This window comes from Xenorhabdus sp. PB30.3 (assembly GCF_963895965.1).
Lineage (GTDB): Bacteria > Pseudomonadota > Gammaproteobacteria > Enterobacterales > Enterobacteriaceae > Xenorhabdus > Xenorhabdus stockiae.
Window position 1 is genome coordinate 1 of record NZ_CAWQMW010000112.1, and the last position, 54,355, is coordinate 54,355.

Annotated in this window: 25 protein-coding genes; 19 read left to right on the plus strand and 6 right to left on the minus strand. The window is 45.3% G+C overall.

All coding sequences use genetic code 11. From position 1 onward, the window contains the following. The first annotated feature begins 234 nt into the window (after nucleotides 1-234). The 17 genes from AACX38_RS07265 (at nucleotide 235) to AACX38_RS07345 (ending at nucleotide 22,495) form a co-directional block, all read left to right on the plus strand. Nucleotides 235-1,068 carry an alpha/beta fold hydrolase gene (locus AACX38_RS07265; protein WP_228863831.1) on the plus strand — a complete coding sequence of 278 codons (834 nt, stop codon included), beginning with the start codon at nucleotides 235-237 and terminating at the stop codon, nucleotides 1,066-1,068. Nucleotides 1,069-1,593: 525 nt separating this feature from the next. Continuing rightward, nucleotides 1,594-2,889 carry a D-tagatose-bisphosphate aldolase, class II, non-catalytic subunit gene (locus tag AACX38_RS07270; RefSeq protein WP_228863832.1) on the plus strand — a complete coding sequence of 432 codons (1,296 nt, stop codon included), beginning with the start codon at nucleotides 1,594-1,596 and terminating at the stop codon, nucleotides 2,887-2,889. Beyond that, on the plus strand, nucleotides 2,886-4,082 hold the full coding sequence (locus AACX38_RS07275) for an SIS domain-containing protein (RefSeq protein ID WP_228863833.1): 1,197 nt from the start codon (nucleotides 2,886-2,888) through the stop codon (nucleotides 4,080-4,082). The genes AACX38_RS07270 and AACX38_RS07275 overlap by 4 nt, the downstream gene beginning before the upstream one ends. A 14-nt stretch (nucleotides 4,083-4,096) precedes the next feature. Continuing rightward, complete coding sequence (gene agaV, locus AACX38_RS07280; RefSeq protein WP_099121837.1) at nucleotides 4,097-4,579, plus strand: PTS N-acetylgalactosamine transporter subunit IIB; 483 nt, start codon at nucleotides 4,097-4,099, stop codon at nucleotides 4,577-4,579. A gap of 11 nt (nucleotides 4,580-4,590) precedes the next feature. Next, a complete protein-coding gene (agaW, locus tag AACX38_RS07285) occupies nucleotides 4,591-5,382 on the plus strand; it encodes a PTS N-acetylgalactosamine transporter subunit IIC (RefSeq protein ID WP_228863834.1) in 792 nt (263 codons plus the stop codon). Next, entirely contained in the window at nucleotides 5,372-6,268 is an 897-nt protein-coding gene (locus AACX38_RS07290; RefSeq protein WP_228863835.1) for a PTS system mannose/fructose/sorbose family transporter subunit IID, read from the plus strand. The genes agaW and AACX38_RS07290 overlap by 11 nt, the downstream gene beginning before the upstream one ends. A 9-nt stretch (nucleotides 6,269-6,277) precedes the next feature. After that, the gene (gene agaF, locus AACX38_RS07295; RefSeq protein WP_228863836.1) at nucleotides 6,278-6,727 is read left to right on the plus strand and encodes a PTS galactosamine/N-acetylgalactosamine transporter subunit IIA; all 450 of its coding nucleotides are present in this window, start codon (nucleotides 6,278-6,280) and stop codon (nucleotides 6,725-6,727) included. A gap of 9 nt (nucleotides 6,728-6,736) precedes the next feature. Beyond that, nucleotides 6,737-7,591, plus strand: coding sequence for a tagatose bisphosphate family class II aldolase (locus tag AACX38_RS07300; protein WP_228863837.1), 855 nt, complete (start codon nucleotides 6,737-6,739; stop codon nucleotides 7,589-7,591). A gap of 245 nt (nucleotides 7,592-7,836) precedes the next feature. Then, entirely contained in the window at nucleotides 7,837-8,517 is a 681-nt protein-coding gene (locus tag AACX38_RS07305) for a DUF7424 family protein (RefSeq protein WP_228863838.1), read from the plus strand. Between the two features lie 336 nt (nucleotides 8,518-8,853). After that, nucleotides 8,854-10,290 carry an SrfA family protein gene (locus tag AACX38_RS07310; RefSeq protein WP_228863839.1) on the plus strand — a complete coding sequence of 479 codons (1,437 nt, stop codon included), beginning with the start codon at nucleotides 8,854-8,856 and terminating at the stop codon, nucleotides 10,288-10,290. 4 nt (nucleotides 10,291-10,294) lie between these two features. Next, entirely contained in the window at nucleotides 10,295-13,315 is a 3,021-nt protein-coding gene (locus tag AACX38_RS07315) for a virulence factor SrfB (RefSeq protein ID WP_228863840.1), read from the plus strand. Then, complete coding sequence (locus tag AACX38_RS07320) at nucleotides 13,315-15,996, plus strand: putative virulence factor (RefSeq protein ID WP_228863841.1); 2,682 nt, start codon at nucleotides 13,315-13,317, stop codon at nucleotides 15,994-15,996. Before AACX38_RS07315 ends, AACX38_RS07320 begins: the two co-directional genes overlap by 1 nt. Nucleotides 15,997-16,002: 6 nt before the next feature. Next, entirely contained in the window at nucleotides 16,003-17,025 is a 1,023-nt protein-coding gene (locus tag AACX38_RS07325) for a hypothetical protein (RefSeq protein WP_228863842.1), read from the plus strand. A gap of 30 nt (nucleotides 17,026-17,055) precedes the next feature. Continuing rightward, nucleotides 17,056-19,038, plus strand: coding sequence for a vWA domain-containing protein (locus AACX38_RS07330; RefSeq protein ID WP_370630607.1), 1,983 nt, complete (start codon nucleotides 17,056-17,058; stop codon nucleotides 19,036-19,038). Next, a complete protein-coding gene (locus AACX38_RS07335; protein ID WP_228863844.1) occupies nucleotides 19,035-19,733 on the plus strand; it encodes an ABC transporter ATP-binding protein in 699 nt (232 codons plus the stop codon). Before AACX38_RS07330 ends, AACX38_RS07335 begins: the two co-directional genes overlap by 4 nt. Further along, entirely contained in the window at nucleotides 19,714-20,955 is a 1,242-nt protein-coding gene (locus AACX38_RS07340; RefSeq protein WP_228863845.1) for an ABC transporter permease, read from the plus strand. The genes AACX38_RS07335 and AACX38_RS07340 overlap by 20 nt, the downstream gene beginning before the upstream one ends. After that, entirely contained in the window at nucleotides 20,945-22,495 is a 1,551-nt protein-coding gene (locus AACX38_RS07345; RefSeq protein ID WP_228863846.1) for an SUMF1/EgtB/PvdO family nonheme iron enzyme, read from the plus strand. The genes AACX38_RS07340 and AACX38_RS07345 overlap by 11 nt, the downstream gene beginning before the upstream one ends. 51 nt (nucleotides 22,496-22,546) lie before the next feature. Here AACX38_RS07345 and AACX38_RS20745 read toward each other — a convergent pair whose 3' ends face one another. Then, nucleotides 22,547-22,765: a DUF3804 family protein gene (locus tag AACX38_RS20745; RefSeq protein WP_370630608.1), complete on the minus strand. Its 219-nt coding sequence runs from the start codon at nucleotides 22,763-22,765 to the stop codon at nucleotides 22,547-22,549. A 507-nt stretch (nucleotides 22,766-23,272) separates the two neighbouring features. Here AACX38_RS20745 and AACX38_RS07355 point away from each other — a divergent pair. Next, nucleotides 23,273-23,755, plus strand: coding sequence for a hypothetical protein (locus tag AACX38_RS07355; RefSeq protein ID WP_228863848.1), 483 nt, complete (start codon nucleotides 23,273-23,275; stop codon nucleotides 23,753-23,755). A 600-nt stretch (nucleotides 23,756-24,355) separates the two neighbouring features. Next, nucleotides 24,356-25,762: a tryptophanase gene (gene tnaA, locus AACX38_RS07360; RefSeq protein WP_228863849.1), complete on the plus strand. Its 1,407-nt coding sequence runs from the start codon at nucleotides 24,356-24,358 to the stop codon at nucleotides 25,760-25,762. A 70-nt stretch (nucleotides 25,763-25,832) separates the two neighbouring features. Here tnaA and AACX38_RS07365 read toward each other — a convergent pair whose 3' ends face one another. The 5 genes from AACX38_RS07365 to AACX38_RS07385 all read right to left on the minus strand — a co-directional run bounded on the left by AACX38_RS07365 (nucleotide 25,833) and on the right by AACX38_RS07385 (nucleotide 53,457). Further along, nucleotides 25,833-26,576, minus strand: coding sequence for a metallophosphoesterase family protein (locus tag AACX38_RS07365; protein ID WP_228863850.1), 744 nt, complete (start codon nucleotides 26,574-26,576; stop codon nucleotides 25,833-25,835). Between the two features lie 863 nt (nucleotides 26,577-27,439). Continuing rightward, the gene (locus AACX38_RS07370; protein WP_228863851.1) at nucleotides 27,440-34,894 is read right to left on the minus strand and encodes an amino acid adenylation domain-containing protein; all 7,455 of its coding nucleotides are present in this window, start codon (nucleotides 34,892-34,894) and stop codon (nucleotides 27,440-27,442) included. Next, a complete protein-coding gene (locus AACX38_RS07375) occupies nucleotides 34,891-48,060 on the minus strand; it encodes a non-ribosomal peptide synthetase (protein ID WP_228863852.1) in 13,170 nt (4,389 codons plus the stop codon). The genes AACX38_RS07370 and AACX38_RS07375 overlap by 4 nt, the downstream gene beginning before the upstream one ends. Before the next feature lie 26 nt (nucleotides 48,061-48,086). Next, complete coding sequence (locus AACX38_RS07380; protein ID WP_228863853.1) at nucleotides 48,087-51,326, minus strand: non-ribosomal peptide synthetase; 3,240 nt, start codon at nucleotides 51,324-51,326, stop codon at nucleotides 48,087-48,089. Between the two features lie 493 nt (nucleotides 51,327-51,819). Continuing rightward, the gene (locus AACX38_RS07385; RefSeq protein ID WP_228863854.1) at nucleotides 51,820-53,457 is read right to left on the minus strand and encodes a cyclic peptide export ABC transporter; all 1,638 of its coding nucleotides are present in this window, start codon (nucleotides 53,455-53,457) and stop codon (nucleotides 51,820-51,822) included. Nucleotides 53,458-54,355 lie beyond the last annotated feature (898 nt).

Below are 54,355 nucleotides of genomic sequence, written 5' to 3' on the forward strand. Positions count from 1 at the left end.
ATAAAAAATAACTTGAGATAAGATGGTTATAAATTATTTATGATTTTGATAAATCGATTCTTTACATTATTTATTTAAAAATCATTGATGAAAAAGATCAGTTGTATATGAATGTTATTCATTGAGATGCGAGTAAAAATACCGTAGAGTCATGCTAATTTTATGAAGGCCTGTCGTTAATAACTTCTCCCTATATAAAGACTACTCTGTTATTACCTCATCAGGAGATAAATCATGGCTGCTACACACAATGGTATTCATTACTATGATGTATCAACCCGTTATGCGCGTATTTCAGTATCGGATTCTGGCGGTAACGGGTTACCTGTTTTGTTTATACATGGCAATTCAAGTAGTAAAGAAATATTTTGCCATCAAGTAGAGTACTTTAAAAAGAATTATCGGGTTTTGGCTCTTGATTTACCGGGGCACGGAGCATCTTCCAATGCCAGTGAGCCCCGTAAGGCATATTCAATGCCTGCCTATGCCCATACTGTTATTGAAGTACTGGAAAAGATCGGCATAAACAGAGTTGTTGTTTTCGGCTGGTCATTAGGTGGGCATATAGGGCTGGAAATGTTGGCTCTGTTTCCCAAAATGATTGGGTTGATGATTTGTGGTACACCACCTGTAGCCGCCGGTAAAGATAATGTCGCACTTGGTTTTCGTCAGAGCGAACATATGGGGCTTGCCGGTAAGGCTGATTTTACTGAAGAGGATGTGAAAAATTATGCCTATGAGACAGTAGGTATTAATGCGCCTCATGATCAGTTTATTCTTGATGCGGTGGCGAGAACGGATGGTTTATCACGCCAGTATATGTTTGAAGCCTTTACTTCTCCACAGGCAACAGATCAACGATTATTGGCTGAAACGAGCAAAATACCTTTGGCTATCGTCAATGGGAGCGGAGATCCGTTCATCAATGCGCAGTATATCGAAGGCCTGAATTACCAAAATCTTTGGCAGGAGCAGGTTATTAGTTTGGCAGGTGTGGATCATGCTCCGTTTTGGGAAGCTCCGACCCGATTTAATCCTATATTGGCTGATTTTCTTTGTGATTTTTAATCTATTCGTTTAATTAGCGGCTGGGAATTACCTGCATTATTTATCTGGATATATCCATGTAAGCGCCCAGCCTAAAATTAGTCAGACATATGAGACTTTTTATTGTTTTGTGATTTCCATCACTTGGACAATTCTGTAATTTTTCTTATTAATTTTCGACAAAATATATCGTTTAATATTGTCATAAATTTTCTAGCTTATTGAATATCCCAATTATAAATCTTTGGTTAAAATTTATTAAAAGAAATTATGTTTTGTTTTTATGTGAAAAATAAGTATTTTTTCCACACCTTTCCGAAAAAATAAACTTTTAATCAGGATCACAGTTTCGGTTGTTTTCCTTTGCTGTAATGTTTCCGTGTTATTAATACCAATGCTTAATCATTTTCTCCCGTCATTTTTGCTTATCACTTTTTGCCCAACATACTGATTACTCAAGCCCATAAGCGCCGTGTAGTGCAGTAGTAGGGATGAAGAATGACACTAAAAATTAGTCTATTTAAGGTATTGGAGACATGAAACATTATGCAATCGCTATTACAGCTTATCCATCGACATAAATCGGGTGAATCAGTCGGCATTTACTCTATTTGTTCCGCTCATCCCTGGGTACTGGAAAGTGCACTCCGGTTCGCTAAAGAACGGGGAACTCACGTATTGATTGAAGCCACATCCAATCAGGTTAACCAGTTTGGTGGCTATACCGGAATGAAGCCCGCTGATTTTCGTAATAGAGTCTGGGAGATCGCAGATTCAGTCGGTTTTCCGAGAGAAAAAATATGGCTGGGAGGAGACCATCTGGGGCCTAACGCCTGGCAGGATCAACCTGCTGAAGAAGCGATGACACTTGCAGAAACCCTTATTTATGATTACGTCGCTGCTGGCTTTCGTAAAATTCATCTCGATTGCTCCATGTCCTGCGCCGATGACCCTGTTCCATTGACTGACGACATTGTGGCTAAACGGGCAGCCCGTCTTTGTCTGGCTGCCGAACAAAGCTGGCAGAACAATGGTGGTGAAAAACCGGTTTATGTGATTGGCACAGAAGTTCCTGTTCCGGGGGGAACGACGGAAGATGTTGTGGATGAAATGCAAGTGACTACCTCTGTTTCTGCGGCATCTACACTGAAAATTCATCGGGCAGAATGGGTGAAAGCACATCTGGCACATGTTTGGCCGCGAGTCATTGCATTGGTTGTGCAGCCGGGTGTTGAGTTCGGTAATCACCAAATTGAACATTATCAACCGGAAAAAGCGTATTCGCTCAGTCAGTATATCGCGACACAGCCGAATATTGTTTATGAAGCCCATTCAACGGATTACCAGACACCACAAACTTATCGCAATCTGGTTCGTGATCATTTTGCCATTCTGAAAGTGGGTCCGGCACTGACCTTTGCCCTGCGGGAAGGGTTGTTTGCCCTTGATAAGCTGGATCGCGAATGGAATGGAGAATCAGAGGCTGTTCACTTAAGTGAAACACTGGAGCAGGTGATGTGCAATCAGCCGGAATATTGGCGTTCGTACTATAAAGGCAATGCTCATGAACAGCATCTTGATCGCCAATATAGTTTTAGTGATCGCATCCGCTACTACTGGGCCAATTCTGAAATTGAATCTGCTGTTGAAAAGTTGATCTCTAACCTGCGGCGCAGACCGCTTCCTCTTTCCATGATAAGCCAGTATCTGCCTGAACAGGCCAAAGCCATTAATGCAGGTAGTCTTGCTTATGATGACCCCAAATTATGGGTTATGGACAAAATCCGACAGATACTGAGGGATTACGCAGAGGCTTGTGAAGCAGGAGGGATTGCATTATGACGGCTTTTTTCCCTTATTCAACTCAGTGGTTGACTGAACATCAGGCACATCATACAGCGGAAGAGATCCAGCATCAGCCCAGATTGTGGCGTACTCTGTATCATGAACTGCAACACAACCAGCCATACTGGCAACCTTTTCTCCAGCAGTTGCTCATAAAACCGGGTTTACAGATCATTTTGTGTGGAGCAGGGTCTTCGGCCTTTGTGGGGAGGGCGATTGCTCCCTATCTGCGTAAAATCTGGTGGTCTGAGGCAAAATTGGGTGGCGGAAATAAATGCGGGCCTGATATTCAGGCCATTGCCTCCACTGATATTGTCCCTGCTCCCCTGCAATATCTGGATACGGCTAAACCCACTTTACTGGTTTCTTATGCCCGTTCAGGTAACAGCCCTGAAAGTATTGCTGTCATTCAACTGGCTGATTCTCTCCTGGCTGATTGCCATCATCTGATCCTGACTTGTAATCCGGAAGGGGAACTGGCTCGTTATGCTGAGAACAGAAAACATGTTTGTTCGTTAATTATGCCGGAAGGGGCCAACGATCGTAGCTTTGCCATGACTTCCAGTTTCAGCTGTATGGCGATGGCAACGCTGTTACTTCTGGGTGAGCGGACTTTTGATATGACAAAGCAAAAAGATGCTCTGGAAAGAGTAGCTGCGCTGTGTGAAACACAGGCACCTGACTGGCAACCGCTTATCCAGCGAATTATCGGGCTGGGATTCAAGCGAATGATTGCGCTGGGTACCGCCGGTTTTGCGGGTATTGCTGAAGAAGGTGCGCTCAAAATGCTGGAATTAACCGCAGGCCGGATAGCAACACGTTATGATTCTTGCATGGGAGTACGGCACGGGCCGAAGTTTATGATTGATCATGATACGCTAGTGGTTGTGATGCTCTCCGCTGATCCCCATTGCCGCCATTATGATATCGATTTGCTCAATGAACTCAGACGCGATGGTCTGGCAAAACAAATCATCGTCCTAACCAGTCAGCCTCACCCTGAATCTCTGGAAATTACTACGGATTTACCGGATAGCTGGCTTATTTTTCCGTATTTACTTTTTTTTCAGCTACTGGGTTTTGAAACCTCACTGGCGCTTGGCCTTTCCCCCGATAACCCATGCCCGACAGGTGAAGTTAACCGGGTAGTAAAAGGCGTTCAGATTTATCCCTATACCCAATCAGAATAGTAAAAGGAGTTCTCATGTCTACCCCAAATATCCTATTAACCCGTATCGATAATCGCTTGATACACGGGCAGGTTGGCGTTACCTGGGCAAATTCTCTGGGTGCCAATCTGGTTGTGGTGGCGAATGACGAAGCAGCAAATGATCTTGTTCAGCAGTCTCTTATGGACATGGTGATGTCTGATGGTGTCCAGACCCGCTATTTTACTCTGCAAAAAACGATTGATGTTATTCATAAGGCTGCTGAACGGCAGAAAATTTTCATCGTTTGTAAAACACCGCAGGATGTGCTGACGCTCGTAAAAGGTAATGTTCCAATCCATTTTGTAAATATCGGAAATATGCATTTTTCAGAAGGAAAAACGCAGATCCATAAAACAGTTGCTGTTGATAAAGGGGATATTGAGACTTTTATCGAATTACAAAAAAGGGGTATTCCCTGTGAAATCCGTCGTGTACCGGATGAATCGGGTGAGGATATCGCTAATCTTCTGAACTGAGGGGTGTGAATATGTTTGTTGACGCACTTTTGATCTCAATACTGGCAGGGATTGCAGGGATTGATTTATTCAATGGATTGACACATATCCACCGCCCGGTTGTTATCGGGCCGTTGGTCGGACTGATTTTAGGGGATATCCAGACTGGGTTATTAGTTGGTGGCGCGTTAGAACTTGTCTGGATGGGAATGGTGCCGCTGGCTGGAGCCCAACCCCCCAATGTCGTGATTGGCGGGATAATCGGGACGACTTTTGCCATTCTCACACAGGCTGATCCTAAAGTCGCGGTGGGTATTGCAGTGCCTTTTGCTATCGCTGTGCAGGGCTGTATCACACTGCTGTTTACCATTTATTCACCGATGATGCACAAATGCGATCAGATGGCAAAAAAACGCAACTGGCGCGGGATAGAATGGGTTAACTATTTTGGTCTCATTATCCTGTTCTGCTTCTATTTTATTGTTGCCTTCCTGCCTATCTACTTTGGTGCAGATACTGCCAGAGCCGTTGTACAACAAGCACCAAAATGGCTGCTTGATGGTCTTTCTGTTGCGGGTGGCATGATGCCGGCTATTGGTTTTGCTCTGTTAATGAAAGTCATGATGAAAAAAACCTATGTGGCTTATTTCATTCTGGGTTTTATTTCAGTCACTTTCCTGCAATTGCCGATCATTGCTATCGCGCTGGGTGCACTCGCAATTGCTTTAATCGATTTTTTCAATCGTACTCGTGACGATAATGGGAACCCGCAAGGTACAGCATCACAGTCAAATTCCGCAGAGGAGATGCAAGATGGTATTTAATAAACTGGATAAGGCAGTGTCTGAAAAAAGTCGCAAGCATGGAAAGGATATCGCTCAGGATAGTAACTCAGCCGATCGTGATGACTATATCGATATGACACCGGCAGAAGATTTAACTAAACGTGAAATCAACGTCATGGCTTTGCGTTCTTTGTTGTTACAGGCTTCTTTCAATTATGAACGTATGCAGGCTGGAGGCTGGCTCTACACGCTCATCCCGTCGTTGCGTAAGATCCACAAAAACCCCGACGATTTGACTAGTTCGATGAAAATGCACATGGAATTTCTCAATGTCCATCCGTTTGATGTGACTTTCCTGTCTGGTCTGGTGTTGGCGATGGAGCGCAGTAAAGAGAAAATTTCCACTATTCGCGCGGTAAAAGTTGCCCTGATGGGACCATTAGGCGGAATAGGTGACGCGCTGTTTTGGTTAACATTATTGCCAATCTGTGCGGGTATCGGAGCGTCATTAGCGTTACAGGGCAGTATTCTGGGTCCTATTCTGTTCCTTCTGATGTTCAATGTTGTGCACTTTGCACTGCGTTTTGGTCTGGCACATTATGGTTATCACACCGGCACTAAAGCGATAACCATGCTGAAAGTTCATACAAAAAACATTTCTCATGCTGCTTCGATTGTCGGTATGACGGTTATTGGTGCGCTTGTTGCTTCTTATGTCCATCTTTCGACACCTTTTGTTATGAAGGCTGGTGAGGCAAAAATCGCATTGCAGACCGACGTCCTCGATAAACTGATGCCGAATTTGTTGCCTCTCACCTTTACTTTGCTGGTTTATTGGCTGATGAAACGCGGTTTCTCGCCAGTAAAACTTATCGGTATCACAGCCGTATTTGGGGTTGTTGGTAAATTGGTGGGATTTTTATAAGGAAAAAACATGCTGGGTATTGTAATCACAGGACACGGGATGTTTGCCAGTGGTCTGCTACAGGCGGTGGTGCAGATTATTGGTAAACAGTCGTCATGCATTGCCATTGATTTTCCCGATGGTATGACCACAGAGCAACTGTCTCAGGAATTATATACCGCCAGAGAGGCGTGTGATTCGGGGAAAGGGGGGATTTTCCTGACAGATTTGTTGGGGGGTTCTCCTTTTCGTCAGGCGGCTCAACTGGCTTTAATTCACCCTCAGTGGCAGGTTATTACGGGTACGAATATGCAACTCGCTGTTGAAATGATGATGGTACGTGATGAGATGAATGCGGTTGAGTTTCGTGATATGGCACTGGAATGTGGGCATCGCGGGCTGACCAGTCTGTGGCACCAGCAGCAACAGCAACAACAAGTAAAACAACAGGTATTATCTGATGACACAGATGGTATCTGAGGAGTCCGTATGTTTTTAATCTCTAACAGTAAAATGTTGAAAAAAGCCCAACGGGAAGGTTATGCCGTTCCGGCATTCAACGTCCATAATCTGGAAACGGTGCAGGTTGTGGTTGAAACAGCGGCAAAAATGGAGTCTCCGGTCATTCTGGCCGGAACTCCGGGTACCTTCACTTATGCAGGTCTTGAATACATGGTTTCTATCTGTAAAGAAGCCGCGATGATCAATAAACTCCCGCTGGCACTGCATCTTGATCATCATGAAGATATCAATGACATCCGTCACAAAGTAGAAACAGGGATCCGTTCAGTTATGATAGATGGCTCTCATTTCCCTTTCGAAAAAAATATATCTACGGTGGCTGAAGTTGTACGTTTATGTCAGCGTTTTGATGCCAGTGTAGAAGCCGAGCTGGGAAGGCTGGGAGGGCAGGAAGATGATTTGACAGTTGACAGTAAAGACAGTTTTTATACCGACCCATTAGCCGCGAAAGAATTTGTTGAACGAACCGGAATAGATTCATTGGCAGTGGCCATTGGCTCTGCACACGGGCTTTATCACGGAGAACCTCATCTGGATTTCTCACGTCTGGAAGAAATTCATCGTCACGTAGAGGTTCCATTGGTTTTACATGGGGCATCCGGCATACCGGAGGAGATGATCCATAAATCAATTGCACTGGGCATTTGTAAAGTCAATGTCGCAACAGATTTAAAAATTGCTTTTGCTGATGCGGTAAAAGCCTATTTCGCTCAGTATCCTGATGCTAATGATCCGAGAAAATATATCACACCAGGTAAAATCTCGATGCAGAAAGTAGTAGAGAAGAAAATTACTATTTGTGGTAGTGCTGGGAGGGTATAAGTTTTATATACCTTCCATCTTTCTTTTAAATTTCCTCTTTTTGTTAGCTAAGCTAGCTCACCCCAGCCACATAATCATTTATGCTCTTGGAGGTTCTTTCTCTTGCCACTGAGACGAAACTCAAGATTCATTGAGTATATGTTAAGGTCTTGATCGATGTCACAAAAGTAGTGAAAACTACAAGCTAGTTACGATTGGATATGATAACTATATGAAAGTACTTTGGTTATCTAAAGGTATTCAAAATGAACAAATGGTTAGCGATTGCAAGCTCAGTGCTTATCCTTTCTGGTTGTAAGGTTGATGTTGAAACAAAAGTGAATACGGATGATCTTACCTCGGTTGAACATAAACTGGTTAAGGGCAACATCGATATTGAAGTCTCATCCTGTAATGATTACGAAGATTCCCGTAAAGAATCAAAGAATGTCATTGAATTAAAAAAGAAAATCCCCACTATTTTTAAAAATGCCGAGTATGTAGAGTGCTATCGTAAGAAATTTGATTCCTATGCACATTTCACTATTCCTGTTGCTGTGGGGGTATTACCGGAAAACGGTCTAAGTAATGATGCAGATGTCTTTATTCTTTCTAATGAAAAGACCTATGCGGGTGCGCTGATCCCAAAAGATGTGCTTGAGAAAATCAAAAAGGCACAAAAAGACATGATGGGAAAACTTGATATCAGAATGACTATTATTCTGGAAAGAGGAGCCAAACCCGTACCAACACTGGTTAGTTTTGGCACTTATGTGACAAGCGCGAAAAATAAAGATTATCCGGCTGTAGCACATGGAGTCAACCTAGCGAAGGAAATGAAATTCAGATTATCCGATGTTTCCAACTCAGCTTTATCTACGGGCGAACTTGTTCCTTTTCTTGTCACGCCTGACTATTTTGATTTCTTACAGGCAGCTAAAAAATAGTTGTTTATGTCCTGAACTAAAATAATTATTTCCAATAATGAGGCCGCAGGAATGCGGCTTCAGATTAACGCCCCCAGAACTGACCGTCTGTCATAGCTTTGAGGCTCCGTCTCATGGGATTTTCCCCGTGGGCTCCTCCATCCATATTGCACCGGAGAAGACGTGGTAAAACCGGTCTAATCAAAATAGATCGGTCGGTAATTCCTGTAATCTAATTAAACCACTAAGGTTTTACTGTCCATTCCGCAATAGTTACAATAACATCTAAAGATGCCTCCTGTTTGATATGTGTAGTCGTTTTTTCCGCAGTGTGATTTTTCGGAATTGCTGCTATTTATGAACTCTTCTACTCTGTTGGGCAAAAGAAGTGCATCAATGTGTATTTTTAATAACAAGGAACGGTTTACCGTGGAAGAAACATTTTTACGTGGTGATAAGCTCGAAAGTTATTTACCAATGGGAGAGAATGGTCAGGCCGTCCACCTTTCGGCACTACAATTACGTGAAACTTTACGTTTGCGGCAGCTTTCTGAAGTAGCTAACTCACTGGCTATTCCGCAAGTTAATGAACAGGGTGATCGCATTGATTGGTACGCGAGCTTTTCCGGTAATGTTGTTCCTTGGGCGGCTGCAACGGATGATGAACGTCAAGCTGCATTGAAACAACTGGACGCTAATAAAGCGGCAATCGAGCAACTCAGTGCTCAAATGTTAAGTCAAAAGACGCATGAAATGCGTCTTTTTGGGGCCTTGTTGAGTAAGACTATACAATTCCCTGATAAGGATCATGTATATTTGGTCGATGGTAAACCCGTATTGACTTTTTGGGGATTTGTCAATGCTCAGCAACAGGCTCGCCCTAATCCTTTTGATTGCCTAAAATTAAAACGTCCTGCCCCCTCTAATACTGGAGAATCTACTGGTATCCCGCCTGTTTCTACAACACTGGCTAAGCCATCTGTAAATATAATAGAAGAAGTAACTTCAATATCCCGTTCAGCGGGAAAACAGACTCGGCGTTGGGTAATACCACGTTGGTTGTGGTGGGTGTTACCCATTTTATTGCTTTTTATATTACTTATGTTACTGCGTGGCTGCGTACCCAATTGGTATTTTTGGGGAGTATCACCTTCCACTCATCTTGTTTCTGAACTTCCAATGCAGGAAGAGAAAAACTTGCAAGATGGAAAAAGAATATTATTACCACCAGAAATAGCTGTTTCTCCGCCAGAGACAAATACTATCGACTCAATGAATCCAACTTTCCCTACACAGTCAAATGTACCTACTACACCGACTGTAGGCATGAATTCTACATCTGCTAAGGTATCAATACCTTCACCGTTATCAACAGCCGCTAATACCTCCCCTGTATTGTTAACAGTTCCATCTGTTGATGCACTAGTGATCCCTGATAATGCTGTACAAAAAGGAACCGTTGATTTTCTCAATGGACGTTGGTACGCGGGGGCAGGAATTCAGGATATCCGAACGGGTAAACCCCTCAGGCTGATGTATCAAATTACTGATGGAAAAGGGTTTGTTGAAATGGTTCGTGGAGATGGTATTCGTTGCCAAGCACCTGTCACAGCGGCTATGGAATCCGGTAGCTTAAAATTGGATAACCATGATGAAGCAAAGTGCAGCGATGGTTCAACTTATACTATGCCTGAAGTTATCTGTCAGTCAGATAGTCAAGGTGTAACGGCGTGCAAAGGACGCTATAACGAAAAAACCTTATTTCCTATGTCGATAAAGCGAGAGGCAGATTAACGACATGCTGGCAACTATTACTGATTTTAAAGAAAAAGTTACTCTGATTCGTGACAGTGGTATTCAGTTTCTGGATTTTGCTTTTGCACTTCCTAACCGCAAAATCTACGGCGAATTTTTGCTGGGAGGAGAGAATAATCCGCTTGTTCGTCTGGTGTACAATGAACGGGAAGATACTTTTCAGGTTCCTGCCTCATCAGGTTCTGCTGCATTTTCAGCAGAACCTGATTACTCATTGGCATTAGAAAAGTCTCTTGAGATTTATAATGATATCTGGTTACCACTACCATTCTTCCGTTTTAACGCCCCAAAATGTTTTGCTCAGGGGCCAACTAACTGGTCACGAATAAAATTTCATGCACTTGATACACCGGATGAGCAAGGAAATACGTGGCGCGTCACTTTGGCTTTTGATACCAAAGTCCTTCCAGACAGAAGGAATACACAATATCTGGCTCCCTGTGATGATGATGTCCGTTCTGGGGTGGGTTTTGCACTGGCAGAAAATCACCATGAAATGGGGGATTTTTTGTTATTGAAGTGGGTAGATGATTGGTTGCGGGAAAGCTATTCCGAGCGTGCGGTTGCATTGTGGCGTCTATATCATGAAGATATTGAGCACAACCTGAATCAGAGAGAACACCAAGGGCATTATCTTAATTTAATTAATGTTATTAATGTGTTGTTGCAAGTTCCTGACATCCAGCTCAATGATGTCAAACTGCAGAATAACCCAATTAATGTTGATTTAGTGCTTGATGTAGGCAACTCACGCAGTTGTGGGATTTTAATTGAAGAACACCGGGATGATAATCAGGGATTATCTCAAAAATATCAATTGCAGTTGCGTGACTTAAGTGAGCCTCAGTATGTTTATACGGAGCCATTTGACAGTCGGCTCGAATTTGCTCAGGCAGAATTTGGTAAACAGGATTTTTCTGCTAAAAGTGGCCGTAGTGATGCCTTTACCTGGCCAACTATTGGCCGGGTAGGAGAGGAAGCCTTCCGAATGGCATCTCAACGCTTGGGAACAGAAGGGTCAACAGGGCTTTCCAGCCCAAAACGTTATTTGTGGGATGAGGCTCCTTATTCTCCGGGTTGGCGTTTTAGTCGCGCTTTTGTGAAGTCGGATCGTGAACCTCAGGCAACAGCGGCACCGATGACTTATATGATCAACGATAAAGGTGAGGCTTTGTATGCGTTAAAACCGTCTGAACGTATGCCTGTGTTTACTCCAGATTATAGCCGCAGCTCCCTGATGACGATGATGTTATCTGAAGTATTGGCTCAAGCGTTGATGCAGATTAACAGCCCGGCACAGCGTTTGAAGATGAGTCATGCCAGTACTCCTCGCCAGCTAAATAACATTATCCTTACCGTACCACCATCTATGCCTAAGCCGGAGCGTACAATTTTCCAGCAGGCGATGATGCAGGCAATCAGACTGGTCTGGAAGGCATTGGGTTGGGAGGAAATGGATCAGGGAGTGGATGAAAGCGGAAGAGAAGAACAAAACGTTTTGCGTCAACGTATTCTGCCGGAAGTGCATGTAAAGTGGGACGAAGCGACTTGTGGTCAGTTGGTTTATCTTTATAACGAAACCCAAAACTATTTTGGAGGCCGAAGTGAGGAGTTTTTTGCTGCAACAATTCGTCCGGATAACCAAGCAGAAACTGGTGATACGCGAACATTAAAAATTGCTTCGATTGATATTGGCGGTGGAACAACCGATTTAGTGGTCACCCGCTATACCTTAGATGATGGCAATGGTAGCAATGTACGTATTGTACCGACACAGCTATTTCGTGAAGGTTTTAAAGTTGCCGGTGACGATATTTTATTAGATATCATCCAATTTTATTTACAACCTGCATTCAAGGCCGCTTTGTTGAATATTGGCTATCAGGATCTAGATGCAGAAGCGGTGATGTCGCGTCTGTTCGGCAGCGAAGCATTGGATGCGGGTAAGCAGGTATTACGTCAGCAACTGACATTGCAGATATTTTCACCTATAGCACTGGCTATTTTGCATCGCTATGAGAAATTTACCTCAGGCTCCAGTGAGCAGGTTATTAGTACAACATTTGGTGAGTTACTCCCCCATCTGCCTACAGATAAGGTATGTAACTATGTGGATGATGAAATTAAACGTTGTTTACCGATAGGGAACAATAACTCGTTTTCAATACTTGATGTACCGTTGAATATCAATTTAACGAAGCTTCATAATGAGTTTATTGATGTCTGTAATATTCGTTTCAATATTTGTCATAGCCTGCGAGCGCTGTGTGAAGTGCTTTGGTATTACAATTGCGATATGTTGTTATTAACCGGGCGTCCCTCTCGTTTACCCGGAATTCAGGCACTAATCCGTCAGCTACAGCCAGTTCCTCCTGCCCGTATCCTCCCTTTACATGGTTATGAAACTGGGGGGTGGTATCCGTTCAATAAAAAAGGTCTGATTGAAGATCCTAAATCTACTGCGGCGGTGGGCGCAATGTTGTGTCTTCTGGCGGAAAAATCACGTCTGAGTAATTTTTACTTCCGTACTGCCAATTTTAAGCCTTATTCAACAATCCGTTATCTGGGAATGCTTGACAGTAACAACTTGTTGAAAGACAGCAACGTGTTTTATAGAAACATTGATTTAGACACACCAGGATTCCAATTGGATAATCACCAATATTTTGAAGTACGTGGTGAAATGCGAATCGGTTTTCGCCAGCTTGATAATGAGCGTTGGCCTGCGACGCCACTGTATACTTTAAAAATTCCGGGGGCACGTTTAGCGACGGCTTTATCTGGTGATGCAGTACTGAGGCTGAAGTTGGAAGTAGAAGAGGGACGTGGGCCAGATGCAGAAGCTAATGGCAGCCCTGAAAAATTCCGTATCAGTGAAATAGATATTGTTGGTTCTGAACAAAATCCTCGTAAGCAGGATATTAGTTTTAAATTGAATACATTAGCCGGCAATGGACTGGGTGAAATTCATTATTGGCTCGACAGTGGAAGTATTAAAATCTAATGAATCATTTTACTCCTGAACAGTTAAAAAGAGAGTGGCTTAGTGTTGCAGAAGGTGCAAATCAGGCGATTGAATGGATTGACGATGTTCGTGAAAATGCACCACGTCTCAATACTGAAGCAGATCGATTAAAGCTGAAATTGCGCCGTAGCCGGAACACAGCCAAAAGACTGGCAACGGCAGCTATGCGTCCCATGACCATCGGTTTTTTTGGTCTTTCTCAAGCGGGGAAATCCTATCTGATTTCTTCATTAGCAGCTGGGGATAATGGGCGGTTAGAAACCCAAATGGGGCAGCACCAACTGGATTTTATCGAGCATATTAACCCACCAGGTGGTGGCAAAGAGGCAACAGGACTAGTAACACGCTTTAGCCGTCAATCACATTCCTCCAATCCAGACTGGCCGATTGAATTGCTGCTATTTAGTGAAGTGGAAATCGCTAAGATCTTCGCGAATACGTTCATTCATGATTTCAATCAGGAAAAGATTGACTGGAGTTATGATGAAAAACGTATAGGTGACTTAATTACCTCACTAAATAACCGCCGCCAGACACGGAAAGTATCAGGTTTAACGGAAGATGATGTGGTTTCTCTGTGGGACTATCTGATTCGTCATGCGGAAAAAAGCCAGAGTAAAATGGCATTGCAATACTGGCCTGCAGCGGTGGAGCTTGCACCGTGGTTATCGATTGATGATCGAGCGCAGCTGTTTAGTGAATTATGGGGAAATATCGGTGAATTCACAGAGGCTTATCGTCGCTTTGCGCATACATTACAGCGTCTGGGAGGGGCTGGTGTCGTCAGAGCACCGCTTAATGTCTTAGTCATTGAGCAAAATGGCCGATTAGTACAGAGTAACAGCATTATGAATGTCGATATGCTGGAACGCCTTAACAAAAGTAATGATCTACAGGTAGAGGTATGTCCTGAGCTGGAGAATGGTCTATCTGCACCTGTATCTCTTTCTTTGGCTGAACTCACGGCATTGACAGTAGAGCTACATGTTCCTCTACTTTCGTCTACACAAGAAAGATTATTTGAAGATGTCGATTTATTGGATTTCCCCGGTTACCGCGGGCGTTTGGGAGTGGAGTCTACCGCTTATTTTCAGCAAATGACTGAAAACGATGACAGCAACCCACTGGCACAGTTGATTCTGCGTGGCAAAGTGGCTTATTTGTTTGAGCGTTATACCGTCAATCAGGAAATGAATGTTTTAGTCGTTTGTACCCCTTCGAATGAACAATCTAATGTGAAAGATGTTGGTGGAGTACTCGACGAGTGGATCCGTTATACCCAAGGAGTGGATGCGGCCAGCCGTTCCCGTCGTCCATCGGGATTAGTTTGGGCAATCACTAAACTCGATTTACGGATCACCCAAGAGCTGAATAAATCAGAAGATATGTTGCGTGAGGTGTGGGGACAAGGTGGAATGGTCAAAATCACCATGACCGAACGTTTCGGCCATTTTCCATGGATGCAAGAATGGCAGCCTGATTGTGCTTTTAACAATACTTTTCTGGTACGTAAACCACGTCAGGCTACACCATTTATTATGATGAAAGAGGGAAATGAAGTTGGACTCAATCAGGAAACTGAGCCAAAACTGACCTTGATGAAAAAAACCTTTCTGGAAGATAGTGCTATTCAGCGTCATATCGCTTTCCCGGATCAGGCATGGGATGCCATGTTGCAGCTAAATGATGGTGGTATGCGTCGATTGGCAGACTATTTAGCTACTGTCGCCCAGCGTGAAATCAAGTTAGAACGTATTGCTGAACAGTTACATGAAACCCGCCATGAATTGATTGAAGGAAATTTAATTGCGTGGTTTCAGCAGGATAATGCTGAAGAATCCGCCAAAAAAGAGCGTATTGCAGATGATATTCTCAAGGTGTTACAGCGTCGGGTGGGAATGCATGGTGAATTACTGGTGAGTTTGATCCCTCAACGGAAAGCACTACAAGAGCTTTATATGCAGGAAACTCCGTTGGAATTACCTGATGATGATAAGGCAAGCAATGAATCAATCGCGACCTTCGGGATTGGCAGCGATTTTGATCTGTTCAGCGATACATCAGATGAAAGTATATCAGCACTCAGCCATGAACAAATGTTTGCTCAGCAGGCAATTAAGTTATGGGTTAATTACCTGCGTACCGTACCAGAGCAGACGAACGTAACAAATTTTATCGGCCTTCCCCGACCAACAATTGAAACACTGGTGGATGAATTGATCACTGCGATCCAGAGAATGGATATTGAAGGTGAATTGGTAAATGTATTAGCAAATACAGAACAAGCAGGTGTGCGTCGGGAGAAAATGGTAGAACGTCAGGTGTCCCGTGTGTTGAACGTCATAAACGATTTCATCACTTGGCTGGGATACCAAAAAATTACGAAAGAAAAACGGCCGGTGAGCAAATATAACAAAGGGCATCCCCTCTTTTCCGGTCCCAATAAACATGATCCGGCATTGTGGAAAGACGATGGATATTTGTACCGTTTGACAAGCGAACCACTGAACTATAGCGCCATATTTATTTTTGATTGGTTGATCGGTCTGAAAGAAATGATTAAAGAAAATGTCGGTCATTCTGCCGGACGCGAAATAACGGCGGCTCAAAACGAACGGCTGGGCACCATTATTGAACGTATTCAATTGTCGTCGGAGTAATGTGTTGTGATTAAAACAGAATTGAGACCTTGTGAATCGGCAGAACCCGGATATGCGTCTTTGCATATTGAAGGGTGGCAGGGAATGATTGAAAGCGTCATGGTGTCAATCCAGCGTAATCAGGATCGCTGTTTTTTAAGTGTAGAAGGGCAGTGGGTAAACAATGAAGAGTGGATTCGGTTGCCCGAATTACAGGAAAAAGAGGATGATTTAGAAACCCGCATAGGCCCGGTATTGGTCGATGCGCTGTTGGCTGAGCGTCAGGTTGCATATCGCGTGACGGCAGTGGATGCAGCAGGCTTTCGGGAGTTTGGTGGTTTGAAAATTGTTGATGGTGTACTGAGTTCGCTGGCAAAAGGAGAGTATGCTGCTGCTAGCAATATTAATGAATATGTGCCTCAGTCACCGGAGCCAGCCATACTGACTCAGGTAGAAACGCCTATTATTAAAACTGAACCATTGGCGGAACAGTTTGCTTCACCGAATCTACAAGAGTCATCTAAGCCTTTGGTAATACAGCCGGATGAACCTGGCAGAACACCATCTCCGCTTCCAGCAAAAAAATCGAATAAATTGCCGTTAATCGCCTTAATTTTGCTTTTGATTACGATTATTGTTGGTATGTGCTGGTGGTTGCTGAAACCAGGAACCAAACCTGAATCAGCTACCGTTAGTGCATCAGAAAATATACCTTGTGCTGCTGAGAATATGGTCAAAGGCAGCGGGCTGGATTTTGTCAAAAGCTGTCTACGGAGCCAGCCTTCCAGTAAACAAGTACTGGAAGTTATTCAACAGGCAAAAAAAACGAAACAGTGCGATGTAGCACAGCGTTTGTATGCTTATAAATCCCAGTCGGGCGATGTGCAAATCGCTCTACGTTATGCACAGGAATATGATCCAGAAACAGCAACAAAGGGCGGCTGTTTTGTTGCCGATGTGCAAACGGCAATTTATTGGTATGAGGTGCTGATTAATCAGGATCCACAAAACAGAGAAGCCAGAGCACGTTTGGCGATACTGAAAAAATAGGAAAGGATGATGAAACCTCTTAACAGGATAATGGCGGGTATTATGGCACCTGCCTTGGGGCTAATGATATCACCCGTGCTGGCAGCACAAAAACCTCTTTTACAGGAAGGAAAGCAAACTCTCTACCAACGAGTACTGACTTATCCGGGTTGTGAGTTGTCGGAAAAACTCACCGAAAAAGGAATAGTGCAACCTGCTTTCAGCCGTTTCTACGTTTATCAGCGTCAAAAGCAGGGTAATGAAGAATGGTTAAAAGTTGGGCCGGATAGTTACGGTAGTACTCAGGGATGGATGAAGGCCAACTGTACCGTAGAGTGGAAGATGCAGTTGACTCTGGCTTTCACCAATCCTTCTGGTCGTAATCCTATGCTGTTTTTCCGTAATAAGGCGGATGTAGAAAATATTCTGAATGACGCGACGCCAGCGACGCAATTACAGCCATTATTGAAAAAATTGCAAACCGGTGCGTCTGTACCTTCGGTACTAGCGCGTGAACCTGATTACATGATCGATCAGCAAAAAAACTTTTACCTATTACCAGTGCTGGATTCTGATGACATTTTTACAGATTCGGGCTATCAGGTGCGCGTGCTTAATGTTGCTTCGGTAAGTGAGGTGGGGGGAAAAACGAATTTTGCCAATACGTTAAAAAATAAGGATACAAGTATTGCCCCTGATGAAGAGAAAAATATGATCAAGGGGTTCTCGGCATCGGTGGTATTTGTGATTGATTCTACCATCTCAATGGGGCCTTATATTGAGCGCACGAAGCAGGCTATTGAAAAAATTTACCAGCGTATTGAAAAGGAAAATCTGCTGGGGCAAGTTAAATTTGGTCTTGTCGCTTATCGTTCAAATATTGCTGCGGTGCCGGGATTGGAATATGACACCAAAATGTATGTTGATCCTAATACAGTCAAAGATGGTCAGGATTTTTTGACTAAAGTGCGCGATCTGAAACAGGCTAAAGTTTCCAGCAGCAAAGTTAATGAAGATGCATATGCCGGTATTATGACAGCTTTGGACAAAGTGGACTGGACTAAATTTGGGGCGCGTTATGTGATCTTAGTGACTGATGCCGGAGCGTTGGATGGGGATGATCAGCTGTCCTCTACCCGGCTGGATGCGACTCAGGTTCGTTTGGAAGCCACTTACCGTGGAGTAGCACTGTATACACTTCACCTGAAAACACCATCAGGACGTAAAAACCACGCTTCTGCGGAGAATCAGTACCGAGAGATGACTCTCAACGCTTTCCTGCATAAACCGCTTTATTATCCGATTGATTCTGGTGATGTGAACAATTTTGGTACGATAGTTGATAATCTTGCTAATGCTATTACCGGGCAGATTAAAACGGCTTGGAGTGGTGAGGAGACAGTAGGTAGCGCCCTTGGTGCTAATGAATCTTATTTTGGTAAAAATGAGGTATTAACCAAAGGAGCCCTTCTACAGGATACCGCCCAGTTGGGACATGCGATGCGGTTGGCCTACCTCGGGAATAAGCAGGGTACACATGCGCCATCTGTTTTTAAATCTTGGATAAGTGATCGCGATCTTGTGAACCAAAATATTCCAGCAACTGAAGTGAAAGTTTTACTGACAAAGAGCGAATTGAGTGATCTGAGTGAAGTAATGAAGAAGATTGTTAATTCGGCTAATGAGGGTTTAATTTCGCCGGATGATATGTTTGCCAGCCTGCGTTCATTAGCGGCGACGATGGGGAATGATCCTAAACAGGCGAAAAATAAACAGGCCACCAAGTTGGGTGAAATGGGGTTGTTGGGTGAATACATTGAAGGGCTACCTTACCTCAGTGAAGTGTTGAGTCTGGATGAAGAAACCTGGAAAAGTTGGGATGGATTAGAACAAGAGCGTTTTATCCGCCGTCTCAACATCAAGCTCAACTATTATCAGCGTTATAACGAAGATGTTGACCGCTGGATTTCGTTAGCACCTGGCAGTGACCCACGTGATAACGTTTATCCCGTTCCATTGGAAAACCTTCCATGATGTTGCGCATTGAAGCAATGCAAGTACAGCGAGGATCAGCAGAGCAGGGTCTAACTGTTAGCCTGCCTTCGCTATCGCTTAGTGCGGGAGAAGTGGCTGCATTAACGGGGCCGAGTGGCTGTGGAAAGAGCACATTATTGGAAATGATCGGCGGGATATTACAACCGGATAATTTGAGTTGCTATCAATTGGGTAATCCGCCCAAAGATATTGCGGTACCGTTACTGACGGGAGATGAAAAACAGCTTGCTCAAGTGCGTGCTAAAGATCTTGGTTTTGTACTGCAACACGGTGGTCTGCTTCCCTGGCTTTCAGTCGCGCAAAATATTCAATTACCCCGTAAAATTGCTGGTCTTACAATTGACTCTGAGTGGCTGGAGACTGCAATTTCTCGTTTAGATATTGAAGGATTAATGAAAAAGATGCCTTCTCAGCTTTCAATTGGTGAGCGTCAGCGCGTGGCTTTTGCCCGAGCAATTGCCCATCAGCCACGGCTATTATTAGCTGATGAGCCAACGGCGGCATTAGATCCCTACAATGCTGAGGTACTTTTTAATTTGATTGTTGAAATGGTGAAGTCATTAAATTTGGTCTCCATTATTGTTAGCCATGATTGGCAGCGAGTCACGAATTTTGGCCTTAAACGTTATTACGCTAAAGTGGATGGAAAACAAAGTGTCTTCACTGCCAGTTAATTCTTCTACTATCAAGGGCTCCCGTTGGTTATTGCCTCGCATGGCTCTGGCTGATTTGATTTATGATCGAAAGGTTGCGCTCTGTATCATTTTTTCTCTTATTGCTGTGATCACGCCTTTGTTACTGCTTTTTGGACTCAAAAATGGCATCGTGAGCCAGCTCCGTCATACCTTGGTTGATGATCCGCGTACACGGGAAGTTCGTATGCTAGGGAATGGCAACTATGATCGCAATTGGCTGGATCAGCTGGCTGCTAGTCCTGATGTTGGTTTCGTTATCCCATTAACCCGCTCTTTAAATACTCAGGCCGATTTGGTCAGAGATAGTCAGCATTTTGTCAGTAATGTAGAAGTCATCCCGACAGCATCAAACGATCCGTTACTGGTCAATGTCCGACAACCACAAAATGCACAACAGGTTGTGCTCAGTGCTAGTGCGGCAGAACAGTTACAGATAAAAGTGGGTGATAGTCTGAAGCTGGTAGTTGCGCGTAAACGAGAAGGACAGCGTGAACGAATCCAGCATCAATTAACCGTTATTGGTGTAATTGATGGAGCAAAATTCTCTCGTCCGGCTGCTTTTGTCTCGCTTCCTCTGTTAGTGGCAATGGAGGATTACCGTGATGGCTATCAGGTTGCGTTATTTCATGTGGGAGAAGGTATCGTTCCTCGAGAACGTACTACGTTTGCTAAAGCACGTCTATATGCCAGCAGTATAGATAGTGTATCAAAGCTGGCTGGCTGGCTACAGCAGCAGAATATCGACACGGTAACACAACAGGCGCAGATTGAATCAGTGCGTGCTATCGATCAGGTACTTGGCTTGATATTTACTGTGATTGCCTGGATCTCTGCAGTAGGGGGGATTGCCTCGTTAGTGGGTGCTTTTATGGCCAATATTGATCGCAAAAGGAAAGACATGGCCGTGCTCAGGTTATTAGGTATCCGTCGGCATGCAGTAGTGTGGTTTATCTTGACTCAGGCATTAATTTTGACAGGAAGCGCTTGGGGAATAGGATTATTGCTCTATTTTGTTGCCAGTCAGTTGTTTAATAGTGTGTTGGGGGCTTCATTACCAGAAACGGCATTTGTATGTCATTTGGAAGCCTTACATGTGTTAATCGCCTTATTGAGTGTATTAGCAGTAGCACTGGGAGTTGCGACAGTAGGCGCCTTACGTGCTTTAAAAATTGAACCTGCGGAGAGTTTACGTGAGATTTAACCATTACCTGAGCATAGCATTGGTAGGGAGCGTGCTTGGTATATTGCCACTCTCTGCCAGCGCTGTCTGGGAAGAAAAATTCTACAACCCTAAGCCACTGGCTGATGATGTGATATTACCAATGCCCTGTGGTGGTGCGATGGTATTTCGTAAAATTTCTATTCCTCTCAGCCAGCCATTACAGGATTACAACATCACCCTCGGAGGAGGAGAAAATGATGAATGGGGATATCTGGAGCAGGCGAGGGCGGAATATATTGCAGGTAGTTTTGCTGAAGGAAAATCGGGGAAAGGGCGCTATTTTCTAATGGCGAAGTATGAATTGACCGATTTACAATATCAAGCCTTTAGCGGTACTTGTCCGACGCCAAATATGAGACTCCGCTTGCCAAAAGTGAATATTGGTTGGATCGATGCCATGAATCTGGCAAACCAATATAACCTTTGGCTATTGAAGAACCAGCCTGAGACTTTGCCTAATGAAGATGGAAAACCGGGTTTTCTCCGTCTGCCAACAGAAACCGAGTGGGAATTTGCTGCCCGTGGTGGCTTGTCTGTTTCCACATCTGAATTTCGTGACCAACGTTTCCCTATGCCTGAGGGGATCACCCATTATGCCTGGTTTTCTGGCTCTCAGTCAGCCAATGGCAAACTTCAATTGACAGGCTTGCTCAAACCTAATCCATTGGGGCTGCATGATATGTTGGGTAATACAGCTGAGATGATGTTTGAACCATTTCGTTTAAACAAATTGGATCGACAACATGGTCAGGCGGGGGGCTATATTGTCAGGGGCGGTAGTTTTCTGACACCGGAAAGTGACATACGCAGTTCACTACGTGGTGAAGAGCCTTATTATACAGCTCAAGGTGATAACAAAAACAAAGCAATAGGATTTCGTTTGGTTCTAGTTTCTCCGACACTGACTTCTCGTGATCGCATTAAAGAAATTGCTAAAGAGTGGAAAACCTTAGGTACTGAAGAACATCAAAATAAAGGGAAAAAATCGACAGATTCAATTGATTATTTGGGGAGTATTTCATCCAAGATACAAGATGCCTCGCTGAAAAAGCAATTAGCGCAATTGCGTGCCGATCTGCGTGCTAATGCACAATTACGTGATGAACAACGTGATCAGGCAATACGTACCTCCTTACAACTTGGCGCATTTTTATGCACAAAATTGAAGGATGATGGTGATTTTTATGATCGATTAGTCGGCCTGTATGGAAAAACTTGTAAATCAGGCAGTGAACTGGATGCAAATTGTGCTCGTCGCCAAACGCAGTTGGAACAACATAAAAAGGCACTAAATTTTATTGCAAATTATTATGCTGATACCTTGGTTGATATGGGCATAACGTATAATGCCGCGCTTATTGCACCGCAACTCCGAGTCGTTCAGCAAGAAATGTCTGCTCGTGGTAAAACCAATCTAAATAGTTATCTCAATACGTATTGGCAGAACCTTCAGGGATATTGGAAGGATGGCAGAGTTGCTCGGGATAGTTGGTTGGAGATGTGTAAGAAAAATAAATAAACTGACGTCGAATATAAATGATAATGAGCACTTTTATTTAGAAAGGACATATTAACCTATGGTTTTAAAATATATACGTTTGATGATTTCTTTTTGCCTGATTTTTATTTTGGTTGCCTGCCAGACGCCAAGTGGGCCTTCTGCACAAACAGGAACAGTAGATTCTCGTTTAACTAAGAACGAAGACGTCGAATTTTTTAATAAGTCTGGTTTGCAGTCTTGTTTGGCTGGAGCAGCAGCAGGGGCAATGGCTTGTATGCTCAGTGATATGAATCATAAAGCGATATGTATTGCAGCGGCAGCAATTGTGGGATGTGGAGTAGGAGTGGGAGCGAATGCCTATCTGGATAGTCAGCGTAAAAAATATTCCAGCAGAGAACAATTATTAGCGGCTGCAATTAAGGATATTAAAGCAGAAAATGAGCGGATTCAGCATGCTGCTGTCGTGGTTAAAGAGGTGATTCAGGCTGATAAGCGTACTCTGGCTAGTATTAATAAAGATATTGCTGCAAAGACCGTGAAAAAAGCGCAGATGCAGAAACAGTTGAAAGGGCTTGATGCTAATATTGCCTACCTGCGTAATACCATTAAAGAAATGAAAGAGCATGAAAAACAGTGGGCTGATGTCTCTGTTCAGATGGTAAAAGATGGCGCTAAAACGAAAAATTTAAATAAGCAGATTGCACAAATGCGTAAAAATATTGGCATGTTACAGCAGGAACTTGACAGCCTTTATGAACAACGTACCGCAATTAAAGTAAGCTGATAGGAATTATTATGCGAGTATTGATGATATTGTTAATGAATATGGTATTGGCTGGCTGTGTTACAAATGCACAAGAATGTGATCCCACGAAAGGAGATATGAGTATTATTGCAAAGTTCAACTGTAATTACTCTGGGACATGGGATCAGAGAGTTGCTGAGAAAGAAAAAGTATTACAGCATGAAAAGGTATTAAATAAAGAATTTAAAGCAGTTTATGAAGCTCTTGAACAAGAAAGAAAAGCAGCGCGGACAACTTTGGAGAATAAAAAACGTACTCAAATTGCTTTGCAGAAGTCATTGAGTAACCTAGTTAACCAACTGAAAATCAAAGCGGCAGGAAAAGCTCAAATGGAAAAACAGGTTGCTGATCTGGAAAAGCGGATACGTGAATCACAACAACGTTCAGTTCAGTCGGAAATGCAAAAGCAGATGGAGCTACAGCAGTTGCAAAACCAGCTTCATGAGCTTCAGGATAGCCTGATGGCACCATAGAAGAATCCCCGGGATCATAAAGCACTATGTGACCGGGGTGAATAAGCTTGAGTGCAAAATAGCAACTTAAGTGGTCTGATTGACATCAAAAATAGTACTCGCTTTTAATAAAAACCCGGTTATAGGGTATTACTTGAATATTTATTACTGTCAATAAATTGGTGTCATGATTTACTATTTCGACGGGTGATTTTAATTGAATAAAATTAAAAATAATTTTTATTGTTAATATAATATGAGTAAATTACATTTTAATTGATACTTTACACACATTATTAATGCTGTGTATCATTTGCTTAATGAATTAACATGGACAACGGTTTCATATTGTTATATAAGTGCATGCGGGATCATTCATGTGCTATAAGGTTAATATATGAAATTCTGTTTGGCACTATATAAACCCACCTTTAATATACAGCAATATATTGACTGTTGTGTATTTCAGCTCTTATCTTCTTATCCTTAAATTCGGTTTTAATGGAAATAATTTTAACTCGTTATTTATAGGTAAAAATAATACCTTTCCAATAATAAATATTAACATTTGTTGACCAAGTCATGTGATTTATTGTTATTTTTCTAATTAGAGATATTAAAATGAAGCGCATTCCTGAGCCTTTTCGAATTAAAATGGTAGAAAATATCCGCATGACAACACGTGCAGAGCGTGAAATTGCGCTGGAAGCGGCAGGGTATAATCCGTTTATGCTGCCTTCTGATATGGTGTATATCGATCTGTTGACTGATTCTGGCACTGGCTCCATGAGTAATCAGCAATGGGCTGGTATGATGATGGGAGATGAGGCTTATGCCGGATCTCGTAGTTATTATAATCTGGTGGATAAAGTTAAAGAATTAATTGGATACGCGCATACGGTTCCTACTCATCAGGGCCGTGGGGCTGAGCAGATTTTATTTCCTGCTCTGATCGAAAGGAAAAAATTAAAAGGCGGAGCGCAAAACCCAGTATTTATTTCTAACTTTCATTTTGATACTACGATGGCGCATGTGGAATTAAATCATGCGAAGGCTATCAATGTTGTTACAGATAAGGCTTTTGATACCGGCAGTTATTATGACTGGAAGGGCAATTTTGATATTGATTTACTTCAACACACAATCAAAGAACAGGGTGAAAATAATGTAGTCGCCATTATAGTCACAATAACTTGTAATAGTACAGGTGGTCAGCCGGTTTCTCTTGCTAATATGAAAGCTGTGTATGAAATCGCAAAACAGTATGATATTCCGGTGGTCATTGATTCAGCCCGTTTTTGTGAAAATGCCTGGTTTATTAAGCAGCGGGAAAAAGGTTACGAAGATAAGTCAATTAAAGAAATCGTCAAAGAGATGTATCAATATGGCGATATGTTGACGATGTCGGCAAAAAAAGATCCCATGGTGAATATCGGTGGCCTTTGCTCTGTTCGTGATAATGAAGATCTATTTAATGAGGTAAAAATCCGCTGTATTCCGAATGAAGGGTTTGTGACTTATGGTGGGCTTGCCGGGCGTGATATGGAAGCACTGGCGATTGGGCTTGAAGAAGGTATGGATGAGAATTTTTTGTCTTATCGCATTCATCAGGTGACTTATTTAGGTGAACAGCTAAGAAAGGCGGGTATTCCTATTCAATATCCGGTTGGTGGGCATGCTGTCTTTGTGGATGCAAAACTATTTTTACCGCATATTCCAAGCGAGCAATTTCCGGCTCAGGCATTGAATAACGCGCTATATCTGGAAGCGGGTATCAGAAGTGTAGAAATTGGTTCTTTACTGCTTGGGCGAGACCCAGATACCGGTAAACAAAAAGAATCACCGATGGAACTGATGAGACTGGCTATTCCTCGCCGCGTCTATACCAATGATCATATGGATTATGTCGTTGAAGCCTTTATTGAATTAAAACAGCATGCTGCTGATATTCGCGGATTAACATTTACTTATGAGCCACCAGTGCTACGCCACTTTATGGCTAAATTAAAGCCGATTTCTGATAATTAAGTCATATACTGGGCTTCAATACACTCTCAAGTTGCTTATGCTGCAACTTGAGAATAGCGCGTATAGAACTTTAGTAATTACACGAAGTTACTGATATATTTTCTGAAAAATCAATAATATTAAAACCAGAACTTTTTGTTGTTTTAACGGTATTTGTACCTGATAACCACTGGAATGAAACTGCGGGTGCAACACTGATTGTTATATTATTCTGATGCCAGATACGCGAAGTATGAGCATGACCACAGCCGATAAATTTCACCTTATGTTTTTTACATAATGTTAATAAATCTGTGGCATTTTCCAGCATACAACTGTCCACAATGGGTGTACCAACCGGTATGATGTGGTGATGCATAAATACCGCAGTATTAAATTTCTTGTTTAAAATGATTCTTTTTTCTAATTCAGCAAGGTTATTTTGTGTAATAAAGCCATAATCCTCACCTTTAACGACAGTATCAACATAAGTAATGAACCAATTTTTATCATTATACTCACCGGAAGTGATGTTATATTTTGGTTTTATCTCTGTAATTACGGTGTCAATATTATTTTTCAGGTCATGATTTCCGGCTATTGTCATATAGGGAGTCTGACATGAATCCATTCTTTTGAAGAAGTATCGATAAGCATCGATATCACCATCATTTGTTATATCGCCGGAAACAATGATTAAATCTATTTCAGTAGCTCTCTTTATGCGGCATATTTCCTCACAGATAGTATCAAAATTATCATAAAGGTTTATATTAAATAATTGATGTTCTCTGCTCTGTGTCAGGTGGATATCGGTTATCTGAATGGCTTTCATTTTTTATTACCTCCCAAAAATAGACGGATTATATGATATTTTTTAATCGTCTACATCAGCAGATTCTGATTTGTTATTCTTATAGCGACCTCATAATTTACAATTGGTAATTTAACTCGTGTTATATTAAATATCCCGATGGTTAATTAGGCTATATTAATGGCTGGATTTAAAAGTCACGATAAAGATATTGGAGATGAAAATTTAATTAACCTGAAATGGATGAATTGATATTTTTTTATTAAAGCTTAAATTTTTTTTGAAATGTGTGAAGGAGAAATATCGATTTTAGTCGATTTTTTTATTGTTCGTCTCTTGCATTATGTTGTCTCGTTGATATCATCTTATAAGATTTAGTGTATTATGAATTTACCTTATGATTGTATATATTATAATGCAGGAGGTAAAAATAAGAAACAGGATAGGCTTTCAGTTACATACCAGAAATGTATCATGTGAATAAATTATGTTTTCTATTTTATTAGCGTGTAATTATATAGAATCTAATATTCAGGCTGTAATTGTTATTGTTTGTTTTGCCCACCAGGGAACTAATGTAAAAATTATTATTTTAAATAATAAATTCTGAAGTTGTTGTTATGAAATTTGATTTTGTATTTATTATTTTTACTCATGATTTTAAAGGTTGTGTCTCCGCGGTAAAGGCGTTCATCCTCAGGCGCATAGATGACTATGTGAATGGGATGTGGGATGACCAAGTGTAACCAACAAAGCATCAATCTGAAAGATGACGTATATATCAATAATTGAAACTTAAAAAATAACGCCCAATTTCATGGGCGTTATTTATATGAGCGTTCCGGAACCACCTTTATAAAAGGTGGTTCATTCTTTTTGCTGCTTTATTGATTATTCATTACCGCCTGAAGTAATGCTTTGCCAGTATCCTGAATATTGGGCTGCATCATCATAGAGTCATGATCTCCTTTAATCGGGATAATAGTCAGTTGCTCACTGGGTAGAATTTGATCCCATTTTAGCGCCATTGTTTCTCCTTCGGCGACTTCATCCATTGCTCTGAACAGAGTAACGTTCGTGTTTATCGCCTGTGGTATGTAACAGTTAGCTGCCACAGAGATGTTATAGCGCATTTGTACAAGATCACTGACATTTTCCCGTGTGACCTTCGGTGGTAATAAATTGAGCTTCTCAGCTAATATTAACATCGCGTCGTAATCACGTTCATTGGCTAGCTTATTGAATTCATCGTTAATGTCTTCTGGGATATCGTACGGGAGTAGTTCGAGTAGTGTGGCACTTTTCTCAAACATCATTCCGGACTGTTTCTCTTCAGCTGAATAGAAATCCAGATAATTAGAAGCGCTGTCCAGTAACCCGATAAAGTTTACTGTTTCTCCATCGGCAATTAATTGGCGGGACATTTCATAAGCAATCGTTCCGCCTGATGACCATCCAGCCAGATGGTAAGGGCCATGTGCTTGTATCTGGCGAATGCATTTAATATATTCCTGAGCCATGTTGTTGATGGTGGGCTGTATGCTTTCTTCTGCAAGGGTATCACTGGCAATAACACCATAAATTGATAATTCGTCATTATCCATATATGGCTCAAGATCGTAGGCATAGTGAACATCGCCATTGACTGCGTGAATGAGGAACAGTGAAGTATTGCTATTCCCCTGACGGACAGTCACTATATTCTGCTGTTGCGGCAGTGGCGCGTCTGACTGAATATATGTTGCCAGTTCACTGATTGTCGAGTAAACCAGCAGATCGCGGATACTGATATCTTTAGCTAAAGTCTGATTAAGACGGGTAGCAACCTGTAGGGTTAATAGGGAATGACCACCAAGCTCAAGGAAGTGATCATGGCGTCCTATTTGTTCCAGCCGGAGTACGTCCTGCCATATCGCTGCAATGAGTTCTTCTGTTTCACCGATAGGGGCTTCATAGTTGCGGCTGATAACGGAAGATTTATCCGGTGCCGGTAATGCCCGACGATCCAGTTTGCCATTAGGTGTCAGCGGGAATGTATTCAGAATCACAAAAGCACTGGGGATCATATAGCTGGCTAAGTTTACGTGCAAAGAGTGACGCAGGTCTTCCAGATCGAGAGTTGTACCCGGCTGTGGCACCAGATAGGCCACCAGACGTTTATCACCCGGAGTATCTTCCCGCACGATAACAATCGCGTCTTTAATTCCGGGATAAGCAAAGAGTCTGGCTTCAATTTCTCCCAGTTCAATGCGGAACCCGCGGATCTTAACCTGAAAATCATTGCGTCCGAGGTACTCAATCGTACCGTCCGGCAACCAGCATCCCAAATCACCTGTTTTATACATACGTGCATCAGTTTGATGGCTGAATGGATCAGGAATAAAGCGTTCTGCTGTCAGCTCAGGCTGGTTGAGATAACCCCGAGCAACGCTTGCACCGCCGATATGAATTTCCCCGGAAACACCGAGAGGAGCAGGCTGTCCCTGTCCATCGAGAATATATAGGCGGGTATTGGTTAATGGATAACCAATAGGCAGTGTTGGTTCGGTATACAGGGAATGACCATCCACTTTTAATACGGTTGCAATGACGGTGGTTTCAGTTGGGCCATAGGAGTTAATCCAGCGGCAATGTTGCGTTTCAGCCAGTGATTTCCAGAGAGTCAGATGGTGAAGCTCCGCTTTTTCGCCCCCAACGATAACCAGACGCAGCGAAGGGCTGAAATCACATCGTCCTGCGACCAGCTCCTGTACCCACTGATGCCAGAAAGCGGTGGGGAGATCGGTGACGGTAATTTTCTGCTCCCGCAGGAAACGACCGAAGTTACTGTCCGGTACACGGAGATCGGCAGGTCGCAGGATCAGGGTTGCGCCGGTTGCCAGTGTTGCAAAAATATCCGACACGGTGGTGTCGAAAGCAACAGAAGTAAATTGCAGCACACGGTCAGAAGGGGTTAATTCGTTAGTCTGACGCTGGACGTGAACGAAGTTAACCACATTACGATGCTCTATCATCACGCCTTTGGGCTGTCCGGTGGAGCCGGAGGTATAGATGATATAGGCCAGATGATGTGGTGCCAGCCCCGACTGTAAATGTTCAGGATTGTGGGTCGGTTGCTGTGCCACATTGCTCCGATGCGCTTCACTATCCATTAACCAGACTGGGACTTCTGTTGCCAGCCGGTTCTGTAAATGTTTTTGAGTCAGTAGTAGCTTCGGTTTACAGTCGGACAGAATGTAAGCCAGTCTTTCCGTCGGATAATCTGTATCCAGCGGGACATAGCCTGCACCGGCTTTCAGGATCCCGAACAGGCCGATAATCATATCCGGGCTGCGCTCAACGCAAATTGCTACCCGATCATCCGGTTGTACACCCGCGGCAATCAGAGCATGTGCCAGTTGGTTGGCCTGCTGGTTCAGTTCAGCGTAGCTGAGTTGCTCATCACCACTCACCAGCGCAATGGAATCTGGTGTGAAAGAAACCTGCTGTTCGAAGAGCTGGTGGAGCAGAATATTCTGCGGATAAGCGATTTCAGCACCGTTAAAATCCACCAGTAACTGTGTCTTTTCCGCTGGTGGCAGAACGGAGATTGCCTGAATATTTTGTGCAGGCGCGTTTTGTAATAATGAAGTAACCAGACCTTTTAGTGCGGTTGCCACATAGGCATTAATGCGACTCGGGTCAATCTGTTGGCTGCATTGGATAGTGAGTTCAAATTGGTCATCATAGGCATCAACATCCAGTGATAAAGGATAATTGCTGCGTGAATCTTTAGTGTTAAACGTTTCAATGCCTTCCCAGATTGATGCGAGTTCCTGTTCATCTTCCTCTGTTTCATCTGAACCATGACGGAAATTAAGCAGGCTGTTAAACAGGGGCAGAGAAGCGGGAATACCGCTGCAACGCTGAGCAATAACCAGAGGTGTCTGTTCATGTACCAGTAATGTGCTGAGTTGCCGGTAAGTTTCCTGTACTGTTTGCTGAACATTGCGCCCTTGCAGAATAACCCGGATGGGTAATGTATTGATAAACATCCCCATTATTTTTTCTGTTTCTTTACCGCCTTGTAACCGACCCATTAAAACAGTACCGAAGACGACATCGTCACGGCCACTACACTGAGCCAGTACCTGTGCCCAGGCAACATGAAACAGAACTGCGGTACTGACACCCTGTTGACGGGCGCATTGCTGAACCATCCGGGAAAGATCACTATCCAGTGTCAGAACATTTTCCACAACTTTATCGCCACTGTCCTTAGCATCAAGCAGGCCGAATGGCAGGGTCGGCTCTTCTACGTCTCCCAGCAGCTGACGGAAATAGGACTGGTGTTGTTCAAGGGGAATATTTTTAGTCTGGGAAATGAAATTACGATAAGGCAACGCTGTTGGCAGTTGTTCATGCTGGCCCTGTAACATGGCATTGACTTCATCAAATACCAGTTTCAGCGATAAATTATCGCAAACCAGATGGTGGTGAAGTAAGGATAAGTACCATTTATCACTATTTGGTTCTCTGGCAATGCTGGCAGATAATAACGGCGCTTTGTTGATATTCATACGGACGATATCAGGGTCGGTATAGCTCTGAATTTGTTGTTCCGCATTGATTTCAGGCGACAGTTCCAGCTCTGTGACAGGCATGGGGGCATGGCGATGAACAACCTGCACCGGCTCTGGCAGATTCTCCCAATGGACGGCAGTGCGCAGAATATCGTGGCGCTCAATGACCTGTTGTACTGTTTGCAGGAATGTATCCAGACGTGAACGACTGTCAAAAGTCATCAGCAGGTTGTCCAGATACGTATCACCGGTTGTTTCCAGCAAATGGTGGAACAGAATACCTTGCTGTAATGGCCCGAGTGGATAGATGTCCTGAATGTTACTGACACCGCCTGTCACTTGTGAGGCTATCTGGTCGATATTCGCCTGAGACAGTGTTACCAGTGGCAGCATATCCGGTGTAATTGCCTGACAGTTATCCGGGATCAGGTTTGGTGGCACAGGCGTGTTGTTTGTATCAGATTCGGTTTGCTGAGTTAAATTGGTTGCCATAGCTGCCAGTGTCGGGGATGCGAATACCGCACTGACATCAATAGCAAGGCTGTGTTGACGGAGTTTCTCAATCAGGCTGACGACCAGTAGTGAATGTCCGCCCAGCTCGAAGAAATTGTCATGGCGTCCGACTTGTTCCAGCCCCAACAGCTCCTGCCAGATACTTGCCAGTTGTTGTTCTGCTTCTCCTTCCGGTGCCTGATATTCCCGGCTGATGATGGCGGTATGGTCAGGGGCTGGCAATGCTTTGCGATCGACTTTCCCGTTGGGTGTTAGTGGGAAAGCATCCAGAACGACGTAAGCACCGGGCAGCATATACTCCATCAATTGCGCGCTTAGTTGTTCACGTAACTGGAGGATATCCAGTATTGTCTCCGGCTGTGGTATCAGGTAAGCGACCAGACGTTTATTGCCGCTTTCATCTTCATGGGCAGTTACTACAACATCTTTGACTCCATCACACTGAGCCAGTTGTGCTTCAATTTCTCCCAGTTCAATACGGAATCCACGTATTTTGACCTGAAAATCATTGCGTTCCAGATATTCAATCGTGCCGTCTGGTAGCCAGCGGCCGAGATCACCGGTTTTATACATGCGGGAATTGGCTTGTTGGCTGAACGGATCGGCAATAAATCGTTCATCAGTGAGATCAGGACGATTCAGATAACCCCGGGCGACACCTGCACCACCGATATGAATTTCCCCCGCAACGCCGATAGGAACCGGCTGCCCCTGCGTATCAAGGATATAAATTTGAGTATTGGTGAGCGGGCTACCGATAGGAACGGTATTGGTGAGGTCGGATTTTTGATTGTCTGGTTTCCATACCGTGGCGATAACGGTGGTTTCCGTCGGACCATAGGAGTTGATCCAGCGACAGGACTGAGTTTCAGGTAAAGTCTGCCAAGTATTGAAATGACGCAGTTCCGCTTTTTCACCACCGACAATCACCAGCCGTAAAGAAGGGCTGAAACCACAGCGCCCGGCGGCCATTTCCTGAACCCATAAGTGCCAGAAAGCGGTGGGCAGATCGGAAACGGTAATTGCTTGTTCCTGTAAGAACTGGCTGAAGTTTTTATCGGGTATGCGCAGCGAGGCCGATCTCAGTACTAATGTTGCTCCGGCGGCCAGTGTGGCAAAAATATCGGACACGGTGGTATCAAAGGCAACAGAGGTAAATTGCAGCACCCGATCAGAAGGTGTCAGTTCATTCGTTTCACGCTGGACATAAACAAAATTCACAACCTGACGGTGCTCAATCATCACCCCCTTCGGTTGACCTGTTGAGCCGGAAGTATAGATGATATAAGCCAGATGATGCGGTTTCAGCCCCAATTGATGAGGTTCAGGGTTGTCGGTAGGTTGTTGTGCCACATTATCCAGATAGTGATCGTTGTCCATTATCCAGACGGGAACTTCAGTATTCAGGCGGTTCTGTAAGTGCTCCTGAGTCAGTAATAGCTTCGGCTTACAGTCTGACAGAATATAGGCCAGCCGTTCAGTCGGGTATTCCGGGTCTAACGGTACATAACCGGCTCCGGCTTTCAGAATACCAAACAGCCCGATGATCATATCTGCGCCCCGTTCGACACAAATTGCTACCCGATCATCCGGTTGTACTCCGGCAGCAATCAGGGCATGGGCAAGCTGGTTCGCCTGCTGGTTCAGTTCATGATAGGTGAGCTGCTGTTCTTCACTGATTAAGGCCGGGCTGGTGGGGGAATAGGCGACCTGTTGCTCGAACAGTTGCTGGAGTAACATTTCCTGCGGATAAGAGGCTGTTCTGGCATTAAAGCCGGCCAATAACTGATTACGTTCATTCGGTGTCAGTAACGGTAAATCAGCCACACGCTGAGTATCATCAGCCACCATAACCGTTAACAGTGTTTGCAGATAGCCCGCCATCCGGTCCATCGTCGCCTGATCAAACAAATCGCTGGCATATTCCAGTTCACCGATTAAGCCTTCATCCGTGTCATGCAGTGACAGGGAGAGATCAAAGTGGGAGCTGTTTTCGGATAAATCCAGTTCGCTGATCGTTAATCCCGGTAATTCGAACTGCTGTTGTCCGGGAGTATTATCCAGAGACATCATAACCTGAAAAACCGGGCTATAACTCAGGCTGCGCGGTGGTTTTAACGCTTCAACTAATTGTTCAAACGGGAGATCCTGATTTTCAAAAGCCGTGACAGTATGAGCTTTCACGTGTGCCAGCAATTCACTGATGGTAGGGTTATCCTGTAACTGAACCCGCAGTGCTAATGTATTGACAAAAAAGCCGATTAACGGCTCCAGATCGCGATATTTACGGTTAGCGACTGGCGTACCGATAACTAAATCATGTTGCCCGCTAAGACGGGAAAGCAGTATTGACCATCCGGTCAGCAGCGTCATAAATAACGTAATGCCGTGACGTTGCGCAAAGGCTTTTAATTTTCCGGTTAAATCCGGTGACAGGGTAACCAGAGCTTCTCCACCGGCATAAGTTTGCCGCGCCGGACGGGGGCGGTCAGTGGGGAGTGTCAGAAGCGTCGGCGCATCCTGTAGCGTATTACGCCAATAATCCAGCTGCTTTTCCAGTGCCTTACCCTGTAATTCCTTCCGTTGCCAGAGAGTATAATCTGCGTACTGAATTTTTAATGGCGGTAATGGGTCAGGCTGTTCGTGGCAGAAGCTCAGGTACAGAGTAGAAAACTCCTGCATCATGACGTTAACTGACCAGCCATCAGAAATAATATGGTGCTGGGTGAGTAACAGAATATTTTCATCTTCTGCCAGTCTGAATAACTGGCCCCGAATTAAGGGGCCGTTTTCAAAATCGAAAGGATGGCTGGCTTCAGATTTGATGGCGTTCTGGATAGCATTTTGTCGATCATCATCGGCTAATAGACGCAAATCCTGCATACTTAAAGAGAAACCGAAATCTTTCCCATGAACAATTTGCCGCGCCGTTCCTTCTCCTCCGTCTTCTGCCAGCCCAATAGTGGTGCGCAGAATTTCATGGCGGGCGACAATTCTGTCCAGCGCGGCCTGTAAGGCCGCGCTGTTCAGTTGGCCCTTCAGATGAAGGGCGGCAGGAATGTGGTATGCCGTCAGGGCAGCCGGATCTAACTGAGCGAGGAACCACAGGCGCTGTTGCGCCCAGGATAGCGGGATCTCCTGCTGCGGATCACGGGCAGATATCGGTGCTTTTTCGGTTGTCAGGCTATTTTGCATACGCTCTTTCAGTTTCTTCTGGAGTACAGCCTGCCTTAATTGATTCAGTGTCTGTTCATTTTTGCTCATAGTTTATTTCCCTCTAGTTGTTCTCCATTTAACATGGCAAGCAACTCATCTTCAGATAGGTTCTCCAGCTCTTTTTGCATATCTTCAATATCCTGATCGAAAAAGGTTTCCACTTGTTTTGATAAGATAAGCTCAGCAAGTTTGGCTAATGCCGAATGACGGAAAATATCCGTAATTGAAATTTCCAGATGGAACTCTTCTTGTAATCTTGCTGATAATTGCATGATTGATAATGAGTTTCCTCCCAGCTCAAAGAAATCATCATGACGACCGACTTGCTCCAGCCCCAGTAAGGTTTGCCAGATAGCCGCCAGCTGCTGTTCTGTTTCTCCCTCTGGTGCTTCATACGCCCGCGTAGCGGTTGCAGAGCGGTCAGGAACCGGCAGTGATTTGCGATCCAGCTTGCCGTTCGGATTCAGCGGGAAGGCTTCCATTACGACAAAGGCGCTGGGGATCATATAATCCAGCAGATGAGTACTGAGCTGTTCACGTAAATCAGCGATATCCAGCTGAGCATCAGGCTGTGGAACTAAATAAGCCACCAGTCGCTTATCACCGGTTTCGTCTTCACGCACCATAGCAATAGCATCCTTGACCCCTTCACAGGCTGCCAGCTGAGTTTCTATTTCTCCCAGCTCAATGCGGAATCCGCGGATTTTGACCTGAAAATCATTCCGTCCGAGGTATTCAATCGTTCCATCCGGTAACCAGCGACCTAAATCCCCGGTCTTGTACATTCTGGCATTCGGTTGTTCACTGAACGTATCCGGAATAAAACGCTCATCAGTCAGTTCAGGCTGGTTCAGATAACCCCGCGCCACGCCGGCACCTGCAATGTGAATTTCACCGGAAACACCGATAGGAACAGGTTTTCCGCGCGTATCAAGTATATAGATACGGCTGTTGGCAAGCGGATAACCGATTGGCAGTGTTTCTGCGCTATAGGCCGGATGACTGTCCACTTTCAGAACAGTAGCAATCACCGTCGTTTCCGTCGGGCCGTAAGAGTTAATCCATCGGCATGAACGGGTTTCCGGTAGTGTCTGCCAGGTCATCAGGTGACGCAGTTCCGCTTTTTCTCCGCCGACAATCACCAGACGCAGAGAAGGGCTGAAGCCACAACGTCCTGCGGCCATTTCCTGTACCCATAAGTGCCAGAAAGCGGTAGGCAAATCAGTCACCGTGATTTGCTGTTGTTGCAGGAATTGAGCAAAAGCTCTGTCCGGAACACGCAGTTCTGACGGACGCATAATTAAGGTTGCACCTGTGGCAAGGGTGGCGAAGATATCCGATACAGTGGTATCGAACGCTACCGAAGTGAACTGAAGTACACGGTCAGATGGCGTCAGTTCATTGGTCTGACGCTGAACATGGACAAAATTAACCACGTTGTGATGCTCAATCATCACCCCTTTTGGTTGTCCGGTGGAACCGGAGGTATAGATGATATAAGCCAGATGATGCGCTGCCAGTCCCAGTTGTTGCGGGTCTGGGTTATGAGTTGGCTGTTGGGCTATACACTCGGCATGGCTATTATCATCCAGCATCCATACTGGCGTATCAGTCGATAAGCGGCTATGTAAGTGCTGCTGCGTCAGTAATAACTTCGGTGCACAATCTGACAAAATATAGTTCAGTCGTTCGGTAGGGTAATCCGTATCCAGCGGCACATATCCTGCACCGGATTTTAAAATACCGAATAAACCTATCACCATATCCAGACCACGTTCGACACAAATCGCCACCCGATCATCCGGTTTGACGCCGGCAGCAATCAGGGCATGGGCCAGTTGGTTGGCTTTCTGGTTCAGTTCACTATAGGTGAGTTGAACCTCTCCATTACTTGCAGCGTGGATCAGTGCGATAGCATCCGGCGTGAGGGCTGCCTGCTGTTCAAACAGCTGCTGGAGTAACATATCCTGCGGGCAGGTAACTTTGTCACTGTTAAAGTCTTCCAGTAGCTGAGTAAGTTCTGCTGGTGGCAGGATATTGAGGGAATGAATATCCTGTTCCGGCATTTCCTGTAAGGCCATTACCAACGCTTTCAGTGCGGTATCCATATAAGCATTAATGCGGGCCGGATTAATCTGGCGGTTGCATTGTGCAGTCAGGGCAAAGCCGTCACCAAAATCATCGACATCCAATGACAGTGGGTAATTACTGCGCTCCTCACTACTGGAGGTCTGAATACCCTGCCATACGGCTGAATCAGCCTGTTGATCGTTATGCTGGCTATGACGGAAATTAAGCAGGCTGCTGAAAAGGGGCTGAGGCGCCTGAATACCACTGCAACGCTGGGCGATGGCTAATGGAGTCTGCTCATGCTCAAGCAATGTGCTGAGCTGCTGATAAGTTTCCTGTACCACCTGTTGTGCAGTACGTTCCTGCAACATTATGCGCACGGGCAGGGTATTGATGAACATACCAAGAACCTGAGAGGTATCTGCACCTTTTAGTGACCGGCCTAATAGCACGGTGCCGAAAACAACATCTTCCCGTCCGCTGCATTGTGCAAGAACCTGTGCCCATGCGACATGGAACAGAACGGCAGCACTGACACCCTGCTGGCGGGCGCAGTCACGTATCTGGCGCGATAACTTATCATCCAGCGCCAGTCCGGCTTCCTCTATCTTATGGTGCTCATCATGGTTCCCCTGCACATCAAGTAAGTTAAACGGCAGAGTGGGTTCATCCACATCGCCCAGAAGCTGGTGGAAATAGTCCTGATGTGTCTCAACCGGAACGGCCCGGATCTGTGCGATAAAGTTACGGTAAGGCAGGGAAGGCGGCAGAGGTTCATTTTGCCCGAGCTGCAATATCTGCACTTCATTGAAGATCATTTCCAGTGACAGATGGTCACAAACCAGATGATGGTAAAGCAATGCCAGATGCCAGTGTTCGGTATGCGGATCTTTGGCAATGCAGGCGGATAATAATGGTGCTTTGGTGATATCCATACGTATCTGGCGTGGATCGGTAGCATCACGTAATTGCTGTGCTGCATCCGTACCGGCGAATAGCTCCAGTTCGGTAACGGGCAGAGGAGCATGACGATAAACCACCTGTACCGGCTCCGGCAGATTGTCCCACTGAAATGCGCTACGCAGAATGTCGTGACGATTAATAACCTGTTGCAGTGCCAGCAGGAATGTATCCAGACGTGTCCGGCTGTCGAAAGTCATCAGCAGATTATCCAGATAAATATCGCCTTTAGTTTCCAGCAAGTGGTGGAACAAAATACCTTCCTGTAACGGCCCTAATGGGTAGATATCCTGAATATTTGCAACACCATCGGGAACGTTGGCAACAATCTGGTCAATATTATTCTGGGTTAGCGTGATCAGTGGCAGCATGTCCGGTGTGATGGAATGGCTGTCATCAGTAATTAGATTGGGCGGAACCGTAAAAGTGACATTGTCACTGATTGTTGTATCCGTTATGCGTGATGCCATTGCCATCAGTGTCGGAGAAGAAAAGACCGTACTGACTTCTAGTGTAAGGTCACGCTGGCGAAGCTCTTCAATCAAATTAACAACCAGCAGGGAGTGCCCGCCTAATTCAAAGAAGTTATCATGACGGCCAACCTGTTCCAGACCGAGCAGTGTTTGCCAGATAGCCGCGAGCTGTTGTTCAGCTTCTCCCTGAGGAGCCTGATATTCACGGCTGATAAGGGCTGAACTGTCCGGCGCAGGAAGGGCTTTGCGATCCAGTTTGCCATTCGGGTTGACGGGGAAGGCATCCAGAATGACGTAAGCGCCGGGCAGCATATACTCCATCAGGCGGCTGCTCAGTTGTTCACGCAGTTGAATGATATCCAGTGTTATTCCTGGTTGTGGGATCACATAGGCGACCAGACGTTTATTACCATTTTCCTCTTTGCGAGCCACTACAACCGCATCCTTGACGCCTTCACACTGAGCCAGTTGTGCCTCAATTTCCCCCAGTTCAATGCGGAATCCCCGGATCTTGACCTGAAAATCATTGCGCTCCAGATATTCAATCGTACCGTCCGGCAGCCAGCGGCCGAGGTCACCAGTTTTATACATACGGGCATCAGTTTGCGGACTGAACGGATCAGTAACAAAGCGTTCATCCGTCAGGTCAGGGCGGTTGAGATAACCACGGGCGACGCTTAATCCACCGATATGGATCTCTCCGGCCACGCCGATAGGAACAGGCTGCCCCTGAGTATCGAGAATATAGAGTCGGGTATTGGTCAGCGGGTAACCAATCGGCACGTTCTGGTTCAGGCAGAGTGCCCGGTTTTCCGGTTTCCATACGGTGGCAATTACTGTGGCTTCGGTCGGGCCGTAAGAGTTTATCCAGCGGCAAGCCTGTGTTTCAGGCAAAGACTGCCAGGTATTGAAATGGCGTAATTCGGCTTTTTCTCCGCCAACAATCACCAGCCGTAAAGAGGGGCTGAAACCGCAGCGACCGGCCGCCATTTCCTGTACCCATAAGTGCCAGAATGCGGTCGGTAAATCGGACACGGTGATGGCCTGATCCCGCAGGAACTGACCGAATGCCTTGTCGGGAATACGCAGATGAGCGGGACGCAGTACCAGCGTTGCGCCGGTCGCCAGCGTAGCGAAAATATCGGACACCGTGGTATCAAAGGATACCGATGTGAATTGCAGCACTCGATCTGCCGAGGTCAGTTCATTTGTTTCACGTTGAACATGGACAAAATTTACGACCTGACGATGTTCAATCATGACTCCTTTCGGCTGTCCGGTGGAGCCGGAAGTATAAATAATATAAGCCAGATGGTGTGGTAACAGGCCCAGCGAGTGAGCGTCAGGATTATGAGCCGGCTGCTGTGCTGTAGTATTCAGATAATCGGTTTCGTCCATCATCCAAACAGGGATATTGGTTGTCAGGCGATCGGCTAAATGTTGCTGGGTCAGCAATAACTGCGGGGCACAATCGGACAAAATATAAGTCAGTCGCTCAGTGGGGTAATCCGGATCTAATGGCACGTAACCGGCACCGGCTTTCAGAATGCCGAACAGGCCGATAATCATATCCGGGCTACGGTCAACGCAAATCGCGACCCTGTCATCCGGTTTGACGCCGGCGGCAATCAGGACATGGGCCAGCTGGTTGGCTCGCCGGTTCAGTTCGGTGTAACTGAGCTGCTGTCCGTCACTGACCAGCGCAACGGACTCAGGCGAGTGTAACACCTGTTGTTCGAAGAGTTGTTGCAGTAACAGATCCTGCGGATAAGCGACTTCTTTCGTGCTGAATGCAGTCAGGAGCTGTGTGCGTTGCTGTGGCGTAAGCAGGGCTAAATCGGCAACGTGTTGTGTCTCATCCGCTACCATTGCCGCCAGCAGGGTTTGCAGGTGTTCCGCCATCCGTTCGATGGTGGTGTGCTCAAACAGATCACTGGCATATTCCAGTTCACCCACTAATCCGTTTTCGCTTTCACTGAATGACAGTGACACATCAAACTGAGTTGTTTTTTTGGTTAAGAGCAGCTCGTTGATGGTCAGGTCTGGTAAATTGAATTCTGATGAACCGGAAGTATTATCCAGCGCCATCATAACCTGAAAGACCGGGCTGTGACTCAGGCTGCGCGGCGGTTGTAATGCTTCCACCAACTGTTCAAAGGGCAGATCCTGATGGGCATAGGCGGCCAGCGCATGGGCTTTAACCTGCGCTAACAGGGCACCGACAGTTGGGTTGTCTTCCAGCCTGACCCGTAACGCCAGCGTATTGACGAAGAAGCCAATCAGCGGCTCCAGTTCACGGTACTGGCGGTTGGCAACGGGGGTACCGATCACGATATCCTGCTGACCGCTCAGACGGGACAGTAAAATCGCCCAGCCTGCCAGCAGGGTCATAAACAGGGTAGTACCGTTCCGCTGGCTCAGGGCGAGTAAGCCGGCATTTAATTCACGCGGCAGGGTGAAAATAACCTGATCTCCGCGGTAGCTCTGTTCCAGAGGGCGGGGGTGATCTGTTGGCAGTTCCAGTAATACCGGTGCATCCTGTAGGGTCTGACACCAGTAATTCACCTGTTGTGCTAATTTGTCACCCTGTAACCATTGCCGTTGCCATACAGCATAATCCGCATATTGAATGGACAGACGGGGGAGCGGATCAGGCTGTTGCTGACAGAAGGCGTGATAAAGCGCCGAAAATTCTTTGATCAGCACATTCAGTGACCAGCCGTCAGAAACAATATGGTGCTGAGTCACCAGCAGAATATGGTGTTCATCGCTGATTTTCAGCAATTGGGCGCGCACTAACGGCCCTTGTGTAAAGTCAAAAGGCAGGTCAGCTTCGGCCTGCTCTGCCGCTTTCAGGGCGATTTGCTGCTCCGCCGGGGATAACGGGCTGAGATCCTGCGATATCAGGGAAAAGCCGCTGCTGGGGTTGCCAATAATCTGGCTGGCTTCTCCGTCAATAACGGCAATCGTGGTACGTAGAATTTCATGCCGGGCTACAATCCTGTCCAGCGCAGCCTGTAACGCGGCCTGATTCAGCTGGCCACGCAATTCTAGTCCGCCGTCAATGTGGTAGGCTGCCTGCGCAGCGCTGTCCAGCTGGGCGAGGAACCATAAACGCTGCTGGGCCCAGGAAAGAGGCAAAGGCTGCTGGCGGTTTGCAGGCAGAATAACCGACTGAGCGGATTGGGTGGCATTCCCCAGAGACTGAGCTAAATCTGCCAGTGTCGGGTGGTTGAAGAGATCCTGCAAGGTCACTTCAATGTTCAGTTTTTCCCGTAAACGGGCTGCGACCTGCACGGTTAATAAGGAGTGCCCGCCCAGCTCAAAGAAGTGGTCATGGCGTCCGATATGTTCCACTCCCAATAAACTCTGCCAAATATCGGCCAGTGTCTGCTCCATTTCTCCCTGCGGTTCAGCATATTCACGCTGGACAATGGCTGAACTGTCCGGCGCAGGCAGGGCTTTACGATCCAGTTTGCCATTCGGGTTGACGGGGAAGGCCTCCAGAATGACATAAGCGCCGGGTAGCATATATTCCACCAGACGGCTGCTTAACTGCTCGCGTAACTGAAGCAAATCAAGCGTAACTCCCGGCTGTGGCACCAGATAAGCCACCAGACGTTTATTGCCGTTTTCCTCTTCACGTGCGACGACCACTGCATCCTTGACTCCGTCACACTGAGCCAGCCGGGCTTCAATTTCCCCTAGTTCAATGCGGAATCCCCGGATCTTGACCTGAAAATCATTACGTTCCAGATATTCAATCGTGCCGTCCGGCAGCCAGCGGCCGAGGTCACCGGTTTTATACATACGGGCATTCGGTTGCGGACTGAACGGATCAGTAATAAAGCGCTCTGCGGTCAGATCAGGGCGGTTGAGGTAGCCACGGGCGACGCTTAATCCTCCGATATGGATCTCGCCGGCTACGCCGATAGGAACAGGCTGTCCCTGAGTATCGAGAATATAGAGGCGGGTATTGGTCAGCGGATAGCCAATCGGCACGGTGTTGGTGAGGCAGAATTCATGGTTATCCGATTTCCACATCGTGGCATTAACGGTGGTTTCAGTCGGACCATAGGAGTTTATCCAGCGGCAGGCCTGTGTTTCAGGCAAAGACTGCCAGGTATTGAAATGACGTAATTCCGCTTTTTCTCCGCCGACCAGCACCAGTCGTAAAGAAGGGCTGAAACCGCAGCGACCGGCCGCCATTTCCTGCATCCATAAATGCCAGAACGCGGTGGGCAAATCGGAAACAGTAATAGCCTGCTCCCGCAGGAACTGGCTGAATGCCTTGTCGGGAATACGCAGATGAGCGGGACGCAGTACCAGCGTTGCGCCGGTCGCCAGTGTAGCGAAAATATCGGCGACTGTCGTATCAAAGCAAACGGAAGTAAATTGCAGTACCCGATCTGCCGGGGTCAGCTCATTGGCTGCACACTGGACATGAACAAAGTTCACGACCTGACGGTGTTCAATCATGACTCCTTTCGGCTGTCCGGTGGAGCCGGAAGTGTAAATAATATAAGCCAGATGGTGTGGTAACAGGCCCAGCGAGTGAGCGTCAGGATTATGAGCCGGCTGCTGTGCCGCGGTGTTCAGGTAACTCATATCGTCCATCACCCAAACAGGAATATCGGTCGTCAGGCGATCGGCTAAGTGTTGCTGGGTCAGCAATAACTGCGGGGCACAATCGGACAAAATATAAGCCAGCCGTTCTGTCGGGTAATCCGGGTCTAACGGCACGTAACCGGCGCCGGCTTTCAGAATGCCGAACAGACCGATAATCATATCCGGGCTGCGGTCAACGCAAATGGCGACCCTGTCATCCGGCTTGACGCCGGCGGCAATCAGGGCATGGGCCAGCTGGTTGGCTTGCCGGTTCAGTTCGGTATAACTGAGCTGCTGTCCGTCACTGACCAGCGCAACGGACTCAGGCGAACGTAACACCTGTTGTTCGAAGAGTTGTTGCAGTAACAGATCCTGCGGGTAAGCGATTTCTGTGGTGCTGAATTCGGTCAGGAGCTGTGTGCGTTGCTGTTGTGTGAGCAGGGCTAAATCGGCGACGTGTTGTGTCTCATCCGTCACCATCGCCGTCAGCAGGGTTTGCAGGTGTTCCGCCATCCGTTCGATGGTGGCGTGCTCAAACAGATCGCTGGCATATTCCAGTTCACCCACTAATCCATTTTCGCTCTCACTGAAGGACAGCGATACATCAAACTGAGTTGTTTTTCTGTCTAAAGGCAGATGGTTGATGGTCAGGTCTGGTAAATTGAATTCTGATGAACCGGAAGTATTATCCAGCCCCATCATCACCTGAAAGACCGGGCTGTGACTCAGGCTGCGCGGCGGTTGTAATGCTTCCACCAATTGTTCAAAGGGCAGATCCTGATGGGCATAGGCGGCCAGCGCATGGGCTTTGACCTGCGCTAACAACGCGCTCACCGTCGGATTGTCTTCCAGCCTGACCCGTAACGCCAGCGTATTAACGAAGAAGCCAATCAGCGGCTCCAGTTCACGGTATTGGCGGTTGGCAACGGGGGTACCGATCACGATATCCTGCTGACCACTTAGTCGGGACAGTAAAATCGCCCAGCCTGCCAGCAGGGTCATAAACAGGGTGGTACCATGCCGCTGGCTCAGGGCGAGTAAGCCGGCATTTAACTCACTTGGCAGGGTGAAAACGACCAGATCTCCGCGGTAGCTCTGCTCCAGAGGGCGTGGGTGATCTGTTGGCAGCTCCAGTAATACCGGCGCATCCTGTAGGGTCTGACACCAGTAATTCACCTGTTGTGCTAATTTGTCACCCTGTAACCATTGCTGTTGCCACACGGCATAATCCGCATACTGAATGGGCAGGTGAGGGAGCGGATCGGGCTGTTGCTGGCAGAAAGCCTGATAAAGCGCTGAAAACTCTTTGATCAGCACATTCAGTGACCAGCCGTCAGAAACAATATGGTGCTGAGTCACTAACAGAATATGGTGTTCATCACTGATTTTCAGCAGTTGGGCGCGGACTAACGGCCCTTGTGTAAAGTCAAAAGGCTGGTCAGCTTCGGCCTGCTCTGCCGCTTTAAGGGCGATTTGCTGTTCCGCCGGGGATAACGGACTGAGATCCTGCGATATCAGGGAAAATCCGCTGTCAGGGTTGCCAATAATCTGACGGGTTTCTCCGTCAATAACGGCAATCGTGGTACGCAGGATCTCATGGCGGGCTACAATCCTGTCCAGCGCAGCCTGTAACGCGGCCTGATTTAGCTGGCCCCGCAATTCTAGCCCGCCGGCAATGTGGTAGGCTGCCTGTGCAGCGCTGTCCAGCTGGGCGAGGAACCATAAACGCTGCTGGGCCCAGGAAAGAGGTAAAGGTTGCAGGCGATCCGCGGGCAGAATAATCGACTGAGTGGATTGGGTGGCATTCCCCAGAGACTGAGCTAAATCAGCCAGTGTCGGGTAGGTGAAGAGATCCTGTAAGGTCACTTCAATGTTCAGTTTTTCGCGTAAACGGGCTGCAACTTGCACCGTTAATAACGAATGCCCGCCCAGCTCAAAGAAATTATCATGACGGCCAACCTGCTCCAGCCCAAGCAGTGTTTGCCAGATAGCCGCCAGCGTTTGCTCCATTTCTCCCTGCGGTTCGGCATATTCACGCTGGACGATGGCCGAACTGTCCGGCGCAGGCAGGGCTTTGCGATCCAGTTTGCCATTCGGGTTGACGGGGAAGGCCTCCAGAATGACATAAGCGCCGGGCAGCATATACTCCATCAGGCGGCTGCTTAACTGTTCGCGTAACTGAAGCAAATCAAGCGTAACTCCCGGCTGTGGCACCAGATAAGCCACCAGACGTTTATTGCCGTTTTCCTCTTCGCGAGCCACCACAACCGCATCTTTGACCCCGTCACACTGGGCCAGCCGGGCTTCAATTTCCCCCAGTTCAATGCGGAATCCCCGGATCTTGACCTGAAAATCATTGCGCTCCAGATATTCAATCGTACCGTCCGGCAGCCAGCGGCCGAGGTCACCGGTTTTATACATACGGGCATCAGTTTGCGGACTGAACGGATCAGTAACAAAGCGTTCATCCGTAAGGTCAGGGCGGTTGAGATAACCACGGGCGACGCTTAATCCACCGATATGGATCTCTCCGGCCACGCCGATAGGAACAGGCTGTCCCTGAGTATCGAGAATATAGAGGCGGGTATTGATCAGCGGGTAACCAATCGGCACGTTCTGGTTCAGGCAGAGTGCCCGGTTTTCCGGTTTCCATACGGTGGCGATTACGGTGGTTTCGGTCGGGCCGTAGGAGTTTATCCAGCGGCAGGCCTGAGTTTCAGGCAAAGACTGCCAGGTATTGAAATGGCGTAATTCCGCTTTTTCTCCGCCAACAATCACCAGCCGTAAAGAAGGGCTGAAACCGCAGCGACCGGCCGCCATTTCCTGTACCCATAAATGCCAGAATGCAGTTGGTAAATCGGAAACAGTAATAGCCTGATCCCGCAGGAACTGACCGAATGCCTTGTCGGGAATACGCAGATGAGCGGGACGCAGTACAAGTGTTGCGCCGGTCGCCAGCGTAGCGAAAATATCGGACACCGTGGTATCAAAGGATACCGATGTGAATTGCAACACCCGATCTGCCGGAGTCAGTTCATTCGTTTCACACTGGACATGAACAAAATTGACGACCTGACGGTGTTCAATCATGACTCCTTTTGGCTGTCCGGTGGAGCCGGAAGTATAAATAATATAAGCCAGATGGTGTGGTAACAGGCCCAGTGAGTGAGCGTCAGGATTATGAGCTGGCTGCTGTGCCATTGTGTTCAGGTAATCGATTTCGTCCATCACCCAAACAGGAATATCGGTCGTCAGACGATCGGCTAAGTGTTGCTGGGTCAGTAATAATTGCGGGGTACAGTCAGACAGAATATAAGCCAGCCGTTCTGTCGGGTAGTCCGGATCTAATGGCACGTAACCGGCGCCGGCTTTCAGAATGCCGAACAGGCCGATAATCATATCCGGGCTACGGTCAACGCAAATCGCCACCCTGTCATCCGGCTTGACGCCGGCGGCAATCAGGGCATGGGCCAGTTGGTTGGCTCGCCGGTTCAGTTCGGTGTAACTGAGCTGTTGCCCGTCACTGACCAGTGCAACGGACTCAGGTGAGCGTATCACCTGTTGTTCGAAAAGCTGTTGCAGTAACAGATCCTGCGGGTAGGTGACTTCTTTCGTACTGAATTCAGTCAGGAGCTGTGTGCGTTGCTGTGGTGTAAGCAACGCTAAATCGGCGACTTGTTGTGTTTCATCCGCCACCATTGCCGTCAGCAGGGTTTGCAGATGGTCCACCATCCGTTCAATGGTGGCGTGTTCAAACAGATCCCGGGCATATTCTAAATCACCGACTAATCCGTTTTCTGTATCATAGAGTGTGAGAGTCAAATCAAAGTAGGCACTTTCTCTGACCAGAGGAAGTTCGCTCAATTTTAATCCTGCTAACTCAAACTGCTTTTGTTCTGATTGGTTATCAAGAGTCAGCATGACCTGAAAAATAGGGCTGTGGCTCAAACTGCGGGTAGGTCGCAGCGCTTCAACAAGTTGTTCGAAGGGTAAATCCTGATGTGCATAAGCGCCCAGTGCACGCTTTTTCACCTGTGTCAGCAACTCACTGACACTTAAGTTATCACTTAACTGAATACGCAATGCCAGCGTATTGGCAAAGAAACCGATTAATGATTCCAGCTCAGGTTGCTGACGATTGACAATGGGTGTTCCTATGACCAGATCGTCCTGCCCGCTGAAACGGGAAAGTAATACCGCCCAGCCCGCCATCAGGGTCATAAATAGAGTCGTTCCATGACGCTGGCTGAGATTTTTCAAACCGGCACTCAGTTCAGCAGGAAATGCCAGCTCAACACGGTTACCTTTATAACTCTGTTGTACCGGACGGGGTTTGTCAGTGGGTAATTCGAGTAATTCAGGAGCATCCTGTAACTGTTCACGCCAGTAATTTAACTGTGTTTCGAGTCGTTCACCCTGTAACCATTGCTGCTGCCAGAGTACGTAATCAGCATACTGGAGAGATAATTCAGGCAATGGATCCGGTTGTTCCTGACTAAAAGCCTGATAAAGAGTGGAAAGTTCCTGAATTAATAATCTGACAGACCAGCCATCCGAGATAATGTGATGTTGTGTTAATAACAGAACATATTCATCTTCAGCCAAATGCAATAAATGCCCTCTGAGTAATGGCCCACAGATAAAATCGAAAGGTCTGACAGCTTCGTCATGAGCACGCTTTTCGACGGCTGCCTGTTGTTCTGGCTCTGGTAAATGGCGAATATCCTCAGACGTCAAAGCAAACCCGCTATCGGGATGCCCGATAACCTGCCGGGCGGTTCCGTTAGTGGAGATAAACGTTGTCCGCAGGATCTCGTGACGGGCGACAATCCTGTCCAGCGCTGCCTGTAGTGCGCTCTGATTAAGCTGACCCTGTAGATGTAATCCCACAGGCATGTGATATGCCGTTTGAGCAGATGAATCTAATTGTGTCAGGAACCAGAGCCGTTGCTGTGTCCAGGACAAGGGGATATCACCCTTGCGAGGCTGAGGGAGGATCTCAGTTTTTTGTGTGTATTGACGGGATAGCTTGGCGGCTTTGGCTAACTCAAGTAGCCTTTTCCGTTCAGCTAATGGTAAAGAAATTAATTCATTATTATTCATTGTTAAGTACCATTCGAGAGCCAGATTTATTCCATCGATTCATAAAGACCCTGTAGGGATCCTGCGTCAAATTGCATTAATTGAGCGTTGATAATGCACTCTTCAAGCTGACTGATTGAGGGGTGTGCAAACAGTTGTTGAATGGAAAGATCAACCTCAAAGATTTCATTAACTTTTGACTGAAGTTGCAGCACCAGAAGCGAGTGCCCGCCGAGTTCAAAGAAGTTGTCATGACGACCGACCCGATCTATTTTCAGTATCGTCCGCCAGATATCTGCCAGTTGTTCTTCGGTTTCCCCTTGTGGTGCTGCATATTCCTGAGAGCTGACTGATGAATAGTCCGGAGCAGGTAGTGCATGGCGATCCAGTTTTCCGCTCACTGTCAGCGGGAAAGCTTCCAGCATGACAAAGGCGCTGGGAACCATGTGATCGGGCAGGCTACTACTCAATTGCTCCCGCAGTTCGGAGATGCCTGGTGTGGTGTCTGAGTCAGGAACGATATAAGCAACCAGCCGCGTATCTGCCGTATCATATTCACGGGCAATGACGACGACTTGCTGAACGCCTGCGCACTGAGCCAGACGGGTTTCAATTTCCCCCAGTTCAATGCGGAATCCACGGATCTTGACCTGAAAATCGTTTCGGCCCAGATATTCGATATTACCATCTGACAGCCAGCGTCCCAGATCGCCGGTTTTATACAGACGAGCGTTTGGGTCAGTGACAAAAGGATCAGCTATAAAGCGCTCTGCGGTCAGTTCAGGGCGATTCAGGTAACCGCGGGACACGCCGGAACCACCGATATAAATTTCACCTGTGACTCCCAGAGGAGTGGGCTGGCCATTGGGGTCGAGAATATAGATTTGGGTATTAGCCACCGGTTTGCCGATACTGGGAAGCGGCAGGGAGCTATCCACCGGACAGAAGGTAGCCTGAACAGTACATTCTGTTGGCCCATAGGCATTGATAAAACGGGTTGTTTTTATCTGCTGTAAACGTGACCATACGGCAGGGTGAATGGCTTCCCCGCCAATTAATGCCAGTTTGGGCTGATAACCGGAACTGGTGCCTAAGCCCGTGTTTAACAATCCGTGCAGTTGCACAGGAGTGCAGTCAAACATATCTACTTTATGATGTTCGAAATAACGCCAGAGCTGTGGCCCATCGGTACGGATAGCGTTCGGAATGATGACCAGCGTATGACCGGCAAGCAATTGCGACCAGCTTTGCAACGAGGCATCAAACACGATGCTGGCATTCAGCGCTACGCGACTTGACGGAGCGAGATCGAGCATCAACTGTAACCCGATATGAAGGTTGATGACGTTGTGGTGTTCTACCATGACCCCTTTGGGCTTTCCGGTGGAACCGGAGGTGTAGATCACATACGCAAGATGGTGTGAGTTCAGTCCACATGTACGGTGATCGGGATTTGTATCCGGCATCTGGTTAAAGGGTGATGAATTGCTGTCATCCAGCAGCACGATTGTCGGGGTATTTTCCAGTCGGTCAGTCAGGGAGGATTGGGTGAGCAGCGCGACGGGAGCGGCATCTTCCAGCATATAGGCCAGCCGTTCAGCCGGATAGGCCGGATCGAGCGGAACATAAGCGGCTCCTGCTTTGAGAATACCCAGCAATCCGACTATCATTTCCGGGCCGCGCTCTACACAAATAGCAATCCGGTCATCGGGTTTCACCCCTAACCCAATCAGGTAATGTGCCAGCTGGTTGGCCCGGCGATTTAATTCATCATAAGTCAGCTGACTGTCGCCATAAACCAGCGCCATCGCTTCTGGTGTATGGTCAGCCTGTTGCTCGAATAGCTGGTGGATCAGAGCATCTTTCGGGTAGGGGACGTTAGTTGGATTAAAATCACCGAGTACCTGCTGAAGCTGGTGTTCATCCATTAATGGTAAATGGCTAATAACCTGCTGGTCATCATCTGCTATGGCTGCTAATAAAGTGAAAAAATTGTCCATTAGCTGAGTGATAAACTCAGAATCGAACAGCTTGGTATCGTAATGAAAACCGCAATTAATCTGCTGATCAATTTCAATGAGATTGATCATTAAGGGCACAGGCATTTCAGCATAATAAGGATATGGGAAAGAACGTAGTTCTGCGCCTCCCCAGTTCACTGTGGTGATACCGCTCTGATCCATCCATAACGATGTCAGGTTACTGACATATCTGGGTTGCTGGAAAGTCATGGTTGTCTGGAAAACTGGATGGGTATCCGCATTGCGCTGTAATTTAATGTGCTCCAGTATTTTCGAAAAAGGGTATTTTTGATGCTCAATTGCCTGACGAATGCTTTTAGCAGCCTGTAATATGTGCTCCTGTACTGTCATCTCACCCTTGATTTGGGCGCGTAAGGCAACCGGATTGATAAATTCACCGACGACTTTGCCCCAGAGAGAGCGGCTACGACCGGGCATGATAGAGCCGACCAAAATATCATCCTGACCTGTATAGCGATGTAGCAGGAGTTGATAAGCAGCCAGAAAAATTGCAAACAGGCTATTATGATATTTTGGTGTCAGTGCAATTAATTTTGCGGCCAGTGTATCGGGGAGTTTACGAGCAACCGTAATTTTATCTGCTACCAAAGAGGGGGCACTGACGCTTGATTTACTGCTGACGGGCAATTGTAATTCGGTTAACTCACCACTTAGATTATCAACCCAGAATTTCTGTTGTTTTTTTGCATTGTTACTATTAAGCCACTGCTGTTGCCAGATAACATAATCCTGATAACTCCGTTCCGAGGTAGGAGGTAATTCCTGCCCGGTTAAAAGCATGCCGAGTTCTTCCAATAATATCCAATAGGACCAGCCATCAACGGCAATATGGTCAAAGGTTAATACCATGACACATTCCTGATCATGGCATTGATACCAACTAACATAAATACGCAGTGGATTTTCGAGATCGAAGGGATACCAGCAATCATTGTGGACTAGCTGTTGAAGCGTTTTTGCATCCAGATCCCGGGCATCATGTTTTTTGATTGTAATAATTGCATTTTCTGCTATTTGATATCCCAGTTCACCGCCATATTGACCAAAACTAGCCCGTAACATAGGGTGGCGTTTTATCAGATGATTAAGTGCTTCTTCCAATTTTTCAGCAGTTAATCCTCTGACTCTGGCACAAAATGCACTATTATTCTGCCCCCTCTGGGCCGGGTTAATTTGATATTGAAACCAACGGCTGCTTTGTGCTTCAGATAAAGCAAATGGTTTCAATGTTTCAGGATGATTCATTTTATAGCTCCCCTTTTATGGGCATATGGAAAAACAAAATTTTCAGAACTGATAAAACAAAAAAATTGGAACAGAATTAAAGCCAAAGACATTGGCTAAATAAATTTCAAAGAGATATATTTTCTAATAAGAAAATTAATGTGGCGAAAGTATTACGCAATAAAAAAAATAACAACGATAATATGAGTGGAGTTTTCTAGGAAAGTTATAAATTAATTTCATCTTTATATAAACTATTTCTTGTCTTTATTATTGAATTTAAGGTAATGGATTATATATTAAATAAAGTTATTTTGCAGAGTGACAGCAATGTTATTGTATATCTAATTTTATTAGAGCCCCGTTGTCTTTCGTATTGCTGCTATCAATTTTTAATATTAAAGAGCCTTTTAAATAATAATACATAGTTTAAAAAAAAGAGCCTGTTTTGATGAGGCTCTTAAAATGGGCGAGGATATATTTATTATAAATATTTTTTTGTTCTGGATCATTTTTAGCTAGGATGATGACTACTGGTTTTTATCTCCTTAATATGTCCATCTTCCAATTTAATCACACGTTCTGCAATATCAAAATATGCATCATCATGGCTAATAACAATAACAGTCTTGCCACGGGATTTTAGCTCCGGTAATAACTCAGTATAGAAGATCTTTTTAAATACAGGGTCTTGATCCGCAGCCCATTCGTCAAATAGGTAGATAGGGCGGTCTTCTAAATAAGCAGCAACTAAAGCTAATCTTTTTCTCTGACCAGCGGAAAGATCAGTCGTTGAAAATTGCCCGTCAATAACTTTGACTTTGTGACCCATGTTTAAGGATTCAATATAGTGAGTTGCTTTTTCAGTAACATTCGTACCGGTATTTAATAGTTGATCGAATAGATGATAATTGGAGAAAACGGCCGAAAAATACTGACGATAATGTTCATTATTCGTTTCATCCATTTTGATGCCATTAAGCATGATAGAGCCGGATTCTTGTTCGAACAAACCGACTAATAGCATGGCAAGTGTTGTCTTTCCACTCCCGTTACCGCCGACAATAAAAACTATTTCACCCTGAGAAATAGTCAAGTTCATAGGTCCTAGTTTAAATTCCCGATCTTCTTTGTCAGTGGTGTAGTGGTGAATAATATCTTTTAACTCAAGCGATAATGGTTTTTCGGTTAAAAATGGATCCGGGGAATTAGCCTGCTGCACATACAAAGATTCTTCCAGTTCGTTATCCAGTCGCTTCATTTTTTGTAATGAGACTTCCGCCTGTCTTAATTCAGGAATGGCACCGATAACCTCACTGATAGGGCCAGACAAAAACAGGACAATCAGAGTTACCGTCATTAAAGTTGCCGGTTCCTGAGGCAACCAGATAGGAATGACAAAAATCATCAGGCCGATAACAATATAGAAGATCACAGAGCCGGCATTCAGGACCCAGGCATAGTTATTGTTTGCCTTGATGCAGATCTCTTTAAATTTTAGTGCAGCAGGGGAAATAACTTTATCAATAAATGCATTACCTTTTTGTCTATTGAGTTTCAGTTCTTTGCTGCCATCGATCAGTTGCTGAAAGTTGAGATATATCTTATCTACCTGCTCACGCATTTCTTCCATCAGGCGTATAGGACGTTTTTCCAAAAAATAGAAGAGAGAAGCGGTTACCAGACAGACAATAGCCAAAATGATAAATAGCTGCCATGAAATCCAGGCTAAATAACCGAAACAGGCAATGATAAGTGTGATATTACCAAAAACAGTTGGAGCTAACATAAAAGAGTGGATAAACACATCAACATCTTTAGTCAGAACGGCCAGCAACCCATGTTTCCCAAAGCGGTTCAATTTTTTAAACGGTGCCCGTAATATTTTATTACTCAGGCTTAGACGCAGCGAATAAATGGTTGCCTGAGTCAAATGTGACAACATAATTTCTGATAGTGTTTTCGTAACAAAAAAAAGAATACAGAGACCAAAAAAGTTCCAGATAAATGAAGTCAGATTAACCGTTCCTGTAATTCCCTGGCTAATCATACCGACTACTGACGCCCCGGAAAATCCACTGATCAATGCAAATATTGTTGATAGAAGCAGCAATATCCAAGATTGGCGATAAAGATAAACAATTAGAGTCATAAACTAAACCATTATAGGAGGTTATAGGTAATATAAAAAATATACACCAGCCAATGAGACCCGTAATGGTTATTTTTTTCTGGTGAAAATTCAAGGAAGATTTATGAATGAAAATATGAATAAAGTTAAACCGTGATAAATTTCACAGTTCACATATAACGGGTTTTTCCTTAATTATTAGAGGTGGTCTTTTTCCTTAATAGATAGAAGTTATTCTAATGGTGGAGGCTGTTGGATCTTGTTAGTCAGAATGATTAATAAGAACATGGCTAAATAGTCACGCTTAGTTACACAATAACATCACTCATAATATGAATATAATATATCAGAGAAACGTAGGTGAGAATGATTGATGGAATATTGAGAGTGATTCTAGTTTGGTTAATAAAAATCAATAGTTGATGATTTATTTTTATTTTGAACAAGGAAATAGTAATTCTCTAGAGTGTTAATTGCATAATGTAACTGGTAAGGTACGTGATAGTAATAAATGGTGTTAGGTAATCATACATAAGGAATAAAAGGAAAATAAGATGTTTTAGAAGGAGTCATTTTTCATATCCTGTGATTTCTAAATTGTATTTTTGCTATAAAAGATAATAAGTCTTATTTTAAATTAGAGTGCATGTTATATCTGAACCAGTCTCTCTATTTGATTAGAGGGCCTGGTTTTTATGTTATTAAAACAAACCAAGATCCTCTGAGAGGTGGAGTGGTTTTTTTATTATTGTGCTGCTTTATGAAATTCATTAAGTATATACTCTGTTTATATTTTTGAGTTAAATTAAAATTTCTAATGTTTTAATGGATGAAGATCACAATAAATTTTCGATGTAATAAGTTACAATTAAAGTTTATGATTAGATAATCATTGGAAATAAATAATAAATTCAATATT

What these genes read in the sequence shown, in the direction of transcription:
- AACX38_RS07265 (WP_228863831.1), top strand. Translation starts at nt 235, where the DNA reads ATGGCTGCTACACACAATGGTATTCATTACTATGATGTATCAACCCGT.
- AACX38_RS07270 (WP_228863832.1), top strand. Translation starts at nt 1,594, where the DNA reads ATGCAATCGCTATTACAGCTTATCCATCGACATAAATCGGGTGAATCA.
- AACX38_RS07275 (WP_228863833.1), top strand. Translation starts at nt 2,886, where the DNA reads ATGACGGCTTTTTTCCCTTATTCAACTCAGTGGTTGACTGAACATCAG.
- agaV (WP_099121837.1), top strand. Translation starts at nt 4,097, where the DNA reads ATGTCTACCCCAAATATCCTATTAACCCGTATCGATAATCGCTTGATA.
- agaW (WP_228863834.1), top strand. Translation starts at nt 4,591, where the DNA reads ATGTTTGTTGACGCACTTTTGATCTCAATACTGGCAGGGATTGCAGGG.
- AACX38_RS07290 (WP_228863835.1), top strand. Translation starts at nt 5,372, where the DNA reads ATGGTATTTAATAAACTGGATAAGGCAGTGTCTGAAAAAAGTCGCAAG.
- agaF (WP_228863836.1), top strand. Translation starts at nt 6,278, where the DNA reads ATGCTGGGTATTGTAATCACAGGACACGGGATGTTTGCCAGTGGTCTG.
- AACX38_RS07300 (WP_228863837.1), top strand. Translation starts at nt 6,737, where the DNA reads ATGTTTTTAATCTCTAACAGTAAAATGTTGAAAAAAGCCCAACGGGAA.
- AACX38_RS07305 (WP_228863838.1), top strand. Translation starts at nt 7,837, where the DNA reads ATGAACAAATGGTTAGCGATTGCAAGCTCAGTGCTTATCCTTTCTGGT.
- AACX38_RS07310 (WP_228863839.1), top strand. Translation starts at nt 8,854, where the DNA reads ATGAACTCTTCTACTCTGTTGGGCAAAAGAAGTGCATCAATGTGTATT.
- AACX38_RS07315 (WP_228863840.1), top strand. Translation starts at nt 10,295, where the DNA reads ATGCTGGCAACTATTACTGATTTTAAAGAAAAAGTTACTCTGATTCGT.
- AACX38_RS07320 (WP_228863841.1), top strand. Translation starts at nt 13,315, where the DNA reads ATGAATCATTTTACTCCTGAACAGTTAAAAAGAGAGTGGCTTAGTGTT.
- AACX38_RS07330 (WP_370630607.1), top strand. Translation starts at nt 17,056, where the DNA reads ATGGCGGGTATTATGGCACCTGCCTTGGGGCTAATGATATCACCCGTG.
- AACX38_RS07335 (WP_228863844.1), top strand. Translation starts at nt 19,035, where the DNA reads ATGATGTTGCGCATTGAAGCAATGCAAGTACAGCGAGGATCAGCAGAG.
- AACX38_RS07355 (WP_228863848.1), top strand. Translation starts at nt 23,273, where the DNA reads ATGCGAGTATTGATGATATTGTTAATGAATATGGTATTGGCTGGCTGT.
- tnaA (WP_228863849.1), top strand. Translation starts at nt 24,356, where the DNA reads ATGAAGCGCATTCCTGAGCCTTTTCGAATTAAAATGGTAGAAAATATC.
- AACX38_RS07365 (WP_228863850.1), bottom strand. Translation starts at nt 26,576, where the DNA reads ATGAAAGCCATTCAGATAACCGATATCCACCTGACACAGAGCAGAGAA.
- AACX38_RS07370 (WP_228863851.1), bottom strand. Translation starts at nt 34,894, where the DNA reads ATGAGCAAAAATGAACAGACACTGAATCAATTAAGGCAGGCTGTACTC.
- AACX38_RS07375 (WP_228863852.1), bottom strand. Translation starts at nt 48,060, where the DNA reads ATGAATAATAATGAATTAATTTCTTTACCATTAGCTGAACGGAAAAGG.
- AACX38_RS07380 (WP_228863853.1), bottom strand. Translation starts at nt 51,326, where the DNA reads ATGAATCATCCTGAAACATTGAAACCATTTGCTTTATCTGAAGCACAA.
- AACX38_RS07385 (WP_228863854.1), bottom strand. Translation starts at nt 53,457, where the DNA reads ATGACTCTAATTGTTTATCTTTATCGCCAATCTTGGATATTGCTGCTT.